Raw genomic sequence first — 54,919 nt, 5'->3', positions numbered from 1 at the left:
CGAAGGCTCGCAGCGGTGACACTGCCGATATGGTCGCTGCTCGCCGCAGCTTCCTGGACTCAGGTCTGTATTCGCAGTTGGCCGCTGAGCTCGCACGCTGCGCAGTCGAAGAGGCACAGTCCGGGTCCGCTCTCGCGGCGCCCGCTGACGAAGTGCCCGCCGCCGAGGAGCCCGCCGGCTCCCCCGCTCCCCTCACCGTGCTCGATGCCGGCTGCGGAACCGGCTACTACTGTGCCGCAGTGCTGAACGCCTGTGCTGAAGCGGGTGTGGCTGCGCGGGCCTACGCTTTTGATTCAGCTCCCGCGGCAGCAGCTGCGGCTGCAAAAGCCCACCGTGACATCACTGCTTTTACATGGGATGTCTACCGACCCTTGCCTCTTGAGGACAGCAGCGTTGATGTGATTCTCAGCGTGTTCTCCCCCAGGGTGCCCGCTGAATTCCACAGGGTTCTCAAACCCGGTAGTGCGCTCATCACCGCCCGTCCCACACAGAGGCATTTGGCAGCGCTGCTGCAGTCTCACGACGGGACCGTGAGCATCGATGAGCACAAAGAAAGCCGGCTCCAGCGGTCACTCGAACCGTTCTTTGCAGAAGGTGAGCGGCGCCTCGTGAACCATCCCCTGCATTTGAGCGCCCGTCAGGCGCGCGAACTGATCGGCATGACGCCCTCGGCCCGGCACATTGACCCGCATGTTTTCACGGATGATGTGACGGCTGAGTTCTCCGTCGTCGTGTCCCCGTGGCACCGTCGATCAGGCGGCCAGGCCGACCGTTAGACTACGGGGCGTGACTGATGATCTTTCCCGCCTGAGCTCTTTTATTCGCGTCATTCCGGACTACCCGTCCGCGGGCATCCAGTTCCAGGACATCACGCCGCTGCTGGCTGATGCCTGGGCTCTGCGACGCGCAGCCGAGCTCATGGTCGAACCGTTTGCCGGTCAGTTCGATGTTGTCGCCGGAATCGAGGCGCGCGGATTCATCTTCGCCGGTGTTGCTGCGGCTCTGGCCGGGACGGGCTTCGTCCCGCTGCGCAAAGCCGGCAAGCTGCCGGTTCCCGCTGCGCGAGTTGAGTACGACCTTGAATACGGTTCAGCGGCAATTGAGGCGAGCGACCAGCTGGCCCCTGGCGTGCGGGTGCTTCTCATTGACGACATCCTCGCAACCGGAGGCACACTTGCCGCGGGCCTGGAGCTCATCAACACACTCGGCGCGAAGACCGTCGGAACGTCCGTTCTGCTGGAGCTTGAGGGCCTTAACGGCCGCGAGCGCGTCCCGAACGTGCACTCTCTTTTCGCGGTGTGAGCCGCGGGGCAGCTGACTCCGCCAGCCTTTGCAAAGCCAGACTTGCGCTTTAATGCGGTTTCACGCTCTAATGCGGCGCATTAGCGCGCAAAACTGCATTAGCGCGTGAGTCTGCGTTGGGGATGTGCACCCTGCGAAGCGCAGAACTGCGTCAGCACGTGAATGCGTCAGTCAGCTCGGGGCGTCAGACAGTCGTCGGCGAATCCAGCTGAGCGCGGAAGGCGCGCTCGGCCTGCTCGCCGAAGGGCACAAACACCACGCGAGTGACAACGTCGCCCACTTCGTCGGCCGTTTCCCTGACGGTTTCGACTGCAATGCGGGCAGCGTCGTCCATCGGCCAGCCGTACACGCCTGCCGAAATCGCCGGAAACGCAACGCTGTGCGCGCCGATCCGCTTGGCCTAACGCAGGGATTCCCGGTAGGCCGAAGCCAGCGTTGCCGACCGGTCTTCTGTCTTGGCATACACCGGCCCGACGGTGTGGATGACCCAGCGGGCGGGCAGCTCTCCCCCGGTTGTTGCTGCAGCCTGACCAGCCGGCAGCCCGTCGGGGTACGTGCTCTCGCGCAGCTGTTTGCATTCGGCCAGAATCTCAGGTCCGCCGGCGCGGTGAATGGCCCCATCGACGCCTCCTCCGCCCATGAGCGTGGAGTTCGCCGCATTCACGATCGCGTCGACTGTCTGCTGTGTGATGTCGCCTGGTTCAATGCACAGATCCATCGTCATCGCTCCTCTGTGTGGGGCTCAGTGCCTGACTGCCCGGCGTTGTCCTGCAGCCAGTGGGCAAGCACTGGCACGTGGGAGTGTTCGATGTCTTTCGCGGCTGTCAGCAAAGTGACGTGCGCGCTGTGGGAGAGCCTTTCGGCTAGGTCTGCCGCATCGGCATTGTCATCAAGTTCGGCTCGGTAGCGGCTCTGAAACTCTGACCAGCGGCCTTCGCGGTCATCGTGGAACCACGATCGAAGCTCGGGCGTGGGAGCGGCGTCTTTGGCCCATTCGTCAATGTCGAGGGCTTCCTTTTTGACTCCCCGCGGCCACATGCGGTCGACGAGCACGCGAGTGCCCTTAGTCTCCGGTGCCTCCCCGTATGTGCGGCGGAAAGTCCACTTCGAGCTCAGCTCTGCCATTGAAGCTCCTTTCTCGGTGGATTGGCACTCCCAGTGTCTCGCTTCAACTGCCCCGACGGGAAGCACCCCCACCATTGCCTCAGGCTGGAATCACGCTTAAATGCAGATTCACGCGTTAATGCAGCGCATTAAAGCGCAAAGCTGCATTAGCGCGTGAATCTGCGTTCAGGCGGCACACCCAGCAAAGCGCACATCGACTACTGACCGGCGCGACCCACAACACAAACCCGCAAGAGGAAATGAAAACAAAAGAACGAGGCGGAAGTCACCTTCCGCCTCGTGCCTTTGGTTTGTGGGCTGTGCCGACTCAGACAGCTGCCGCCCACCCGTTCCCAGGCCGGAATCACGCTTAAATGCAGATTCACGCGTTAATGCAGCGCATTAACGCGCAAAGCTGCATTAACGCGTGAATCTGGTTAGAAAGGAAACCTCAGCGTTTCCTGGAGCGCTTATTCATGCGCTTGGCGCGTTTGCGGGCTTCCTTTTCCAACTTTGCGCGTTCACGGCGCTGTTCCTTCGTCATGAAGTCAAGCTGGCCGTGCGGATCGAGGTATTCGCCGGTTTCGTAGTCGTACGGCACCGGGTTGCCCTCAGAGTCTGTGCGCTGATACCAGTCGGTCGCTTCTTCCGACGTGGAATCGAAGCCGTAGCCCGCAGAGTACTCAGAGTTCGGTTCGGTCTGTTCGACCTTGACGGCGAAGTTGTCACCGTAGTTCTCCAGACCGTAGCGAACGGCGTTGTCGAGGACCTTGCGCTGGTAGTTCTGCCGGTACGTGCGCGGGTCACTGCGCAGCGCCTTCCACAGCCCGACGCACATGAGAACGATGATGACCGAGAACGGCAGGGCCGTGATGACAATGAGGTTCTGCAGGCCCTGCAGGGCGTCGTCTCCGCCGGTCAGCAGAATCACAACGGCGATGCCGGCCATGCACAACGACCAGAACACGGTCACGCCGCGGCGAGGGAAGGGATTGCCCTTCTGTGCCAGCTGCGAGTTGACCAGTGAAGCCGAATCTGCAGTCGTGATGAAGAAGATGGCCAGCATGAACATGAGAAGCGGAGCGACGATCTGTCCGCCGGGCAGGTGGTCGAGCACAATGAAGATGGTCTCTTCCGGTGCCGGCATTTCGCCGGTGCCGCCGGTGATTGCACCTGCCGTGTGCTCAAGGTAGATGGCGGTACCGCCCAGAATGGTGAAGGCCAGCACGATGATCGACGACGGGATGAGCAGCACGCCCATGACGAACTGACGGATGGTGCGTCCACGCGAGATCTTCGCGGTGAAGATGCCGACGAACGGCGACCAGCTGACCCACCATGCCCAGTAGAAGATCGTCCAGTCAGTGAGAAATGCCTCCGTGTCCTCTCCCTCGGACATGTTGCGCGCCAACATTGTCGGCAGTTCACCCACGTAGTCGATGACGACGCCGGGTACGACGTTGAGCAGGAACGCCGTCGGGCCGAGGATCAGGAAGAAGAACGCCAAACCGACCGACAGCCACATGTTGGTATTCGACAGAATGCGGATGCCCTTCGAAACACCCGAAACGGCCGAGATGATGGTGCCGATTGTCAGCACCATGATGATGAGGATGGCAATCGTGTTGCCGGCGGTGTTCCAACCGGTGACCACCTGGGCACCCCGGGCAATCTGCAGAGCACCGATGCCCAGTGAGGCGGCGGTTCCGAACAGGGTGGCGATGATGGCCAGGCCGTCGATGATCCGCGAGCCCAACGTATTCGAATCACCCGTGATGAAGCTGAGGATTGACGACATGAGCGGCACGCGCCCGCGGCGGAACGAAAAGTAGGCGACTGACAGACCCACGATGGCGTAAATAGCCCAGGCGTTGAGACCCCAGTGCAGCGCGGTCTGCACGAGTCCGCCGACGATGGCGGGATCGGTTCCGCCCTCATAGGCGTTGGGCCGCGGCTCAAGGTAGTGCAGCAGCGGTTCGTAGGGGCCGAAGAAGATCAGCGCAATGCCGATTCCCGCCGCGAACAGCATCGCCGCCCACGAACCGGTGGAGAACTCGGGTTTTTCACCGTCGAGCCCCAGTGGGATGCGGCCGGCCCGGCTGAAAGCCAAAACCAAAAGGAAGATGAGCAGGCCCGCGGCAATCACCGTGAAGATCCAGCCGAGGTTCTGCATCGTCCACGTGAGCATGACGCCGGAAACGCTCTTCACAACATCCGGCTGAGCAATGCCCCACGCCACGAAGGACACGATGAGCGCACCGACGACCACGAGGATCGGCTTGTCAACGCCGTAGCGAACACGCTGGTCTTCAATCGACACGCCCGGCACGAGCGCCGGATGAACCCCGTGAGGGTATTTGGGCGGCTGAAAGATCTTCTTACCGGCGCGCAGGGTCTTATCCAGTTTGCCCTGGGGTGTCGCCGGCGGAGTGCTTTTCTCTTCCGCAGGTGTCTGAGGCTTTTCGTTCATATCTGTATACCTTAGGAATCCCCCGACCTATTGCAAGATCATCGCTTTTCGGGGAGGAAAGCAGAACAAAAGAACGAGGCGGAAGTCGCCTTCCGCCTCGTGCCTTTGGTTTGTGGGCTGTGTCGGCTCAGACAGCTGCCGCTGTCTGGCGGGCCCGTTCCCAGGCTGGAATCACGCTCTAATGCAGATTCACGCGTTAATGCAGCGCATTACAGCGCAAAGCTGCATTTACGCGTGAGTCTGCGTTCGGGCGGCGCGCCGAGCGAAGCGCACATCGACTACTGAGCGGCACACCCCACAACACAAACCAGCTGGCAGAAAACAGAACAAAAGCACGAGGCGGAAGTCGCCTTCCGCCTCGTGCCTTTGGTTTGTGAGCTGTGCCGACTCAGACAGCTGCCGCTGTCTGGCGGGCCCGGTTGTAGTTGAGGAGACCGCGCACCCAGGGTGCGTAGTCTTCGCGCGGGGTCTTTTCGGCAAAGACGTCCAGCTGCGCGTCATAGGAAAAGCTGTCGTTGAGAACGGCCAGGCGAATGAACTCTTCGCAGGCGCTCTCCGGGATGCCGAATTCTTCGGCGAACTGCTCAGAAGTGAGCGTTACGGGTGTGGTTTCGGTGAACGGGCGGATGTTTACATCTGTCTTCATCACCCCTCCATTGAAGCAAACAGCCTCAGCGAGCGTCCCATCACCCCCGCTTTTGGGGCTGACATCCGCCCCGGCGCGGTCCTAGGCTGGGGGCATGAGTGAGAACACGCAGATGCAGTACAACCGTCTGGGCCGCGCGGGCCTCAAAGTGAGCGAACTGTCGTTCGGTTCGTGGGTCACGTTCGGCGATTCCATTGACACCGGCCTTGCCAAGGAGTGCATGCAGACCGCTGCCGAAGCCGGTGTCAACTTCTTCGACAACGCCGAGGTCTACGCCGGCGGGAAATCCGAAGAGATCATGGGACAGGCCATTGAGGAGCTCGGCTGGAAGCGCAATTCCTATGTCATTTCGACCAAGCTGTTCTGGGGAATTGAGGACAACGTCAACCTCAAGAACACCCTCAACCGCAAGTACCTGATGCAGGGCATCGACGGTTCGCTCGAGCGTTTGGGTCTCGACTTCGTTGACCTCGTGTTCTGCCACCGTCCCGACCCGGACACCACGCTGGAGGAAACCGTGTGGGCGATGAGCGACATCGTCTCCAGCGGCAAGGCCCTGTACTGGGGAACCTCCGAATGGTCAGCCGAGGAGATCCGCGGCGCCTATGAGATCGCGGAGCGGCACCACCTGCACAAGCCGTATATGGAACAGCCGCAGTACAACCTGCTCAACCGCACCCGCGTCGAAGACGAATACGCGCGCCTCTACGACGACATCGGCCTGGGCCTGACCACGTGGAGTCCGTTGGCCGGCGGGATCCTCACCGGCAAGTACCTCGACGGCGTCCCCGAGGGTTCACGTGCGACGGCAAAGGGCCACAGCCACTTGGCGGAGGAATCCACCAAACCGGAAACCGCTGACCGTGTGCGCCGCGTGGTCGACATGGCCCGCGACCTCGACGTGACTCCAGCACAGCTGTCGCTTGCGTGGCTGCTGAAGAACCCACGCGTGTCGACGGTCATCACGGGCGCAAGCTCAGTTGCTCAGGTCAAGGACAACATGGGTGCGCTGATTGCCAAGGAGCGTTTGGACGACGGCCTCAAGGCCCAGCTGGACGAAATCTTCAGCTGATGGCCCGCGTATCGAATCTCTGACTGAAATAACATGCGGGGCCGGCGGCACATACAGCCGCTCGCCCCGCTGTTTTCTGCGCCTTGCGCACTCAAACGCTAGAAGCGTTCTATGCCCCCGGTGCAGGGTCCATTTGCCAGCGCGTCAGTGACTCCGCTTTGGCCTTCAGCGCTGGCTGGTAGGCGGCTTCACCGGCGGCATGGACTTTGATGAACGCCGTAATGCGCGAAAGGATGAGCGGGTCGTCGATGATTCCGCTGTTATGTCGACCGGCAATCCGTGTGAGCATTGCCCGCTGCCGCGACTTCTTCATGCTGGTGTAGATGGGTCGGGCGTGTTCGCTCATGGGCGCGACCGTGTCGTTGCTGCCGCCCACGATGAGCACCGGTGATGTGACTTTGCTGAAGCCGCGCTGTGCCCAGGGGTTGAGGGCAACAACAGCGGACACATTTTCGCGCTCCGCAGCGGTAAGCGCCCCTCCGCCGCCCATGGAGTAGCCGACCAGCGCGGTTTTCGCCGGGTCGATGACGCTTGCCCATTCACCGCGACCGCGGGCGTCATCGAGTGCGGCGAGCATCTGCTTGGCCCGGTACTCCGGAAATGCCTTCGGTTCGATTGATCCTGCGGCCAGAACAGCGCAGCCGTGGGTGGCGAGTCGCTTGGCGATCGTGTGCATTTCCTCGGCTTTGCCCGTATAGCCGGGGAATGTGACGACAACGGGGCAGCGCGCCTGCGGTTCGCGCGGCCAGAACAGGGTTGCGGCACCGTAGCCGGGGGTTCTGACCAGGCGCGACTGGAGGAGTTTGTGGGGTCCGGGAAGGCGGACGTCAGCGGCTGAAGCACTGACCGCACCGTACTGGGTGCGGGCCGCGGGCATGACGGTCAGAGCGGCGGCTGCGAGGCTGCCGAGCGCAAATGATCGTCGACTGACGAACCTGCCTGACATGGCACTCCTGGAATGTGGGGAAGACTCATTCAATGTACCGCCGCACAGCCCGTTTTCGGCTCAGGTGCCGACCGCGTGTTGGCTCCCCAGCTGTGCTGGGAGGCTCAGGACTGACGAGGTGCCGCCGGCTTCCGCACGAACCGCGTCTTTTCGATGAAGGTCCGGATGAGGGCGTGGTCCTTCACTCCCCGACTGGATTCCACACCGGATGACACGTCGACGCCGATCGCCCCCGAAGATTCGGCGGCCTGGGCGACGTTGTCGGGGTTGAGGCCGCCGGCGAGGACAAACGGTCCTCGGTCGCGTTTGTGCAGCTGGGTTTGGTCCCACCGCTGACCTGCGCCCGGCGCGGGAGCATCAAGCAGCAGGAGGTCGTCGCCGAATGCGCCGGCGTGGGCTTCAGGGTCGTGGGCCAGAGACACAGCACGCCACAGCTTCAAGCCCGGTGCAGCAGCACGTGCAGCGGTGAAATCGGAGTGCTCGTAGTGGCCGTGCAGCTGCAGGGCATCAGCACCGATCCGCTGAGCCATGGAAGCAGCATCAGCCGCGTCCATGTCGAAGACCACGAGAACCGCGAGCGCTGACCCCGCCTCGTGAATCCAGGTGACAAGCTGTTCCGCGGTGTCTGCGTCGACGTGCCGAGGCGATGGCGCGTAGTGCATGATACCCAGCGCGTCAGCGCCTGCTTCGACGGCAGCCCGCACGTCGTTGCGAGTTCGGACACCGCAGATTTTGACGAAAAGAGAGTCAGTCACTGTACTCAGCCTGCGCTTTCATGTTCACCGTCAACGTAGAACCAGCGGCCGGCCCGGACAGCAAAAGACGAGCGCTCCCGCATGGTGCCTGTCTCGCCACCAACACGATAGTGAGCCGCGAACTCGACGATCCCCGTCGTATCGCCCGCTCCCCCATCGACCGTGTCGAGGATGTCAAGAGAAGTCCACTCCACCTCGGCATCCGGCTGTGTATCAGCCGGTCGCGTACGGGGATGCCACGTGCGGAACAGGTAGTCGGCGTTGCCTAGGGCAAAAGCAGTAAACCGCGAGCGCATGAGCGCCTCAACTGTGTCGGCTGTGCGTGTGCCTTCCAGCAACGGCAGGCAGCAGTCACCCAAGACGGCACCGGATGGAAGGCCGCCGCAGGGGCACGTGTCAGAGGTTCTGCGGGGAATCATCAGGTCGCTTCGATGATGCGGTCGTTTTCATCCTGCCCGGAGCCCTCCGCGGGACGGCCGCCGATCTTGTCGACGATCATGGCAATCGCGCCATCACCGGTGACGTTGGCGGCCGTGCCGAAGCTGTCGAGCGCAATGTAGGCGGCGAACATGAGGCCCACTTCCACCTCGCCAAAGCCGAGCATCTGCGTGAGCAGACCGGCCGCGGCGGCAATCGCGCCGCCGGGAACACCCGGTGCGGCAATCATCATGACGCCGAGCATGAGGATGAACGGCAGGTACGTCAGGAACGATGTGTCACCGCCGGTGATCATGAGGACGGCCATCGAGAAGCACGTGATCTTGATCATCGAACCCGACAGGTGAACGGTCGCGCACAGGGGAACAACGAAGCCGGCCACGGTGTCAGACACGCCGTTCTTCTTGGCTGAGCGCAGTGTCACCGGGATCGTCGCGGCAGACGATGCCGTGCAAAGTGCGGTGAAGTAGGCATCGCGCATGTTCCACAGCGACTTCACGGGGTTGCGTCCCGCAATTGCTCCGGCCCCCGTGTACTGGATGAGCAACATGAAGAGGGTCAGCGCGAACGACACTATGACCACCAGCAGGAACTTCTGCACGACGATGACAGCTGCACCGCTGTGGGCAAGCTCTGCAAAGATCCCGAAGATGAACAGCGGCAGAGCTGGCACGATGACGTTGCGGATGAGGCTTTCGACAATCGAGCGGAACTCGATGGCGCCTCGGAAAAGAACACGGCTGCGGAACGCCGTCAGGCCCGCACCGATGATGATGGCCAAAACGAGGGCGCTCATGACGCCGATGACGGGCTCCAGCACGATTTCGGTAGCCACATCGGCCGCGGCCAAAGGGTCGTCGGGGTCGATCTCAGTGGCCTCGCTGACCACGGTGAAGAACGGGGCGAAGCCCTCGCCCTCCGCATCGGCGATGCCCTTGATGTCGGTGCCCTCAAGCGAGGACCGGAACAGCCAGCTGGAGGTGAAGAAGGCCAGCAGACCTGCAAGCAGGGTCGAGGTGTAGGAGATGCCCGCGGTCACGCCCAGCTGCTTACCTCCCCCTTTGCCTAGTTCTGCAATTGCCGGTGCGACAAGACCGAAGATGATGAGCGGCACAACGAACGACAGCAGACCGGAGAACACGGAATTGTAGGTGGCGAAAACTCCGCCGAGCCAGGCCGGCAGGATCGGGCCGACGAGGATTCCGAGGACGATCGCGATGACGATCCACACCAGAAGCGGGAGTGAACGGATCAGCTTCATGAGTTGTTGTGCTTTCTGCGGTGAACAAAGAATGGCATTAAGGGAATACACAGGATTCTAGGGAAGCCCGGGGATGCCCGTGCACGCGGCGCACGAATAAGGGCCTTCGGTTCACTCCGGAGAGTGGACCGAAGGCCCCTGTGCAGACGAGGTGCCGTGCGGCTTTACGGCCTGTGAGCTCAAGCGTCGCTGGATTCGTCTTCTTCTGCGACGCGTTCAGCCTTTTCGACCATTTCGTCGTGCGTCATGCCGCGCTGGCCGGGCTGACGACGCCCAGCCAGTGCTTTGTCCGCGGGCGACTGCGGCATCACGCGGGTGCCGACGGTGCCGGGCTGCTGGCGACCGTGAATCGATGCACCAGCGGTTTCTGGCATGAACCACGTGGCCACCAGACCGATGACGCAGGCGAGGATCATGTAATACGCCGGGAACAGGAGGTCACCTGTTGCCTTGACGCCGGCTTCGTTGATCAGTCCGGCAGTACCGCCGAGAGCCGACACTGACAGGTTGTAGGTGACCGAGAAGCCCAGCAGGCGCACGTGCGCGGGGAACATCGCCGGGAAAGTCGCCGAAATCGTCGCGAGCATCGGCACGTAGGCAATCCCGAGCACGGCGAAGCCCACGAGGGCAAAGCCGAAGCCCAGCGACATCATCTTGAACATGGGGATCGCGAGGACACCCACCGCAATTGTGGTGAAGAACCACAGCGGACGACGACCGAACTTATCGGAAGCCGCACCGAAGATCGGCATGAACAGCACGATGAACAGCTCGCCGACGAGGATCACGATGAGCGAGGTCTGCGAATCCATGCCGATCTGCGCTTCGAAGTAGGACGGCATGTAGGTCAGCAGCGTGTAGTTGACCATGTTGACGGTTGCGACCAGTGCAAACAGGATGATGACGTCGCGGCGGTACTCCTTGAACACCGCGCGGAAGCGATCCATTGTCGAGGTGTCGTCCTCTTCCGGGTCTTCCTGGATTTCATTGAACACCGGGGTGTCTTCAAGCTTCGAGCGCAGGTACCAGCCGATGAGGCCCATGGGCAGTGCGATGAGGAACGGGATCCTCCAGCCGAAGGAGTCCATCTGCTCAGGCGTCACGTTGAACTGGATGAGCAGCATGAGGGCGGCGCCGATGACGTAGCCGGTCAGCGAGCTCGCCTCGAGGAACGAACCGAAGAAACCGCGACGGCGGTTAGGGGCGTACTCAGCCATGTACGTGGCTGCTCCGCCGTATTCGCCGCCGGTGGAAAAGCCCTGCACCAGACGCAGAATGATCAGCAGGATGGGCGCCCAGACGCCGATCGTCTGGTAGGTGGGAAGCAGGCCGATGAGGGTTGTTGCCCCGGCCATGAGCAGAATCGTGGCGGCCAGCACGCCCTTGCGGCCGATCTTGTCGCCCATGGGACCCCAGAAGAACCCGCCGAGGGGTCTTGCCAGGAAGGAAATGGCGTACGTCGCCATGGTGGCCATGATTTGGTATTCGCCGAGTGCATCGAAGAAGTGATGGGCGATGTACGTTGCGGCGATCGCGTATACGCCGTAGTCGTACCACTCGGTCATATTGCCGATGGCCGAGGCGGCTGTTGCCCTGCGGACAACCTTTGGATCAGCCGCGTGGTCTTCGGCTTCGCGCGCGTAGTCTGATGCGAGCAATTCTTGTGAGCTGCTGTCAGAACTCATACAAACCTTCCTAATTTGAGACATCAGTCACTGTAGCGAAGAGCAGTGCCGATGGCTAAAGCAGGAAAATCTACATGGCCGGCAAGCGGAGTGTGACCGTCGAACCCTGTCCGTACCAGGACTGCAGCGAAGCGGTGCCACCGTGGCGTTCGATGATGGCGCGGACCATCGGCAGCCCGAGCCCGCTGCCCTCCGTCCCGCGGACTTCGCGCGACCGGCCGAGCTCTTCCCACACGGTTTCGATCTCATCCGGCGCTATCCCGCGGCCGGTGTCGGCACACTCGATGACAACCCAACCGCTCTCTTCGCGGCCGCGCACTTCAATGTGCGCCCCCGGCGGCGAATACTTCACCGCGTTGCTCAACACGTTCGACACGGCCAAAAACAGCAGGTCTGAGTCACCCCGAACGTGCGGCAGGGGGCGTGGTGCCTGGGGCAGCGACACTTGGAACCTGCGTTCTCGGGCCCCCGGAATTTCAAGAACCGTCTGCACCGCCTCGTGCACAAGAGCGCCGATGTTGACCGCGGAGGGTTCGAGTTCAGCGTGTTCGACTTCGCTGATCTTGCGCAGATTGCTCAGCAGACTGCTCAGACGCACGGCCTGAGCATCGATGCTGTCGCGCTGCCGCTGGGACGGTTCGTCGGCCAGGGCTGCGCGAATGCCCTGAATGGGGTTCTTCAGTTCGTGGTCCAGACGGGCCAGCAGACGCTGGCGGCGGCGAGTCTGCTCATCGCGCACCTGCGCTGAAGCTTTGACGGCACCGCGCCGGGCAAGGACGACAGCGGCAAAACCGGCCGCGAACAGGCCGGACAGCAGCAGGCCGAAAACGAGGGGCGCCCACGCTACCCGGGCCGTGATGACCGCTTGGGTTCGCGAGTCGACGAACAGCCACCCCACCGTCACAATCAGCCCGATGAGCAGGGGCGCAAGCAGCGCTGAGGCGATGACCAGCGGTGTGCGCTGCTGTTTCTGTTCGCTCATCCGCGATCCACTGCTCCAAGAAATCGATATCCTGCACCCGACACCGTCTCAATGTAGGCGGGGTCGCTGGAATCGTCACCCAGTTCCCTGCGGATTTCGGCAATTCTGTGGTCAACCGCGCGTGTGGTCACAATCGCCTCGAAGCCCCACACGGTTTCCAGCAGACGCTGGCGAGAGAACACCTCGTCGGGGTGGCTCATAAGGAATTCCAGAAGAGCAAAGGCCCGCGGTGTCAGCTGCCGTTCGCTTCCGTCGACAAAAAGTCTCCGGGCAGGCCGGTCCAGACGCAGCTCGCCCGATACAAGAGCTTGGGCTGCGCTCAGCGGTGTCTGGCCCCGCTGCGTGCGGCGCAGAACCGCGCGGACGCGCGCCATGAGCTCAACCGGGTCAAACGGCTTGGTCATGTAGTCGTCTGCACCGTCATCGAGGGCGGCGGCCCGCTCGAAGGTCTCCCCCACCTCGGTCAAGAGGATGACGGGCAGCCATTCGTCGTCAGCCCTGATGCGGCGCAGGACCTCGCGGCCGTCGAGATTCGGCATGAGCACATCAAGGATGACCAGGTCCGGGCGGCAGGCCTCGATGGCCCGCAGCGCCTCGACACCGTCAGCTGCGGTTTCAGTGTCGAGGCCGCTGCGGCGCAGCACGGGGGCCAAGTGCTCGCGGATGGTGGAGTCATCATCGACGAGCAGCACATGCGGTCGTGTCTGGGCGGACATTGTGTTCCTTCGCGGGCTCAGCCGTCGTAGCGGATTTCAACCCGTCGGTTCTTTTCCCGGCCTTCCGGATTGTCTTTGCCGCCCTTTTCATTCGGCTCGATCGGCTTGCTGTCGCCAAAGCCCTTGACTTCAGTCTTGATGTCAGACCGGGCTTCCTTAATAGCCTTGGACACGGCTTCAGCGCGGCGCTTCGACAGAACGTCATTGCCTTCCTTGTACGGAAGGTTGTCCGTGTGGCCCTCAACCCTGACGGTCGCGTTCTGCGGCACTTTCTTGACCAGTTCGGCGATCTTCTTCTTCGCACCGTCAGACAGATCCCATTTGCCAAGGTCGAACAACACGTCCGAAGACAGCGTGACGACTTTTTCGCCGGCGTCTTCGCGAGTGTCATCCATCGGCTCGATGTTGTCTTTAAGCGGGATGATCTCGGCCTTGATCGGATTGATTTCCGCTTTCACGGCAGCTGCTGCGGGAGCGGCACCGAACGCCATGAGTCCGACCAAGCCGACGGCTGCGAGCTTGGTGCGGGCCATCACTGGATCTTCACGCCCTTAACCAGCGGCTCACCTTCCCACAGGAAGACGTCCATCGTGTCAACGTCTTCCGGCGGAGCACCGAAAGCGGCCTTGCTCCGAGCTTCCGTCCCCGGAGTCAATTTAATGTCGAAGTACGAATCACTGAGATCTCTGATCATCTTGTGCTTGTTGAAGTTCTTCGTATCTACCGCGTAAGGCTGAAAACCGGTACCGCGGGCACTATACAAATCGATCTGCTTATCGATCTGAGTTTCCAGGGTGAAGCCGTAGACTGCTTCTACCGTCTGCTGGTTGCGCTTGACGCTGATCAGTCGGACTTTGAGCTTGGCATCTTTATCCCCGTCCACCTTCGCCGGAACTTCGACTTCGGCCAGGACGTCACCCGAAGCAGCCGCTTCCGAACCGCTGCCGGAGTCCTCGGAGTCTGCAGTGTCTGAGTCCCCATCGCTCTGGGACGCCGCTTCGCCAGAACCGCTGCCAGAGCTGTCCGAACTGTCATTCTGCTCTGACTGTTCAGACGTTTCCTTTTTGTCGTCAGAGCCGGTATTGAAATCAACCGAGCACCCCGTCAGACCCAGGGATGCAGCCACGGCCGCCGCGGCGATGACTGTTCGTACTTTTGTCGTGCGCATGTGAAACCTTTCGGTAGCGGACCGGGTGGGCCCTGTCGTGCTTGCTGACTCAAGACTACGAACGCGCAAAGCCCTGTTCGTCGCACAGAAGTCGCAAGAGTCCGGAAACTTGTACCAGCTTCGCGACATTCTGAGACACACAGGTGAACTCAGCGTGTACGCCTCAGCGACGGCTTGCCTCAATCACCTCGCGTGCAAAGCCGTCGAACAGCGCCTGGGCATTGCGCGCGCTGTCCTCTTCAACGCGGTCGGCGTGTTCAACGAGCGTGTCCTTGTCAAAGCCCAGTTTGGCCAGGCCGTCGGCTTCCCAGCTGCGCACGGAATCAGCAGACGCTTCGGGGTGAAACTGCATACCCCACGATCGGCCGATGCGGAACGCCTGGATTTCGCACAGTTCGCTGCTTCCAAGCAGCTGGGCCGATTCCGGCAGTTGAGTGATGCGATCCACGTGGCTCTCGATGAAGTGGGTTTTCGGACCCACCTTGCCGAACACGGGGTCGTCAGCGGCATCCGCGGTGAACGTGATCTCGGTTGCGCCTTTTTCGGGAGCACCCGTTTTGGCTTTCACGGTGCCGCCGGCCACGTGGGCCAGCAGCTGTCCGCCCAGGCAGATTCCCAGCTGCGGTTTGTCGGCATCCCATGCTGCCCGCACGAGCTCTGCTTCGCGTTCCAGCCAGGGCGCCCGGTCAGTTTCATCCGGCATATAGCCGCCGCCCAGGTAGACGAAGCCGTCGTAGTCGTCGACGACGTCCGGACCTGGGATGTCATTAAACGTGCCGTCCGGTCCCGGCCCGATTCGCAGGTCGAACTCGATGTGGTGGTCAATCAGGCGCGGCAGCAGTCGCCTGGGCTGTGAATCAACGTCATTGACGATGATGAGGATGCGGGGCACGGTGTTTACTCTCCTGAGCGCAGGAAGCTGCGATAGCGGTCGTCGTGGGCTTCCAGCACGCGCAGCGCGTTGTCGAAGCCGAGTTTCTCAAGGTCGTCTTCCGACCACGAACGCGAGCGCAGTTCGTCAATGAGAGCCGGATAGGTGCTGGCGTTGTCCAGTCCCGTGGGGAAGGAGTCCGTTCCGCAGAAGTCGGATCCGATGCCCACGTGGTCAATGCCGATGCGTTCGCGCACGTAGTCGATGTGGTCGGCAACATCGCTGATGGTGACTTCCGGGGCTGTGCCTTCTTCTCCGTTCTTGACCCAGTCGTAGCGTTCCTGCGACACGAATGAGGGCACGAAGGTCAGCATGTGCACTCCCCCGTTGGCCGGCAGCCGGTCGATGATGTCATCGGGCACATTGCGCGGGTGCGAGCACAGGTTCAGCGCGTTCGAGTGGGTGAAGAGCACCGGCAGGTCGGTCATGCCGAGCACCTGGTCCATAACGCTCGGCGCCACGTGGGACAGGTCCGGGATCATGCCGATCCGGTTCATCTCCTTGACCACTTCCCGACCGAAGTCGCTCAGACCGCCGTGCACCGGCTGATCAGTTGCGGAGTCAGCCCAGCTGTGGGTGGTCGACCACGTGAGCGTCATGTAGCGAGCGCCGAGCTTGGCGAACATCCGCAGGGCGCCGAGTGATTCGTTGATCTGGTTGCCGCCCTCAACACCGAGCAGACCGCCGATGCGCCCGGCAGCTCGCTCTGCACGGATGGCTTCCGCTGTTGTAGCCCAGGCGAGGTCATTCGGGTAGGTGCTGATCAGTCGGTCGACGAGGTCGATCTGTTCGAGCGTCCAGCGGACAGCTTCGTCGCCCTTGATCGCCGAGTCGACGAAGACCGACCAGAACTGTGCGGCCACTCCGCCGCCGCGCAGCTGCGGAATGTTGGTTTCGACAACCCCGTCGGGGCGGTCAAGGTCAGCGACGGAAGAGCTGCGGGTTTCGCGCAGCAGGTAAGGGAGGTCATTGTGGCCATCGAAAATGGGGATGAGTGGAGACGGCATCGCCGGTCCTTTCTTCAGTCCGGTTGGGGTGTGTCAGGCGTGCAGGTGGGCGCTGATCAGGCCGCCGGCTTCGCGCATTATCGGCATGACTTCGAGGACGCGGTCTTCGTCTGCGGCCCAGTTGGCGAAGACCGCGTAGGCCACGCGGCGTTCGCGTGTGAAGGCGATGCCGGTGTCGGCGCGGACGCTGGAGTCGGTACCGGTTTTGTTCACAATCCATTCGCCGCGCGTGTAGTAGTAGTGCGCCAGAGGGTCTGGTTCGAAGTAGGAAGCCACCATCGAGGTGTCGGCTCCCGCACCGAGCCAGCGGCGCATCATTTCCGAGGTCATCGGGTCGAACAGTTCGTCGCGGGACAGCCGCGCCATGTAGTCGCTCAGTTCGTAGGCGGTGCCCGATGACAGGCGGCGGGGTGCTCCGGCTGGGCGCGGCCAGCGCAGGAAGTCGTGCAGCGCGGAGTCCTTGTAGCCCAGCGCTTCGACTTCTTTGGCTACGCGGTCCAGGCCGACACGGGAGATGAGCACGTTCGTGGCGAAGTTGTCGCTGAAGGCGCCGATCAGCATGCCGACGTCGTGGATTGTCAGATCCGGCTGGTCAAGCAGGTACCAGATGCCGGATTCGTCGACGCGCTCTGCCGCGTTGCGGGTCAGCCGCTCATCCAGGCGCAGTTCACCGTTGTTCTTCATCTTCAGCGCTGCGTGCAGCAGGAAGATCTTGGCGATCGATGCGGTGGAGAGCACGCGGTCGGGTTCGTGGCTGAACACCTCTTCGCCCGTGTCGATGTCGATTGCGCGTGCCGAGAATTCAACTCCGTCGAGACGTGTGAACAGGTCAGCTGTCATTGTTCTGCCTTTCTCCGGCGTTGTTCGCGGCCGGCTTCTGTTGCGAGATCAAATCTATGCGAAGAGGCTCATCACCTGGCCGGCGGCCAGACCGAAGAACGTACCGGCGAATGCACCGATGAGCGCGAAGAGAACTCCCACGGGCACGAGTTCACGGTTGAAGGCACCGGCGACGACGGGTGCGGAGGCAACACCGCCGATGTTCGCGGTCGAAGCGACAGCCAGGCTGAACAGCTCCGTTTTTGTGAGCTTGGCGTAGATGATCATGAGGACGAAGTGGATGGTCACGACCATGAGCCCGGCGAGCAGGTAGATCGGCGCTTCGACAAGCGATGTGAAGTCGGACCCTGCCGCAATGACTCCGATGATGATGTACAGCATGATGTAGGCGACATCCGATGCGCCGGCCATCTTTCCGTACTTGGTCGAACCGATGATCAGGCCCACGATGCTGACGATGAGGATGGTCCAGGTTGTCGAGTTCACGACGACCCCGATTTCCGGCAGTTTTCCGCCGATCACGGTGGCCAGTGCTGAACCGAACAGGCCGATGGCCAGAACCCGGAACAGCGCCACGAGGTCCATTTTCTCTTCATCAGCGGAGCTCTTTTCGCCGCCTTCACCAGTCGAGGCTGCACGCGAAGACAGGGCCGAAGTGTCGGCTTTTGTCCACGCGTTGAATTTGTCAGAGATGCCGACGGACGAGAACATCACCAGCAGCCACACGGAGTACACGATGGTGTCGACGATGAGAACGTGACCGAAGATGTTCTCCGGCGGGTTGAGGATTCCCTGCACGGCCGCCATGTTCGCCGAACCGCCGGTCCACGAAGCTGCGAGCGCGGCCAGGCCCTTCCACGCTTCGGCTTCGAGAACCCCCTTGAGCACGGCGAAGGTGATGACGAATCCCAGCATGATCGAAACGGCGGTGGCCGCGTAGGTCAGCAGCAGCTTTGGGCCCAGTTTGATGATCTTGCGGACATCGCACTGGAACAGCAGGAGCATGATCATTGCCGGCAGAAGAGCGTCTTTCACTCCCCCGCCGACAGCATCGATTGAATCGGATTCGCCGAATACTCCGACGGTGTTGAGCAGCGCCGCTATCAGGTAGAGGAAGACGAAGCCGGGAACGTACCTGAAGACTGGAAGCCCACGGGCTTTGTCCAGGTAGACGAGTATCGCGGCTATTGCGATGAGCAGGCTGATGAACAGAAAACCGTCGGTGATCATAACTGTTTAGGGGGTTCACTCCTCGTTCGGTTCGATTGTCACTGTCGGTGCGGCACCGTCTGCCGGTGCGCTCAGTGTGGCGCGCACGCCGAAGGGCACTGAACCGGCGTGCGGGTGGTGGCCCAGTTCAACTTCCCACAAGACCGGCACCTGGGCGTCGCCGAAGTATTCGCGCAGAAGCGCCCTGCGGTCATCGTCTTCACCGCAGCTCTCCCAGGAGCCCAGGACAACGGCGCCGGCCCGTTCGAGCCAGCCGATCCGTTTGAGCTGCAGCAGCAGGTTGTCCAGCCGGTACACATCCTCGTCGACGTCTTCCAAGAAGAGGATGCCCGGCTCATCGGGTGCTCCCGGCTGGAATTCCGGTGCCCCGACCCCGGCGGCGAGCAGACTGAGGTTGCCCCCGTAGGTGATTCCCGTGAACTCACCGGAAGTGAGAGTCTGTGCCGGTTCACCCAGACGCACCTGTTCGTCTGACCACGGTGAGAACAGCCAGCGCTTGATGTCAGTGCGCACGCGCTCACTGTCGCCGAAAACGGCGTTGCCGACCATGGGGCAGAACAGCGTGGGCACTCCTACGTGGTGCGCCCACGCCTGGTGCAGGGCGGTGATGTCGCTCGAACCCGTCAGCAGCTTGGGACGGCCGTCAGGACGCAGCGCGTTCTCCGCCATGGAACCGAAGTCGATGCCGTCCAGCAGGCGCATGGCCCCGTAGCCGCCGCGCAGAGCGATGACAGCGGAGGCCTTGCGGTCGCACCAGGCGTTGACCAGATCGTTGCGGCGTTCGTCATCGCTGCCGGCCAGGTACGAGGCGCGGGCATCGACTTTGCGGAGGTTCTCTCCGACCTGCACGTCGAGTCCCCACTCTTCCAGCGCGGCAATTGCCGGTTCAACAGTTCCCTTGGGTGCCGGTCCCGACGGGGCTACGAGCCACACGCGGTCGCCCGGGGCCAGTGGGGCCTGCTGTGCATAGGGGTTGCGGTCAGCCATTGACGGCGCCTCCTGTTTCTTCTGTTGTGGTTGCCACAGGGTCGTCCGTCTTCGCGGTGACTGCCTGCGCAGCCTGACCCGGTACGGCCCGTTCTGAGCGGAAGCCGGGCACTGCGGCCAGCAGCTTGCGCGTGTAGTCGTGTTGAGGGTTCAGAAGAACATCCTCAACCGGACCGTGTTCAACGATTTCACCGCGGTACATGACGGCCACCGTGTCGGCGATGTTCCACGCCAGACCGAGGTCGTGGGTGATGACGAGTGCCGTGAGCCCAATGTTCTTCTTCAAAGCCAGGAACAGCGACAGGATCTCACCGCGCACCGAAGCGTCGAGGGAAGCCACGGGTTCGTCGGCAATGAGAACATCAGGTTCGAGCGCGAGCGCGCTGGCAATGACAACGCGCTGACGCTGCCCACCGGAAAGCTCCTGCGGAATCGGCTCAAAGAAGTCCTCGGCGGGAATCAGCTCCGCAGCTTCCAGGCTTTCACTCACACGCGCCCGTTCATCGCCGGTGAACTTCTGCACGCGCAGACCTTCTGCCACAGACTCATAGACCGAACGCGAAGGGTTGAGCGAACCCGACGGGTCCTGCAGGATCATCTGCACATCGCGCCGGAACTTGCGCAGGCCCCGCTTGCTGGTCGGCAGAGGCTCACCCTGGAACAGCAGTTCGGATCCGGCGTCTGGCTGCTGTAGGCCGAGGAGCGTTCGCGCAAGCGTCGTCTTGCCCGATCCGGACTGGCCGACAACCGCAAGCACCTCCGAGCGGTGCAGTTTGAGATCAACGTTGTTGACGGCCTTTGTCAGTCGTCCCCGCGCCTTAAAGGTGACGTTAAGGTTCCGTGCCTCCAGCACCACCTCGTCAGTCATGGTGTGCGGAGTTTCGACATCAACCCGAGCTGGGTTGCGAGTGATCGGGTTGAGACGCGATTCAGGATCCCCGATGGTGGGGAACGCATCCGCCAGCTGCTGAGTGTAGGACTCCTCGGGCTGGGTGCAGATCTTCTGGGCAGGCCCGATCTCGACGATCTTGCCCTGCTTCATGATTGCAATCCGCTCACACGCTGTAGCCAGCACCGAAAGGTCGTGCGAAATCATCAGCAGCGAAATGCCGCGCGCTTCAACGAGCTCCCGCAGGCGGGTGAGGATCTGCGCCTGCACGATGACGTCAAGAGCCGTGGTCGGTTCGTCGGCGATGATGATGTCGGGATCGCAAGCCAGGGCCATGGCGATCATGACGCGCTGCTTCTGTCCACCGGACAGTTCGTGCGGATACGCCTGCGCAATCTGGGCATCCAGGTCCACCTGTTCCAGCAGGCTGAGAACTCGAGCTTTGCGATCAGCTTCGGAGCGCCATTCGTCTTTCACGTGCAGGTTGAGTGCTTCGAGGATCTGCTTGCCCACCGGGCGCACCGGGTTGAGCGAGTGCAGGGCACCCTGGAACACGATCGCGGCTTCCGACCAGCGAACCGCGCGCATCTGGCCGAAGTTCAGTTCGGCAATGTCGGTGCCGCCCAACAGCACGCGCCCGGTCAGCGTCGCGTTGTCCGGCAGCAGGCGCAGCACAGAGAGGATGAGTGTCGACTTGCCCGAACCGGATTCACCCGCGATGCCCAGGGTGCCGCCGGCTGGCAGTTCGAGGCTGACGTTCGACACCGCGGGGATGTCGCCTCGGGAGGTTCGCGACGAGTACGTGATCGAAACATCGTCGAAGACAAGATCCTTGCCCGCGGCAGCGGCAGCTTTTTCTGCTGTACTCATCAGCGGCTCCTGAGGGTCGGATTGGCAATGGCTTCGATAGCCCGGCCCACCAGCGTAAACGCAAGAACCACAGCGACGATCGCAAGGCCCGGGGTGAGGATGAACCACCAGTAGCCGGAGGTTGCGGCCGAAACATCCATCGAGTTCTTCAGAATGGTTCCCCAGGACTGCTGAGTCGTATCACCCAGTCCCAGGAACGCAAGTGTCGATTCGGCGATGATCGCACCACCCACAGTCAGCGTCGTGTTGGCCAGCACGAGCGGCATGACAGCCGGCAGCAGGTGCGAGGTGATGATGTGCCAGTGGCCGGCACCCAAAACTTTCGCGCGCTCAATGTAGAGGCGCGATTCCGCCGACAGCGTCTGCGCGCGAACAATGCGGGCCGTACCTGCCCATGAGGTCACACCAATCGCGATGACGATTGTGAAGACTCCGCGCTCAAGAACAGAGGACAGGACAATCGCCAGCAACAGCGACGGCAGCACCAGGAAGAAGTCGATGACGCGCATGATCAGTCCGCCGACCCAGCCTGTGAAGTGGCCTGCGGCGATGCCCATGATCGTTCCGATGATCATCGACATGGCCGTGGCGGCCACACCGACGATGAGCGAAACTCGGGCACCCCACACCAGGCGCGCCCACAGTTCGCGGCCGTAGTTGTCTGTGCCCAGCGGGTGCTCCGCACTCGGCGGTGCGTAACGCGGATTGTCGAGGTTCTGGGTGACGTCGAGCATGGAGCGGTCCGCAATGAGCGGAGCGAACACGGCTACGAGGATCACCAGGATGAGAACGATCGCACCGGCAACGCCCGCGCGGTCTTCCAGGAAGATCTTCCAGTTCTTCTTCCAGGCTTCTGCGCGCCGGCTCCATGTGAGAGCGCGGGCGCTCGAGGGAACAGCCGTGCCCTGCTTTTCGCGGCCGGCAGCCGTCTGCTTTTCGGAGGAGGTGTTGCGGGAAGTCATTCAGGCCCTCCTGACGCGCGGGTCGAGCTGGCGGTACACAAGGTCAGCCAGCAGGTTCATGATGATGATGGCCGCTGAGAAGACCACGAACGTGCCCTGCAGCAGCGGAAGGTCCGGACCGGAGATCGCCTCGAAGGTCAGCTTGCCCAGACCAGGCCACGAGAACACGGTTTCGACCGTGAGCGCACCGGCAATGAGACCGCCGATGTGCATGAAGACGAGCGTCACGGTCGGCAGCAGTGCGTTGGGCACAGCGTGCTTAAGCCGGACGTCGTCTTCGCGCAGGCCCTTGGCGCGTGCGGTGGTCAGGTAGTCAGCGCTCATCTCCCCCAACAGCGACGCGCGCATCACCATGAGGTACTGCGCGTAGATGACCGCGGTCATGGTGATGACGGGAAGAATGAGGTGCTTGGCTACATCGACCACGTATGTGAAGCTGCCCGGCTCAATTCCAGGTGAAACCATGCCGCCGGTGGGCAGCCACTGCAGCTTTCCGGCAAACACCATGAGCAGCAGAAGAGCAAGCCAGAAGGTCGGCACAGACCAGAAGACGAGGCTTGTGGAGGTTGTCAGCTTGTCGAAGAGGGAACCGCGTTTCCATGCCGCCAGCTGTCCCATCCACAGACCCAGAGTGATGGCCAGAATCGCCGACGTGCCCGTCAGCAGCAGGGTCGGCCACGCGTATTCGGCGATGAGGCTGGCTACGGACTGTTTGTAGACGTAGCTGGTGCCGAAGTTGCCGCTGAAGATGCCCACCAGATAGTCCCAGAATTGGACGAGCACGGGCTTGTCGAGACCGTATTCGGCGCGCAGCTGAGCCATCTGCTCGGGGCTCATCTGCCTTTCGCGAGCGATCTTCTGCACCGGGTCACCCGGCAGAATCCGGAAGGCGAAGAAGCCCAGCACGACAACCATGAACAGGCTGATGAGCGCTCCGCCCACTTTCCTCAGCAGATAGCTGAGATAGGACTGGCCCGCCGGGGGCGCATCGATTTCCTCTGAACCGCCGGAAGCTTCATGTTTGAGCTTCTTGTTGGCGGGCTGTGTCTCTGCGTTCACAGACATATTTCTGCTTTCCACGTACTGCTGAGGTTCTTCGGCAGTGCGTTAAAGGTGCTCGAGGCGCCGGTCACCACTCGTGTGTCCGGCGCCTCGAATCTGTGGGCTAGGTGTTTCGTGGTCTCACGCTCGGTCGTCGGCGCTTCGGCGGCGCAGGACGAGCGGGATGGCAACAGCGGCGATCACGACGACCGCACCGATGCCGATCCACAGGCCGGCCGAGGAGCCGCCCTTGCCGCCGTCCGCCTCGTCAGCGGGAGCCGCCGTGAGGAAGCCCCAGTAGCCTGACTGGTTGCCGATCACACCGCCGTCTTCGGGCTGCGTGGTGAAGCCGGCGAAGCGGTCAGAACGGTAGGCCTCGAGCTGCTTGGGGTACCACAGGGTGATCTGCGGAGCGTCGTCGTAGTGCTGCTGCAGTGCCTGGTGGACGAGTTCCTGGCGCTTGCCTTCGTCGAGTTCGGTGTGCTGCTTCTTGTACAGTTCGTCGAACGCCTTGTTGCAGTAGCCGTCCTGCGAGGTCGGGCCGTTGCCCTCCGAGTCAGGACGCGAAGCGCAGGTGTTGATCGACAGCTGGTATTCCGGGTCGGGAGTAACCGACCAGCCGGTCACGTAGATGTCGAAGTCGCCCTTCATCGTGCGGTCGGAAATCGTGTCGGAGTCACTGGACTCGGCCTTGATTTCAACGCCGATGTCCTTCAGCCACGGAGTGATGAACTCTGCGATGGACTGTTCCGTCGGGGTCTGGGCATCGATCAGCAGACGCAGGGAGAGCTTCTTGCCGTCCTTTTCGCGGATGCCGTCGGAGCCTTCCTTCCAACCGGCCTCATCGAGCAGCTTCTTGGCGGCTTCGGGGTCGTGGGAGACGATCTTGTCGGACTTCGGCAGGTGCCACTTCTCAAAGGACTCCGGCACGAAGCTCGTTGCTTCTGTCGCGTAGTCCTGCATGACCTGTTCGCGCAGGGTCTTCATGTCGATGCCCAGGCGCAGAGCCTGGCGGACCTTGACGTCCTTCAGCGCTTCATTGCCGGTTCCGTAGGCTTCGCCCTCCGGGGTTTCAAAGCCGGGGTTGACGCCAAGGGCCGTGAAGCGGCGGGATTCACCGACATTGGTTTCGATGTTGTCGGCGTTTTCCAGTGCCTTCATCTGTTCGGGGCTCAGCCCGGTCACGAAGTCGACATCACCGGCACGCAGCGCCTGCACCATGGCGTCGCTGTTCGTGTAGTAGGTGTACTGGATGGTGTCGACCTTCGGCTTGCCCTTCCAGAAGTTCGGGTTGGCCTTCAGCGTGATCGACTGGTTGGCCTTGTAGCTGTCAAGCACGTAGGGGCCAGAGCCGACAACCTCAGAGTCGTTGTCGTCCTTCGCCGGGTCGTCCTTCTTTGACCACACGTGTTCGGGAACGACCGGAATTTCAACACCGGGGTTCGGCGCCTGCGGCGATTTGAGCTTGATGACGACGGTGGTGTCGTCGGGAGCTTCAACAGATTCGAAGTTCTCCACAAGCGATCCGTTTGCGGCACCCATCGCGGGGTCTTCCATCATCTGCGTGTAGGTGTAGACGACGTCCTTGGACGAGATCGGTTCGCCGTCGGACCACTTCATGCCGTCGCGAATGGTGAACGTCCATTCATCACCGGTGTCGTTGACGTCCCACTTTTCCGCCAGGCCCTCGGTCGGCCCAAAGTCCTTGGAGTCGTACTGCACGAGGTTTTCGTACACGTAGCGGTTGATGGCCGTTGGTGTGAGGTAGATCGAGGTGAACGGGTTGAAGTTGTCGACAAGGCCCGAGGTGGCAATCCGCATGGTCGTGTCTGACGCCGCCTGTTCGGTCGACTGGGCTGCCGCGGGCAGCGCTGCACCGGTCGCCCCAAGGATCGTCATAGCGGTGGCAGCGGCCGCTGCTGTGCACCTCTTGAGAGCTGATCTGAACATATCTTCCTTCCGCCTGGCTTCTTGCCGCACCAGCCCCGTCGCGTGGTGCGTGGGACACGTCGAACGTGTGCCGATGCGACCGCCCCGCAGAAGCTGTTTCTGTAAGTTACATCACAAGCTCTTGTGTGTTCAAAACCACACGCTGAACTGTCTCAAAAGCAGCGGAAGACGAGTTCCCCATCATGCGCTCAAAACCCCCTCACCCACCCCTTATGGCCAGCAAACACGGGGAGTAACCTGGTAGTGAGAACGGCAGAGATTAAGGAGTCACAAGCCCCGATTCTCGAAAGTTCTCGCACATATACACCAAAGTGCTTGAGGAGCAGTGGTATGAAAGCCGCACGCTTTTACGACCGTAAAGACATCCGCATCGAAGACATCCCCGAACCGGAACTGAAGCCAGGCACCGTTGCCATTGACGTCGCGTGGTGCGGCATCTGCGGCACGGACCTCCACGAATACCTCGAAGGCCCCATCTTCGTGCCGCCGAAGGGCCACCCGCACCCCATTTCCGGCGAAGAGGCGCCGGTCACCATGGGCCACGAATTCTCCGGCACCATCACCGCCCTCGGTGAAGGCGTCACCGGTCTCGAAGTCGGCCAGAACGTCATCGTTGAGCCCTACATCATCGGCGAAGACGTCGACACGAGCGAAGGCCAGAACTACCACCTCTCCGAGAACATGAACTTCATCGGTCTGGGCGGCCGCGGCGGTGGTCTGTCCGAAAAGATCGTCGTCGAACAGCGCTGGGTGCACCCCATCGGCGATATCCCACTGGACGAAGCCGCTCTCATTGAGCCGCTGTCCGTTGGCCACCACGCATTCGTCCGCTCCGGCGCCAAGGCCGGCGACGTCGCAATCGTCGGCGGTGCGGGCCCCATCGGCCTGCTGACCGCAGCCGTGCTCAAGGCTGAGGGTCTGACCGTCTACATTTCGGAACTGTCGGAAGCCCGCAAGGAAATGGCCCGCAGCACCGGTGTCGCAGACGAGGTCTTCGACCCCCGCGAAGTCGATGTCGCAGCCAAGGTCAAGGAACTCACCGACGGCAAGGGTGCAGACGTCGGCTTTGAGTGCTCGTCCGTCCCGGTCGTTCTCGACATGCTCATGGACGCTGTCCGTCCCGCCGGCGTCATCGTCAACGTGTCGATCTGGGGCTACAAGCCCGAGGTCGATCTGCCGAAGCTGGTTCTCAAGGAAATCGACCTGCGCGGAACCATCGGCTACGCCAGCGACCACCCGGCCACCATCAAGCTGGTGCAGGAAGGCGGACTCGACCTGTCGAAGTTCATCACCGCCCGCATCAAGCTTGACGAACTGGTCGACAAGGGCTTCGAACAGCTCATCAACAACAACGAACAGCACGTGAAGATCCTCGTGAACCCCAACGCCTGATCAATTCAGGCCTGAGCCGAGCTCAGACAGAAGATCCGGCCCGGTGGGAACCTCTGCGGTTTCCACCGGGCCGGATCTTTGTGTCAGGACTCCCGACGGCTTATCGGCTAGCCGCGGTCAGCAAACTCCCGCATAGCGTCGAGCAGCCAGTTGGCGGTGTGATCGGCAAAGGATGCCCGCGGCATAATCCAGTACGAATCCTCATCCGTTCGCCACAGAGCGGCCGAGGACCCCGCGACCAGCGTGAGGATCGCACTGCCGACCGGGAAGAAGTCCGGGTGCACGTCCACCTCGACCATTCTGTAGAGCACATCGACGGCGTTCGGCCCCGTCAGCTCGAGCACGGTCCGGTTGCCTGAAAGGTCAACGGCCTGCCCGCGGTGCTCCCCTACCGCCTCGGCGAGGATCCCGGCCAGGGCGGAACACGACAGCTCCCTTTCCGCCTCGTCACCTGCAACCAGCAGGAAGTCATCCGGACCGAACCACAGCACGTGCCCGGTGACCGGCGCCTCGACCTCGGAAACGTGGCCCACCTTCCGCGGAAGTGGTGCACCGAGCACTTTCTCCAGCCCGTCGGCGGCCGGCCCGCCCGGTTCGGCGCGCAGGCTGATCTGCGTGCGGAACGGAACTTCGCGCAGCCGCACCCGCGGCCCGCCAGCGGCGTCGAGTTCGGCGGCGCGTTCGGCAAGCGGGCGGCGGCGCAGGCTGAGGACGTCCTGTCGCGAGACTTCGGCCTGAGAAACAGCGGTGTTGTCAGCCATCTCGGCGTTCTCCTTCCGGATCGAACAGTACGGTCGGCCCGACTTCGACTTCGGCGAAGCCGCCGTCGCACGTGGCCATGAGCTTCTGGCCGATGAGCGACGGCCCGTTTTTGATCAGCGCAAGCCCGAACGTGCGGCCCAGGGCCTGCGAATCGTAGCTGGAGGTCACGTGCCCCTGCATGGGAATCGGAGCCTTCGGCAGACCCTCGCCCGTGTAGTCGCCCAAGTCTTCGGGGAACACCAGCTGACTGCCCTCCGGCAGGCGCAGCTTGGGGTCGGTCGGCAGGACGCTCACCAGCTGTTTGCGATTCTCATCGATGTTGGCAAGCCGTGAGTGCGACCGCTTGCCGATGAAGTCCTTCTTCAGCTTCGATACGACCCACCCCATTCCGAGGTCCTGCGGTGTGACGGTCCCGTCGGTGTCCTGGCCGACCACGATGTAGGCCTTCTCGGCCCGCAGCACGTGCATGGTTTCCGTGCCGTAGGGCGTGATGTTGAACTCTGCGCCGGCTTCGGCAACGTCTTCCCACACTTTGAGCCCGTAGTAGGTGGGGACGTTGATCTCATAGGCCAGTTCTCCGGAGAAGGTGATGCGCACAACCCGGGCGTCGATGCCGGAGGCGAGTGTCGTGTTGCGGTACTCCATGAACCCGAAGCCCTCTTTTGACACATCGAGGTCGGGAGCCATTTTCCGCATGACATCGCGGGACTTCGGGCCGACGACGGCGATTGTGCTGTACTGCTCGGTCGCCGATGTGAACACCACGTCCAGTTCCGGCCATTCGGTCTGCGACCACTCTTCGAGCCATTCGAGGACATCGGCCGCTCCGCCGGTCGTGGTCGTCATGAAGAAGTGGTCGTCTGCCAGACGCAGGGTCACACCGTCGTCGAACACCATGCCGTCGGGAGTGCACATAACCCCGTAACGGGCTTTGCCGACCTTGAGCTTGAGGTAGCCGTTGGTGTAGATCCGGTTGATGAACTCCGCGGCGTCCTTGCCCTTGATTTCGATTTTGCCGAGTGTTGTGGCGTCCAGGAAGCCCACGGATTCGCGCACAGCCCGGCATTCGCGGGCGACTGCCGCGTCCATGTCCTCCCCGTCCTGCGGGTAGTACCACGGGCGCTTCCACTGGCCGACGTCTTCGAACACCGCACCGTGGGCCACGTGCCACGGGTGGATGTTCGTCTGTCGGGCCGCGTCATAGAGTTTGCCGACTGCCCGCCCGGCAAGTGCCGCAAACGCCACCGGGGTGTAGGGGGCTCGGAAGGTTGTTGTGCCGATCTGCCCCGGGGTGATTCGCCTGTTTTCTCCCGAGGTGCCGCTCACCACGGTGTTGATCGGCTTCTGACCGGGCTGGCCGGTTGCCAGGGCGCTGATTTCAGCACCAGTGAGTGCTTCTGCGATGAGGCCAATGGTGTTGACCCCGCCGATCTTCCCCTGGTCCACACCCGTGGAGATCGAGGTGTAGCGCTTGATGTGTTCAACCGACAACATGCCCGCACCGGAGGCGCGGATGATGTCGCGGACAGTGTTGTCACGCTGGAGGTCGACGAAGTATTCCGCGAGTGCGGACAGCTGTTCGGGCTCAGTGCCCGGCTGCTGTTCTTCTTCCGGTCCAGGGATGAACCACAGCTGGTCGGCCTGGCCGGTCTCGCTCACGCGCGCAGCTGCCGTTTCGGGGTCGTGGAAGGAACTGGCTTCCCCCGCTGTGGCTGCCGCACCGGCGGCGGTCCCTTCGGCGAGCGCACGGGCCAAGCTGTAGCTTCCGTTGAGGGCCCCGACGGTGTGTTGGCGCTCGACTGGGGCGGCTGGGATGAATCCGGCAGGCGGGTCGTCCCAGTACATGCGGCCCTGCCGCTGGGAGTGCAGGTGGACATTGGGCGACAGCCCACCGGAGACCGCGAGCAGGTCAGCCTCTGCGCGTTCCGCCTGGTGTTCCTGACCGCGCGGGGCGATCCACACGGCTTCGAGGCGGTCTTCGCCTTCCGCTTGGACCACGGCGCTGCCGAGGCGCACCTCAACACCGGCTGCTCGTGCCGTATCAGCCTGCGCGGAGTCGGCTCGAGAATCGACGATGGTCACGTGCGCACCGGCCCGTGCCGCATTGACTGCCGTACGGTAGGGGGTGTCGTGGGTGGTGAACAGAACGATCTTCTGTCCCGCAAGCACCCCATAGCGACCCAGGTACCGCTGGACCGCGGAGGCGAGCATGATTCCGGGGAGGTCGTTGTTTGCAAACACCAGCGGGCGGTCAAACGCTCCGGTGGCGAGCACGACTTCTCCGGCGACCACGTGCCACAGCCTTTGGCGCGACACTCCGTCATGGCGGGCTCCCCCCGCGGCCTTGTAGGCGGAATCGCGGTCTTCGAGTGCCACGAGGTAGTTGTTGTCGTAGGAGCCGACAACGGTTGTGCGCGACATGAGGCGAACGTTGCCTGAGTCTCGCAGCTCCTGCACTGTTCGTTCTGCCCACTGGGCTGCCGGCAGGCCGTCGATGACGCTGGTTTCGTCATCCGGTGCGCAGTCGAGCAGGGTTCCACCGAAGGCTTGGTCCTGTTCGAACAGCACAACGCGCTTGCCCGAGACCGCGGCGGCCTGCGCTGCGGCAAGGCCCGCGGGTCCGGAGCCGATGACCACGACTTCGGCGAAGATCGTGCTCTTGTCGTATTCGTCTTCGTCCGGCCTGGGGTCCAGCTGGCCGATGCCTTCGAGCAGCTTCACGGACATGCCCTCGAAGATCTCCACACGAGTGGCCGGGAGCATGGATTCGTTGTGTTCGCCTTCGACCAAAACGAAGGCGTTGGGCTCTTCCGCACCGGCCGAAAGAATGCCGCGGGGGCGGCGCCGGTAGATGGAGTCACCCACGCGGATCCGCCCGTTCGCCAGCAGGGCCGAGGCAATCGTGTCGCCTGCCTTCCCCGTGTAGGTCTGGCCGTCAACGGTGAAGGTGATGGCTCGCTCAGATGTGATCGAGCCGGGGCGCACCCGGTGCGACGTGTGTGTCTGCTCAGCGTGTTTCTGCTCAGTCATTGTTCTGGCCTCCAGCTGTGTGCGGGCCGGATTCCTGTGCGCCGACCGCGGGAGTTACGGCCGGTGGCTGCGGAAGTTCGGGTTTGGGGTCCGTCAGACGGTAGGTGGTGGAAATCGTGTAGCTCTGGGTGTCGCGCAGGACGTTGAACCATTTGCGGCATCCGGCGGTGTGCGCCCAGCGTTCGTAGAACGAGCCTTTGGGGTTGTCCCGGTAGAACACGTACTCGGCCCACTGTTCGTCGGTGAGCGCCTGGGGGTCTTCCGGGTAGTTCACGTGGGCTTGACCGCCGTAGGTGTATTCGGTTTCAGCGCGGGGCCCGCAGTACGGGCAGTCGATCATGAGCATGATGACTCCTCTCAGTGGGCGACGGCGGCAGCACCGTGTTCGTCGATGAGCTGGCCGGTGACGAAGCGCTCAAGACTGAAGGGCGCGTTGAGCGGGTGGGGTTCGTCTTCGGCGATGGTGTGTGCGTAGGTCAGACCGGCCGCGGGGGCGCCTTTGAAGCCGCCGGTCCCCCAGCCGCAGTTGATGTAGAGCTGGTCGACCTCGGTTTTCGACACGATCGGCGAGGCGTCGAGTGTCACGTCGACGATTCCTCCCCAGGTGCGCAGCAGGTGGGCGCGGGCGAAGATGGGGAACAGTTCGACAGCTGCCGACATCTGGTTTTCGATCACGTGGAATGATCCGCGCTGGCCGTAGCCGTTGTAGGAGTCCACGCCGGCACCCATGACGAGTTCGCCCTTGTGAGCTTGGGACACGTACACGTGCACGTGGTTGCTCATGACGACATTGGGGTGGACCTGTTCGTGTAGTTCGGACACGAGTGCCTGCAGCGGATGGGACTGGATGGGCACCCGGATGCCTGCCAGTTCGGCCAGGACCGATGTGTGTCCGGCTGCACACATGGCGACTTTGCCGGCTGCGATTGTGCCGCGGGTCGTCTGCACTCCCGTGACCCTGTTACCGTCGAAGAGGAAGCCGGTGACTTCGCAGTTCTGGATGAGGTCCACGCCGAGTTCGGCGGCGCGCTTGGCATAGCCCCAAGCGACCCAGTCGTGTTTGGCGATGCCGCCACGCGGCTGGTAGGTCGCACCCATGACGGGGTAGCGAATGTCATCACTGATGTTGATGATGGGGCAGGCTTCTTTCACCTGCTGCGGGTCGAGCCATTCAGAGTCGACTCCGTTGAGGCGGTTGGCTTCGACCCGGCGCACGGATTCGCGCACATCACCCAGCGTGTGGGCCAGGTTGAGAACTCCGCGCTGTGAGAAGAACAGGGTGCAGCCGAGTTCTTCTTCCAGCCCTTCCCACAGTTTCAGCGAGTGTTCGTAGATCGCTGCGGATTCATCCCACAGGTAGTTCGACCGGATGATGGTGGTGTTGCGGGCCATGTTGCCGCCTGCCAGCCATCCTTTTTCCACGACGGCGACGTTCGTGATGCCATGGTTTTTGGCCAGATAGTAGGCGGTGGCCAGACCGTGCCCACCACCTCCTATGATGACGACGTCATAGGACTTTTTGGGCTCCGGATTTCCCCACATGAAGTCGGGGTGTTCCGGCAGTTCCCGCTGATTCGCAGTCAGAACACCGGTGTCGATGCGCTTAATGCTCATGGGCGGCTCCTTGCTATCGGCTCTGATGAGCAGGAATCGTTAAACGACAACTGATATATAAGTGACATACTAGAGACGTAGCCGAAGCCGGGTCAAGAGATTGCAAGGCATGATTTTCACCCGATTTCCGGCAGACCCACCAACCCCCCCCCTGAGCCACAATGAGAAGACTCAACCACCGAAGGAGCCACACCATGAGTTCAGCCCCAGCCGAACTCCCCCAGTGGGGACCAACCGGCACCTCGTTGGCCCAGACCGCCTATGACGCAATCAAAGAGAAGCTCATCCTGCTGCGCATCGGCCCCGGTGAGCCCATCAGCGAAACCGAGCTCGCAGACGAACTGGGAGCCGGTCGGACGCCCATACGGGAAGCGCTCAAACGCCTGGAAGGCGATCACCTGGTGGTGAGCTACCCGCGGCGCGGGACTTTTGCAGCGGGCGTCGACATTGCCGAACTGGCAGCCGTAACAGAGCTGCGCAAAGCACTCGAACCCGTCGCGGCCAGCGCAGCCGCTGAACGCGCCAACGCGCAGCAGCGGGACGATCTGCGCGCCGCCATCGAGCGCATCCGCAGCTTTGTCGCAGAAGCCCCCGAGGATTCCGCCGGAGACGGCGGGGCCGCAGAAGCGTTTCTTCGCTTGGACACCCTGGTCCACCACACCATCTACCAGGCCTGCGGCAATGCGCACATTGCCGACATCCTGGCCCGCTATCACTACCTGGCCATGCGGATCTGGGCGCTCGCCGCACACCGCCTGCCTGGAATCATTGAGCACGCCGAAGATCACATACCGCTGCTGGAGGCCATTGTCGAAGGCCAAGCCGATAAGGCCGCAACCATGACGGTTGAACACATCGACGAATTCGAGCGCAGCCTGCGCGCCATGTTCTGAAGCTGACCGGCACCTTCGGGAAGCGCCCAGACAGGGGCGCTGACCTGATGCAATGCCAGTACTGGTTCAATAGCTCCAGCCGATTTCACCAAACAAAGTGAGAGCCATGGAGCGCTTCATCATCACCGTCGCCTGCGCAGACGCGCCGGGCATCGTCCATGCCGTTACGGAAGTCCTCGTCCACCTCGGTGGGAACATCGTCGAATCCCAGCAGTTCACCTCGCCGGACTCCGGGACGTTCTTCCTGCGCATCGAGGTTGATGCACCGTGCGACCGTGAACAACTGGAAGCCGCAATGGCGCCCGTCAAGGAACGCTTCACCATGGAGCTGGGCCTGCACCGCAGTGCCGAAAGGGTGCGCACCCTCATCATGGGATCAAAAGATCCGCGGACCCTCAACGGAGTGTCGTCGATAAATAACCGCTCGATGCGTAAATGCGGTATCCGATGTGCTGTAGCGGAATTTACAACGAAATACTGCTAAAAACAGACAACATATGGTGGTTCACAGAAACACATATAAGTTCTGCGGAAAACCTATAGGGTGCGTCGCTAAAAACCGCTGTGCGCGAAAAACATAAAGGGTTTACGGACCCGGTCCCAGACCCCTCAATACTCTGAGCCGGAAGAATGGAAAGTGGAAGGTTGATATATCCCCACTATTTTTTCCGTTTTTCGGAGTACATCGGGAGCTACAACTGCGGACCAGCTCTGTGTGAACTAGATGAGAAGGCGCAGCAGCGAATCATCGACGCTGGACAGTTGGTGCTGCGGGCACGCGAGCGGCACCCCCAGCGGTCACTCGCGGAGCACTACAACCCGTTATCGATGGACCCAATTCTGCTCAAGGCTCACAACAACTTGGACCGGGAAGTCGATAAGGCTTTCGATGTGGCACGCGAACTCACCAACGAGCGCCAGCGCCAGGAGCTACTGTTCGCCAGCTACGGGGAGTTGGCGAGGGGCTATGTCTCCTCGCTTTCATCAAAATCGAAACCACCAGCAGGGTCGTTCCCCGTGCGGGCGATTTTGATCGGTCCCGCTGCTGGGTGTAGAACCCTGTCGCTGGCAACGCCGGGAACTATGACTGTGCCCGACGAGAACACGTCACTGCCATAACGCGGCCCACGGTAGACGAACATGGGTCGTTCACTAATACTGGTGGATTTCGGTTTTGGTGGTGGGGGGATTACCGCCGCCGGCCTCGATTTTTCCGTTGAGGAGGGCGTTGACTACTTCCCGATTGTGAAATGGGCCGATGGCGCGGTGGAGAGGAACCAGTCACCTGGAAGAGATCGATCCAGTCGCTGGTGTGCAATCTGGGAGGTAGGGTTGCGGGGTCGATTCCTCGCGAGCGCAACCATGATTGTGTCTCTGAACGTGATGAAAACAACCCTGCCCTTCGGAGAATTTCCCCTATCCCGCGTCCCCGGGCGGTGAAAACGGTGTGCACCATCGCCTGAAAGGCTTTGCGTTGCTCTATCGGGATCTTCGGGTCACCCACCCGGCGGATCACTAAGATCCCCCCGTCAACGTTTGGCTGTGGCCGGAAAGCAGACCTTGGTACTCGGGAACCAAGGTGAAACGTGAACCATGGGGACCACTGAGCCGTCATCATCGTGCTTGCACCTACCCCGGCCCGGCGGCGAGCGACTTCCCACTGCATGAGGAGTACAGCGTCAGTCCATGCCGGCGCATGCAACAACTTTCGAAGAATGGCAGTGGTGAGGTGAAAGGGAATGTTTCCCACAATGACGCAGGGAGTGGCGGGTAACGGGAAGTTGAGGAAATCATCATGGACCACTTCGACCGACGCCGAGGCGGTCTTTTTTGTGAGTTTGGCAGCTAGTTTTGCGTCTACCTCAACTGCCGTTATTGCCCTCCCCAAGTGGGATATCGGGTGAGTGAGGGCACCGCTTCCTGGCCCGATCTCAATGATGGGGCCGGAGGTTTGTTTTACAAGATCGACGATGGAGTTGATGATCTTGTGGTCTGTGAGAAAATTTTGGCCATGTTCGTGACGGCCGTATCCGTATGTAGACATCAGGTGTGCTCCGTGGAGTTGAAACGGAGCCGGGCATGGCAAATGGCCGCCCGGCTAAAGGACCGGAGCGGTTTCTAACCTGCGGGAGGGAGAAAACCGCCTTAGCGGCTGGTGAGCGGCCGCATGAAAACGGAACCTGAAATCAACATGGGCCTATCGTATCCAATTGATTTCGCAGGGTCCAATAGGGTGAGAAAGAAGACAACCGCACCGCAACAGTGCAAGACCTCTCTGGATTGGAATTTGTCCTACCTTCGGCTCGTCGTACAGACGCCACTGGCGTATTTTGTCTCTGGGCAACGAGGGGGAGTTACCCCCACCTCCGGATGTTTTTAAGGTGCACCCCTTATTACGCTGTGGTGCGGGAGTAGTTTTGTCCGACTGATCGGACTACCCACCGACGTGGGGCGGGTAGTTCGAGGTCCCAGCAGATGATCGCGTCGATTTCGCCGCGTTCAAAGGATGCCACCATGGCGTCGTAGTCGGGGCGAGCCACATTCTTCTTTGACGCGGAAATGGACTGATCGACGTAGTTATGTCCTATGTCCAACGTCCAAGCCACGCTGCTTTGCAATGGCTTCACAGTCCTGACGCTGCCGGTCGATGGTGAGGCCATCCACGTCAGCGTCTCGCGAGATACGAAGGTAAGTAGGAGCGCGTGTTGCCAAACGCTTTTAATAAGGCCCTTAGCTAACATTGAACTTAAACTCGACGAAGTTCTGTTCGACCATCACCTGGGCCAGCTCAACATCGATGTGCCGCTGGTGGCGTCCAATCACATGGACCTGAAGAAGCACGCAGACTTCTACGGCGTGGACTACGAACACGTCCCGATCACCAAGGACACGAAGGCCGAAGCAGAAGCCCGACTGCTGGAGCTCATCGAGGAACACGACATCGAACTGGTGGTGCTTGCCCGCTACATGCAGATCCTGTCGGACGAACTGGCTGAAAAACTGGCGGGGCGAGCCATCAACATCCACCACTCGTTCCTACCGGCTTTCAAGGGCGCGCGCCCCTACCACCAGGCGCACAGCCGCGGCGTGAAGCTCATCGGCGCCACGGCTCACTACGTGACGGCTGACCTCGATGAGGGGCCGATCATCGAGCAGAACGTCGTACGGGTCGACCACACGAAGTCACCGGATGAGCTCATTGCAATCGGGCGCAATGTTGAGGGCCGGACGCTGGCCCAGGCGGTGCGCTGGCATGCCGAGCACCGCGTGCTGATGGATGGGACCCGCACCGTCGTGTTCAGCTGATTCGCCCTTCTTCAGGCCTCGTCAGGGAACTGGAACTCCAGTTTTCTGACGAGGCCTTTCCCTTTGCGGAGCCCACAATCCCTGAGCACCTAAAGGAGATCTTCAACACAATCCGATCCGGCTCACACCTTATCGTCACGACTCCTTTGCGTTATTAGATGAGGCTCGCCTAACCTAATGCTTTGTCTCTTATTCCAAACCAAAACAGAGGAATCCTGTGCTTCCATTCCCCACCGCTCGTACCGGGCGAGCTCTAGCAGCCGCAGCATTCGCCGGCTCACTCGCATTCACCCTCGCAGCATGCGGCACCGAGCAGTCCGGCAGCAGCGGCGGCCAAACGCAGTCCGCTGCGGCCACTGACGAATTCCCGGTCACGGTCGAGCACGCATTCGGCAAGACCACAGTCGAGAAGAACCCCCAGCGAGTGGCGACGGTCGGCTGGGCTAACCACGAAGTTCCGTTGGCCCTTGGAATTGTGCCGGTCGGAATGTCGAAGGCCACGTGGGGCGATGACGATGGCAACGGCATCATGCCGTGGGACGAAAAAAAGCTCTCTGAGCTTGGCGGAGAAACGCCGGTCCTCTTCGATGAGACCGACGGCATCCCGTTTGAGGAAGTTGCCAACACGAAGCCGGATGTCATCCTCGCGTCCTACTCCGGGCTGACGAAGGAAGACTACGAAACCCTCAGCAAGATCGCACGGGTTGTGGCCTACCCCGACATTCCCTGGGGAACGTCGATGAAAGACATGACGGAGATGAACGCCACAGCGCTTGGCCGAAAGGCCGATGGCGAAAAGCTTGTTCAGGACGCTGAAAAGAAGGTTGCCGACGCTCTCGAGAAGCATCCAGACCTGAAGGGCAAGAAGGTGCTGTTCACGTCGTTCAGCGGTACCAAGGATTCATCTAAGGTCGGCTTCTTCTCAACAAAAGATCCCCGCATGGGCTTTTTGGCCGAACACGGCTTTGCCGCACCGGACTACGTCAAGAGCGAATCTGAGAAGAGCGATGCGTTCTGGCTCGAGGTGTCAGCGGAGAAGCCCGAGGTGTTCAAGGACACCGACCTCGTTGTGTCGTACTCGTCAGGCAGCAAGGAAGACGACGAAAAGCAGTTGAAGAGCATGCAGTCCGATCCGCTCCTGTCGAAGATTCCCGCAATCGCCGACGGCCGTGTTGCGTTCCTCGAGAACGGACCTCTGGGAGCAGCCGCGAACCCGTCGCCGCTGTCAATTCCGTGGGGCATTGACCGCTACTTCGAGCAGCTGGATGAAGCCCTCAAGGCCTGACGCGAAGCCGCTCAGCTCGCACGCGTTGTCGACAGGCGGCGTCAAGTCGGCAACGGCGATTGCCCTGCTTGTTGCCCTTGTCGCCGCTGCCGCGGTGTGTTCATTGATGTTCGGTGTGCGGAGCATTTCGGCTTCTGACGCGCTCGGCGCCATGACCGGCAGCACTTCAACTGCCGGCGAAGCAGCCGCGGCGGTCAGGATTCCGCGCACCGCGCTGGCCATGAGCGTCGGCGCGGCCCTTGCCGCGGCGGGAACCACACTGCAGGCCGTTACCCGCAATCCGCTTGCCGACCCCGGTATCTTCGGGATTCTTGCGGGCGCCGCACTCGCGGTATCGGCCGCTATGGCGTTCACCGGGCTGTCGCGTCCCGCTCCGACAATGGCCGTCGCCATCGTCGGAGCGTTTGCCGCGGCTGCTTTTGTCTACGCCGTCGGGTCTCTGGGCCGAGGCGGTGCTACTCCTCTGAAGCTCGCTTTGTCAGGTGCCGCGACCGCCGCGGCCCTGTCGAGTCTGACCAGCGCAGTCATACTTCCGCGCGAGGACGTCATGGACCGGTTTCGCTTCTGGCAGATCGGCTCTGTGGGAGGTGCCGAGTGGTCGACTCTTGCAGCTGCCGCTCCCCTGCTCGTAACCGGCGCTGTCATCGTGTGGCTGTCCGCTTCCGGACTGAACGCTCTGGCTTTGGGTGATGAAGCGGCGGCTGGCTTGGGCGTACCGGCGGGCAGAACCCGACTGTTTGCCGTCGTCGGTGCGGTGATCTTGTGCGGAACCGCTGTTGCGGTCGCAGGGCCGATCGGGTTCGTCGGGCTCATCGTTCCCCACACCCTGCGCCTTCTTCTGGGCACGGATCACAGACTTCTCATTCCAGCCTCGTTCCTGGGAGGTGCCGTCATTCTCACCGCGGCAGACACCCTCGGGCGCGTTGTCGGCCGACCCAGTGAGATTGCGGTCGGCATCATCACGCCTCTTCTGGGGGCACCCCTGTTCATTTGGCTGGCTAGGCGAGCCAAAGGAGGCGGACTGTGACTGCTGTGATACATCTGCGCGCTGCTCGCCGGTCAGCGCGCTTGAGCACTGTGGTCCGATTGACAGTTCTTACAGCAGTGGTCCTCGTCCTGTGGTTCTGCAGCCTCATGATCGGCGACGTGTTCTACTCCCCGAGCGAAGTCTGGGCCGTTCTCACCGGCCACACCGTCCCGGGTGCCTCTTTTGCCGTTGGCGACCTCCGGCTGCCGCGCGCAACCGTCGGTGCGGCCGTCGGCGCAGCATTCGGAGTTTCGGGCGCACTGTTCCAGACCCTGCTGCGCAATCAGCTGGCCTCGCCGGACATCATCGGAATCTCCAGCGCGGCCTCGGCCGCCGGCGCAACCGCAATCGTGTTCTTCCACTGGGGCACCGCCGCTGTGTCTGCGACTTCGCTGATCTTCTCGCTTGTCATCGCCGCGGCGGTCTTCTTGCTCGTACCCCGACCGCGGTCGGGACCGAAGCTGATCCTCATCGGCATCGGCGTTGGCGCTGTGATGCAGTCATGGACGTCCTATGTGCTGTCGCGAGCTGCCGCTTGGGATGCCCCGACGGCGGTTCGGTGGCTGACCGGGTCTCTCAACAGCGCGAGCTTTGAACAGGGCTGGCCCGCCCTCATCGCAGCGGCGGCTGCTCTGAGCGTGGGAATTCTCGGCTCGAATCGCCTATCACTGCTGCGCTTCGGTGATGACACCGTCGAAGCTTTGGGTGTGAGGTCGCGGATGCTCCGTCCAGCGCTGCTCATGGCCGCGGTTCTGTTCCTTTCGGCCGCTGCATCCGTTGCGGGCCCCATCGCGTTCGCAGCTTTCATGGCCGGTCCGATTGCAGCCCGACTCTTCCCTGCCGGGACGTCTCTCATCCTTCCCTCCGGACTGGTGGGTGCTGCACTCATCCTCACCGCCGATGCGATCGGTCAATTCGCGTTCGGGACGCGCTATCCAGCTGGAGTCGTCACCGGCGCACTCGGAGCTCCGCTCCTCATTGCCCTGCTCATCCGCGCTCGAAAATGACACACCGAAACAGAAAGGCCTGATCGACGATGACTGTGCCCTCCTCACCCCCGTCGCCCGCAGAGGCTTGGAGCCTGTCGGCTGAGAACCTCAGCTCGGGCTACGGCGATCACCGCATCGTCGACTCGGTACACCATGAATTCGCCGCTGGGCGGATCACGTCGATCATCGGCCCCAACGGGTGCGGCAAATCGACGCTCCTGCGAACCCTTGCCCGGCTCATCAAGCCCAGCGGCGGCGCTGTGAAACTGGCCGGACGGCCGCTGTCCGACTTCGGATCGAAGGAACTGGCACGCAGGGTTGCGATGCTGCCGCAGACGCCGACCGCACCTGAGGGCATATCGGTGTTCGACCTCGTTGGGCGCGGACGAACACCTCACCAGGGTCTCTTCGGCCGCTGGAGTTCCGAGGATTTCGAGGCAACTGCGCGCGCACTGGAGGACACGAAGATCGCAGATCTCGCAGATCGTCCCGTCGACGAGCTGTCAGGCGGCCAGCGCCAGCGCGTATGGATTGCCATGGCACTTGCCCAGCAGACAGATGTGCTTCTGCTCGATGAGCCGACGACATATCTGGATCTGAAACACCAGCTTGAGGTTCTCGACCTGCTGACGGATCTCAATCGACAGCGCGGCACAACGATCATCATGGTTCTCCACGACCTCAACCTCGCTGCCCGGTATTCGGATGAGCTTGTCGCAATGCGCAGCGGAATGATCAAGCGCGCCGGAAGCTCTCACGACGTCATCACCGATACAACGCTGCGAGATGTCTTTGACCTTGAAGCGTCAATCGTCGCAGATCCTGTGTCGGGATTGCCGTCGATCATGCCCATCGGCCGCCACCACGCTGACGGCTTCATCCGCCAAGCACACATCAACGCACCCCACTGATAGAAGGAGCCCCCATGTATATGCCGTTTCGCGTCAGCGTTCTGCGCAGCGAGCGCATCACCCCTAACTTTCAGCGAGTGACGTTCACAGGTGTTGACCAGATGGGACCGGCGCGGGTGACCCGCGACCTGCGCATCAAGATCATCATCCCGGGGCTCAAAGGTCTTCCGGATCTGCCTGCGGGTCCAGAAGGGATCCAGGTGAGAAGAGCTCTGCCGGAAGACGAGCGCGGAATCATGCGAACATACAGTGTTCGCGACTTCCGCCGCCCCGAAGACCCTAACCAGGCATCGCAGAACCGAGCAGAGCTCGACATCGACTTCGTTCTCCACACCGACGAGCGCGGCCAGTCCGGCCCTGCGTCCCGTTGGGCGGAAGAAGCCAAACCGGGCGATGAACTGCTCGTCATTGCTCCGAGCATCGACGATGACTCCGGCGCCGGCATTGAGTTTTCCCCCGGAGATTGCAAGACCGTGCAGCTATACGGTGATGAAACCGCGCTGCCGGCCATTGCCAAGACGCTCTCTGAATGGCCGGAGGGCACCACAGGGGAAGCCTTCATCGAGGTGCCGACCGAGGCCGACAAGCAGAGCGTCGATGTTCCTGATGGCGTCAGCATCCAATGGCTCGTCCGCGAAAGCGACAATGCCGACCACGGCGACCTCCTGATCAGCGCACTCGAATCGGCTGCACCGATCGCGCAGTCTGGCGGCGAACCCGGCGACCAGCCGCAACTCGATGCTTCTGCTGACGACGCGAGCGCAATGGTGTGGGAAACACCGCAGTTCTCACGCAGCGGAGAGGACATCACTCCTGTCGAGCACGCCGAAGCAGACGATGTCTACTACTGGATTGCCGGAGAATCCGGGGCGGTCACTGCCATGCGACGCATGCTAGTCCAGGAACGCGGAGTCCCACGACAGTGCGTGTCGTTCATGGGCTACTGGAAGAAGGGCATAGCCCATAAGGGTTAAGGCAGGCACTCACGGTTTGCACAGCACAGCGGCCGGGCTCTGGAAATCCAGAACCCGGCCGCTGGCTTATTCACGCTGGAGACAGCGCTTATCTCAGGGTCACTTGAGCAGCGACTTCGGCAGGCGGTGGACCGTGACCGCGCCGATTGCGGTGAACGGGTGCAGTGGGTCGGGATCTTCCGAACCGGTGGGCCCGCCCAGCTCAGAGTGCGCCAGAGCACTCATGGCGACGTAGGCGTCTTCGCGTGAATAGCCGTTGTCCTTAACGAGGAAGTCGAAAAGGTCTTCGTAGCCGCGCTGGATGGATTCTTGAACGGGGTTGCCCAGGCCGATGAAGATCCATTCGTCTTCCGTTTCAATGCGCGGAGCGCGGTGCTTCACACCCTTGATGAGGTCGACGGACACAATTGCCGTGCCCTGCGCTTCGATTGCGACGAAGCTGGATTCGCCGCGGGACATGATGGCGTGGATGTCGCCGATTGACAGCAGCGCACCGGGCACGTCCACCGGCAGGTAGACGGTCGAACCGGGCTTGGCATCCGTGAGGTCCATGTTGCCGCCGTTTGCGAAGCTGGGCATGACGACGGAGCCTTCGCCTTCGCCGGGAGCAGTGCCAATGCAGCCGATCATCGGCAGGGCATCGACTTCCACACCGTCGAACAGCGTGACCTTGCCGTCCTTGACGGGGATGCGGCGCGCCATCTGGTCCTGGCCCATGCGTTCGGCCAGCGCTCCGGCACCGGGCAGATACACCGAGTAGCCGAACTCAGTCAGCTCAATGTCGTGGATGTGGACAACAAGAGTGTCGCCGGGTTCTGCCCCTTCGACGTAAACCGGACCGGTGACGGGGTTGATCTGTGCTGTGATCTGGTCGAGGGTTTTGCCTTCGTACAGCTGGTCGTAGACCTCGTCATCAGTTTCAAAGCCGATGGTTTCGCCGGTCCCAGGCTTGATCTCGAGGGCGGGTTCGATGTCAGCGCTGAAGGAGCCTTTGCCGTTTTCGTTGGAGAGGAAATGGTCAATCGTTGTCATGATTCCGCCTTTTCTGTTTGCTGCGAAGTGACGAAGCCTCGCCCCTGCCCGACAGTGGTCGCACTCAGTCCTCGCACTTGCTTGCGCGTGACGAAGAACACGATCACGCCTACAAGTATCCATGCGGCACCGCCAAGCTGGGCGGCAGTACCAGCGTTGAGCACGACGTATCCGATGATGAGGAACCCAATTCCGGGCAGGATGAGGTGGTTGAGCACCGATCGGCCGTCACGATTCTTGATGAACAGGGCCCAGATAACCGTGAAGTGCAGCATGAGGAAGCCGAGCAGAGCACCAATCGTCACCAGCGATGAAATCAATTCGATCTGACCGACGAAGAACACAACGAGAATTGTGGTGAGGACTGCAACGAAGATGAGTGCATTGGCAGGCACCTGCTTCCTCGAGACCTTGGACAGGAACTTCGGCAGACGGCCGTCACGGGCCATCGAATACAGAAGACGCGATGTCGCTGCCTGCCCAGCCATGGCATTGGCGATGCCGACTGCAAACGCATTGACCACAAGGAATGCCTGCGCCCACCCTGAGCTTGCCGCAGCAGCGACGATCGTGAAGAAGGCGTTGTTTTCCTCTTCAGCCGAAAAAGAGTCTGCTCCGCCGGCCAACAGGCTTGCAAGCCAGGTCTGCACAATGAACAGAGTCGCCATAACGATGAGTGCAAGAACCATTGCGCGGCCTCCGGACTTGCGACCACCTGAGGATTCCTCGCTCATCATGGCGATGCCGTCAAAGCCGAGGAACGACAGAAGCGCCAAAGACAGCGCACCGGCAAGCAGTGGAGCCGTCACCTTCGAGGAATCCCACATGGGATCGAAACTCCAGTTCGCACCCGGCGCCGAGCCCGTTGCAATTGCGCTGATTGCAATAACCACAAAAGCAACGATGAAAAACAGCTGAACCGCAATGAACAGGCGGTTGAGGTTTTTCAGAGAAGTAACTCCCAACAGGTTGATGATGGTATTCACAAGGACGAAGAGAATGCCCCACACCCAGCGTTCCGTGTTGGGGAAAAGTCCCACCATCGACTCAGCACCGAAAACGTACAAGAGCGTCGGAACCAAAAGATAGTCAAGCAACATGAGCCATCCGGCAAAGAATCCAACGCTCGGGTTGATTCCTGCTGTGACATAGGAGAACACGCCACCAGCCAGCGGCACCCGCTTCGACATCTGCGCATAGGAAAGCGCAGTGAAGATCATTGCCACGACGCCGATGAGGTAGATCAGCGGGACCATCCCCAACGACTGGTTGTAGACAACGCCGAACACAGCCCAAGGTGCGATCGGAAGCATAAAAACCATTCCGTAGATAACAAGATCCACGGTAGTCAGGGAGCGTTTGAGCTCTTGTTTATAGCCGTAGCTTTCGACCCCAACTGTTTTTTGAGCAAGATTGGACGCCATCGTCTTCCTTTAAACTAAGAAGCTTCGTTGCTTAGAGCAACCACAGCGTACGCCAGCTCACAGGAAATGGAAAAAACTTTCGAAGAATGTCCGCCTAGCGAGAAAAAGTAAAAACCACGGACCTAAAAACAGAAAAGCTGCCGTACTTTTCTGGCCTTTTTCTTTTGCGGACTCGCCATGCGGACCATCAGTGTTCACCGTGCACAATCAGAATGCACAATGCTTCCAAACGCTCGCGCACCTGCTCAAGATCAGCCTCCCCCGCGGCCAACTGCAGCATGAAGCCATCGCAGGCAGCCGACAAGATCGAAGCTGCTTCGGCAACTTCACCTTCATCCACGTACCCCTCTGCCGCAAGCACGCCCAGCCACGCCTCGAAACGGCCTATGCCCAGTCGATACAGCCGTTCCAGAAGGCGCCTCGAAGCCTCGCCCGCATTAAGGCCAAACCCCGCGCCAATCTGCTCCGCCCAGGCGCTGACCTGATACGGAGCCTCATCAGCACTCGGCGGCAGAAACTGCATTGCGCACTCCGCGAGTCGCCGATGCGGCGGCAACGACGAGTCTTCGATGTTGAGGTCGGGAACTGTGCGCAGCATCATTCGCTCCGACACGGCAAACGCCAGGTCGCTCTGCGCAGGAAAGTAGTAGCGAAGAGTGCTCGCCCCGATCCCTGCACGCTCGGCTACCGCACGAACACTGAGCGCCCCCGGGCCGCTTTCGTTCGCCAACTGCAGCGCCGCCTCGAGAATCTGCTCACGCCGATCACTCATTCGAACTCCCATCACTTGTCTGAAGCATTGCACCATTCAGCTGTTGACAGTCTAGTACATCGTGCTAGTACACTGCACTAGTACGCCGTACAAAACACGGGAGGAATCATGATCGACGCACTTCAGAACTTCACACAGTCACTGCCGGAATGGGCGCGATGGGCTGGCGTCATCCTCATCGCCGCACTGCCGTTCGTCGAGTCATACTTCGGGTCCGCAATCGGAATCATCGCCGGCGTCCACCCGGTTGTTGCAGTGATTGCCGCGGTCATCGGCAACACAGCATCGATGCTTCTTCTGGTCTTCGGTGCACACAAACTGCGCAGCCGCTTTGCCAAGCGCGAACCCAAACGCAGCACACAGCGCCTGCGAAAAATGTTCGATCGCTGGGGCGTTCCCGGTGTTAGCCTCCTGGGACAGACGGTTCTGCCCAGCCAGATCACATCGATGGCAATGGTGTCCTTCGGAGCCTCCCGCAACGCTGTTGCCAGATGGCAGATTGTCTCCATCGTCATGTGGGGCACACTGTTCGGAATTCTGACAGTCGCAGGCTTCAACCTTCTGGGCTGAACTCCTGCCCAAGAATCCTCACGACCGCGACAGGCCCGAGGTGAACGCGCGGTATTGTCCGCGCGTTCACCTCGGGCTTGCCGCCGGTCCAACAACCGGCCAACATCCCGCCACTCTTAAGGCTTGCAATGGGTTCAGCGCTTCGCGCCATCTCTCCCTTCGCATTCGGAACCCTGAGGAGTGCTGCATGAGCTTTGCGAACACCGTCCGCCAGATCACTGTCGGCACGGCTGTCTTGACTGCCCTGACCGTCACCGGTTTCATCTCACCCGCAGCAGCGGCACCGGACCAGACGGAGCAGATCACGGCAAGCGGCACCTCGGCAGCTGAGTCAGAGGCAAGTGTTCCCAAGCTCTACGGAAACGCACCGGATACCGAAAGCGTTCACGCCGTCTACGACCGCAGCGGAAGTTCGCTGCCGCAGACGACAACCGAACTCGCAGTTGCAGCCGCCATCGCCGGCGGCCTGCTGACGACAGCGGCTGCGACGGTGGTTGCGGGCAGGCGCGACCGCGAAGCAATCGAAGTCTGAACAGCTGACCCGAGCGCCCGCAGAACACTGGGCATCGCAGTCGCCGCCGCCGCGATCGTATCCATGGGCTTCGCAGCACCCGCCATGGCCGAACCGCAGACCGAACCGCGCAGACCGAGACCGACAACGCATCGGCTGACTCGGATGACGACCCTTCAGAGGCACCTGCCGCTGCGGGCAGCAGCTCGAACACTGGCGGTTCGCTCCCCCGCACAGGTACGGAAATCGGCGCAGCCGCCGCAATTGCGGCAGGCCTGCTGGCAGCCGGAACCGCCGCTGTCGTCGCAGGTCGACGCAAGCGCGCAACAACGGACGCCTGAAATCAGGTTGATCTGACAGCAGACTGACAGACAGTCACACGGTGGGCCCCGGAAACATTCCGGGGCCCACGTGCTTGCGCTCCACCTCGTCAGTCAATCCAACAGGAACCGAACCCGTGGGCTACTGCGCAGCGATGCCGCGGTACTTCCGACCCACGCGAGCAGCTCGCACACCGTTGAGAATGACGATGATCTCAACGAGTTCGTGAACCAGCACCACCCCGGCGAGGTTGAGCACACCGAAGACAGCGATCGGGAACAGCGCAAGGACAGTCGCCAGCGACAGGGCGATGTTGACAGTCATAATCTTCCGGCCACGGCGGGCATGTGCGAGGGCTGCCGGAATCAGCCGAAGGTCGCGCCCCGTCAGTGCGATGTCAGCTGACTCCACCGCTGCAGCCGAACCGGTGGCGCCCATCGCGATGCCGACCGTTGCGGTGGCGAGCGCAGGAGCATCGTTGATGCCATCGCCAACCATCGCGGTTGGCCGCCCTTCATTCAGCCCGGCAATAGCTGCCGCCTTATCGGCCGGAAGCTGTTCAGCACGCACTTCGTCAATGCCTGCGGCCGCAGCAATCGCCTGGGCGGTGCGACGGTTATCGCCGGTGAGCATGATTGTGCTGATACCCTCTTCGGCAAGCATCGCGATTGTCTCTTTCGCTTCCGACCGCAGCTCATCACGGGCACCGATAAGTCCGGCAACCTCACCGTCAGCTTCAACAACCACAACCGTCATACCGGCTTCGGCGAGCTCTTCAGCATCAGCACTGAGGCCATCCGGGTTGATCCAGCGCGGGCTGCCCACACGAACAGCTGTGCCCTGGACAGTCCCGCGAATGCCATGGCCTGCTTCTTCAATGATGTCAGCGGCCGCAGGAGCAGCGGGCGCCGCCGCAGCGATTGCTTCGGCCAGTGGGTGTGTGCTTGTCGCCTCGACGCCGGCAGCCCACGCCACAACCTGAGCCTCGGTGATTTCCCCGGCCGTGCGGACCTCCGCAACCTCCGGGTGTCCGTTGGTCAGGGTGCCGGTCTTGTCGAAGGCCACCTGTTCCACAGCGCCGAAGCGTTCAAAGGCCGCACCGGATTTGATGACGATGCCGAATTTTGAGGCCGAGCCGATGGCGCTGATGACGGTCACCGGCACCGCAATGGCGAGCGCACACGGCGAGGCAGCGACAAGCACAATGAGTGCGCGCTCAACCCATGTCCACGGGTCTCCGATGATGAAGCCGAACACTGCGACGAAGGCCGCGGCAATGAGTGAAATCGTCACAAGCGGACGGGCGATTCTGTCTGCCAGCCGGGCTCGTGAGCCCTTGCGGGCATGCGCCTGCTCAACAAGAGAAACGATCTGCGTAAGCGAGTTGTCCCGACCATCCGCAGTTGCCCTGACCACGAGCGAACCCGAGCCGTTGACGGTACCGGCCGCCACCTCGTCACCTGGTGCTACCGCCACCGGGATTGACTCACCGGTAACGGCCGAGGTGTCAATGTGCGACTGGCCTTCAACGATCACGCCGTCGGTTGCGATCCGATCACCAGCACCGATGATCAGGCGGTCGTCTTCACGAAGGTTCGCCACGGGAACCGTGTGGACTTCTTCGCCGTGCATCACCCGGGCGGTCTGCGGAACCAGGGAAAGCAGTTCCCGCAGTCCCGCTTTGGCGCGGTCCATCGCGCGGTCTTCCAACGCCTCTGCAAGGGAGAAGAGAAAAGCCAGTGCAGCCGCCTCGGCAACATGACCAAGTGCAACGGCACCGACCGCTGCGATCGTCATGAGCAGGCTGACGCCGATCTTGCCGCGCGCCACTCCCCTCAGGGCTCCCGGCACGAAAGTCCACGCGCCAGCCAGCAGAGCAATGGATTCGAGGATGGTCGCAATCAGCGTGTGGCCGGCAAAGCCGAAGGCAAAGCCGCCGAGGAGGAACGCACCGGAGATTGCCGACGGCAGCAGGGCCGGGTCGCGCCACCACACGGGGGCTGTCTCAATTTCTTCGCCGGGAACGATGGGGCGGGTGGGGGCTTCTGCTGCACAGCACGCGGCGCTCATCAGGCACTCCTCAAAAAAAGGTGGTCACATAAGCAACTGCTTATATGTCCACCTTACAACATATAAGCAGCGGCTAATATGTTGGGGTATTGAGGTGACGTCAGAGGATCTTGTGCTTCTTCGACGAGAACTGGAAGCCGTGGGATCCCTGCACGCAGATCACACCGGAATCGACGTTCGTGGTGCACTTAAAACCGTAGGCCTCAAGGACCTGACCGTACTGAAGGACAACCGTCGAGCTGCTGTAGTTGTTGATATACGCAGTGTCGGTGAGCCCCTGAAACGCAGGCCTACTCCCCTGTTCCATGACGATGCCGTTCGGCTTGCCGTGCTCGCCGTCCGCATACTGAACCGAAGGAGCATTCGCCGGCGGGTTGCTCGACTGACAGCCAACGTAGTCTTTCGAAATCATGCAGAAGTGCACTTTGGAAGGCGCCTGGAAGTAGTACGCGTCACCGATATATCCGGTTGCTTCACGGAATGGTTCAGTGCCGACTTTCTTACCTCCCTTGAAGTAGCTGTTCAAGGAATTGCCCTCACTGCTGGAGCTTCCCCCGCCGGAGCCCTTCGTTTTCTTTGGAGCCTGCTTCTGATCCTGCTGCTTCGGCGCGGGAGCGCCGCCTGTGGGGCGAATCGGCTCGTTGGGATCAGACTCTTCCTGACCGACATCTGACCCTTCACTGCTATCAGCCTGGCTCGTCTCGGCTTGCTCTGGCTGGGCAATTTCAACTGACGGCTGGCTCAAACCGCAGCCAGCAAGGGCAAGCACGGCAAGAACAGCACCCGCGGTACGCAGAATCTTCATGGCAAAATTCTATCCGTTCACAATTCGCAATTCTTTGTTCCCACACGCCATGAAACCGCGCGCACCCCCTACTGAAATCAGCGAAGCGTGTACTTCTGCGAAGACACCTGCAACCCGTGTTCGCCCTGAATGCAGATGACGCCGAGTTCCATGTCCGTAGTGCACTTGAAGCCTTTGACATCAAGCACTTCGCCGTAGCCCAAAACCTTTGCCTGGCCGTCCTGCTTCAGGAAGGTCGTATCGCTCATTCCGAACATTTCAGCCTTTTTGCCGGCATACATACGGGAAGCATTAGCAGGCCCATAACCGCCATCCGCCTGCTGGACTTCAGGAGCATTGGGCGGCGCAGGCATGTGCACACAGCCAACGAATTCAGCAGTGATCACACACTGGTGCTTACCCGACTGAGTCTGGAAGTAGTACCCACCGTCAGCAAACACTGCTGTGGATTTGAATCCCTCGGGGTCGACTTTCTTGCCATCGAAGGATGCCCCCATCGCGCTTTCACCCGCGGGCTTCTCTTCTTTCTTCGGCTTTTGGGGCTCATCAGAGTCCTGTGCTGGAGCGCTCTCCGTGGCCGCTTCACTCGGCGCTTCTTGCGCTGGGGTGTTGTCGCCAGTTGATACCGACGGCCCATCTGAGCCGCAGCCGGCAAGGGTCAGCGCAGCGGCAACAGCAATGGCAATGCGAACAGTCTTCATGCATTCATCCCTTATGAACTTTCCACGACTTTCGTACAGAATACGCACCCGCGGTCACTTCTGGTAGACCAGCCAACAACGCCCAGCGACAGTTTCATATAATGAGATGGTGCGGTGCAAACCAGGACCTGAGGCTCTTTCGAAGCCGCCCCTGCTGACATAGAGAGGACCGCAATGACGCAGACTCCAAACACACCCAAGAGAAACCAGAAGCTGCTCAAGAGCAAAGGCGACTTCAGCCGCGAGGAACTGGCCGCCTTCTTTGAAAGCCTTGCTGAGCGTGTCCGTGCCGGCGATATGACACTAGGCACCGGCGACAACGCTCTCGCCATGGATCTTCCCGGCACGTTCCGCACGACGATGGAAGTCACCGACTCCCGTAAGCGTCGCGGAATTGAGCGTGAACTCGAAATCGAGATCGACTGGTACGTCGACGAAAACGGAAAGCCGATCGCGGAAGACGGCCCCGCCTCGGGCTTCGCAATCTCCTAAAGAACCCGGACACACAAGTGAGCCCCTCAGCATTGCGCTGAGGGGCTTCGATTTTCTGTTCTCACTGAGGAGGCGCGGTCACTCCGGTCGCGCGGTTGAGCCGACCAGGTGGGTGTTGACGATGCCGACGGCCTCCATGAGAGCAAACATAGTCGTGGGCCCGACGAACACGAACCCCTTCTTGCGCAGTGCTGCGGCGAGAGCTTTCGATTCTGGCGAGGTGGTGGGCACCTCGTCTGCTGTTCTCGGGGTGGGGTGCACCTCAGGCTGGTGGGCCCAAATGAGGTCAGCCAGTCCCCCATCGGCACGCAGCTTCAGCGCTGCCTGCGCGTTGGTGATCGTGGCGTCGATTTTGCGCCGATTGCGCACAGTCCCGGCGTCCGCCATCAAGCGTTCCCGGTCAGCATCGGTGTAGGCGGCAACGAGTTCGGGATCGAAACCGTCGAAAGCGGCGCGGAAGTTCTCGCGCTTGCGCAGAATCGTCAGCCATGAAAGACCCGACTGGAACGCCTCTAAACTCAGTCGCTCAAACAAGCCCTGTTCATCCCGGACCGGCCGACCCCATTCAGTGTCGTAGTACTCACACAGCAGAGGGTCTGAAGCTGCCCACGCCGGTCGGATGACACCATCGTCGCCTGTGACCAGCGATTCATTCATGTGCCTGTCTTCCTCAAGGACGCGAGCCGAACTGCGTTTCAGAATTGTCCGACGGCAACTAGTCGAAAACCAAGGAACGCTCTTCGGACACAACCAGCACCTCAGTACCCTTGAGAGCTTCACCGAGGACGTCATTGACCGCCCACTCGAGCGAGTCAAGGGCGTCTTCTCCACCGCTGATGGCTTCGGCCTCGCAGTCATTCACCCGAATGAGCGCGGCCCCGCCGATGGGCACGACGCCATCGTCGTCAGAGCCGTGTTCTTCAACAATGCGTGCCCATGCGGAGTCCAGCGCGTTCGGCGAGATGACACGCACCCGGACGCGGTAAGCAAGGTCTTGAGTTGTGTGCCGATCAAACCAGTCATCGGACACTTTCCAGATTGTCATGCCTCAAGTATCAAACTAAGCACCTGACGCCGCAATGAGCGTTATAACGCGCTGTGCCGACACAGCGAGCGCAATCATTGTCGAGTACTCTCACTCGGACCTATCGTCAGGCAACGTTGATGGTTTGAATCTGCTCAAGTTCGGAGAAGACCTTATCTTCTGCCACATCAAGGTCGTACTGAGTCTGCAGCCCAAGCCAGAACTGAGGGCTCATACCAAAGAACTTCGCCAGTCGAAGGGCAGTGTCAGCAGTGATCGCACGCTTACCGTGCACGATCTCGTTGATCCTGCGAGGCGGAACACCGATCGAGACGGCGAGCTTGTGCTGTGTAATACCCATGTCTTTGAGAAAGTCCTCCATGAGGACTTCTCCCGGGTGAACCGGAGGGAGCTTGTCAGTGGTAGTCAACGATCTCAACCTCCTCTGGGCCAGCAGCTGTCCACTGAAAGCAGATACGCCACTGGTCGTTGATACGGATACTGTGCTGACCCACGCGATCGCCCTTAAGTGCTTCGAGGCGGTTACCCGGCGGAATCCGCAATTCTTCGAGGCTCTGCGCGTAACCGAGCTGACGCAGTTTTCTCAACGCCACTGAGTGAATTCGGGAATCGATTGAACGCACCCGCTCTCGATTCCAAAGTCGTTCAGTGTCCTTGTCGGCGAATGACTGGATCACAGCTTAACCATACCCAGGCATAACGCGCCGCGTCAATAACGCTATACGTTACGCTCTTGCGCGGTTACACCCAGCAGCAGCGACACCATCTAAATAGCGGAGGTTTGAAAAATCCCCGCCTGTTCGCGTTTGCGCAAATAGCCAGGGGCTCCGTTGCCTCCAGCGTTAAACTCACACTCATGGAGATCGTGACATACAGGCACAATGAGGTGCCCACGCGAGAAGAGCTTGTTTCGCTCTACGATTCCGTCGGCTGGACGGTCTACACACGCACCCCCGAACGGCTCGAAGCGGCAGTTGGCGCCTCACTTCGGGTCGTGACAGCGAGGGTAGGCGACGAACTTGTGGGACTCGCCCGCATCGTGGGCGATGGGCTCACGATCGCCTATCTACAAGACATTCTCGTGCGACCAAGCCACCATCGACGCGGGATTGGCCGCGAGCTCTTTTCGCGAGCATTCGAGCCCTACGAAGAGGTGCGCCAGAAGGCGCTCATGACCGACTGCGACCAGGCCACTCGTTCGTTCTACGAAGCCATGGGCTTCACAGAGACCCGCGACCTCGGCGATCTCAGCGAACAGGTGCGCGTTTTTGTGCACTTCAGCTGAGCGGGTGCTTAATAGCGGTAGCTCTGGTCGCCAAGAGAACGATGCTCTTCAGACCATCGCAAGCGCACATACCCGGGACCACTCCGATTCGCCGATCGTCGCCCTTTGTGCCAACTACACTGACCTAAATGGATTTCTGCCGGGGCGATCTTGGGAGATGATGAAACGGTGACAGGCGAAGGATCACGTCTCGTTGGCCCGCATGTGGACTTGGTGCAGAAGTTGGTCGACCGTTTGGACGTAGTGGCCGACGGTGACGAGCGTGTGCCGCAGGTGGTGGTGTTGCGGGGTGAATCCGGAGTGGGTAAATCACGCATCGTGCGGGAGTTTTACTCGCGTCTGTGCGACCGCCAGCCGGACCCTCCGTTCTGGCCACCCATCGCCAGCCCGGACGGACACGCAAAAGCTGATCCTTTGGCAGACCGAAAGGTTCTGGGACCACCGCTGGATGACTTCGTGTGGCCGCCGAATGCGCTGCCCTCTTTTGGGTGGTGGACATTCAACTGCGAACGCCTACAGTCCAGGATGCAGGGAAATCTGTTGGCTGAAAAACAAGCCGATCTGGCCCAGTGGCTACCTCCTTTGGTGCAGGCGTGGGCGCACGAAGCTGGCGTGTGGGACCGTCTGTTGGCCAAGCGTAACGACGTCGCAGTTCTGTTGCGGGACGCGACTATTGGGGAAGTGACCGACGCCTCGTTGGATCTTTTGCAGGATCTGTTGAACGTCACAGTGCCGGCGATCGGAACGATGGCTTCGTGGGTGTGGAAGGCTGGAAAGGCTGGGAAGCGACGGCTCGATGAGCGGCGGGACCTGACCGAAGAAATTCACCTGGGCCAACGATCCGCTTCCCGACGCAATGACGCCGCCCACCAGTTGGCCAGCGGTATCCGGAGCGTTACACATCCCAGCATTCCGGGTGTAGTGGTGGTCGAAGACGCTCACCGCCTTACCGAAGACTTGGGGGTGTTCCTCCAGGACCTGGCACAGCCGATCGAGGGCAGGCCAGTGCTGGTGGTCTTAACAGTCTGGCCCGAAGGTGAGCTCAACACGGTGTGGGATGACTGGTTGGACGCGATCGTAGATGCTGATCATGGTGAGGTCTGGGACGTACCCCGCCTTGCCGGCGAAGACCTCTCCGCACTTATTCGGTCCCGTGCCCCTCGTGTGACGGAGGCAGATGCTAAGGCGCTGACAGCTTCGATGAGCACGCCTTTGATGGTGGAGATGTGGATCACTTCGCCCAAAATCCAGCGACGTATCAATCGCTACGACGGTGCCCTGCCGGTGGATGAGGATGTGCTTAGGGGGATCCCGCGCACCCTCGCCGAGGTGTATCGGCAAAGGTGGGACGAATTGTCGCCCCAGGTCAAGCAGGCCCTGACCGCAGCGGTTGCTCTGGCCCGTAAGAATGATGTCCCCGTATTCCTAAGGGAGATCGTCAGCAAGGCTGCAGCATTTATGGCAGATCAAGATGACCTGGCTGAGGGGTTGGCGTTGGCGGCCGAACCGGCAGCCTGGACGATGATCCACCAGCAGGTGGATGCGTTCCGTGAAGCTCCCCTGGCTAGTCAGGCCCGGGCAGCATTGGACCTGGATCATGATGACGAAATCGAGTTGAAGCAGGCTGCAGTCACCGAACTCCATCACTGGATCACTAAGCGACTCGAAGGAGACTATTGGCTGCCCAGCTCAGCCACAACCTCGGTGGCGGCTGAATGGCTTGTCTCCCTCAACCCGAACAGGTTCGACACTCCTTCGGACATCGCAGCCGCCTGGCTGCATGCACGCAACTTGGCTGACGCCTTCCAGTATCAGCCGGCGACGGACTTGCTCAGCCAAGCCCTCACGCACTGCCCATTGGAGCATGATCAGGCTTTCGATATGCGCCTGACGCTTGGCTTCTGGTTGAATCAACAAGGTCGAGTACAGGAGGCCATCGAGTGCCTTGAAACCCTAGTCACGGACACTCAACGCGTCCTGGGCCCCGACCACCCCGACGCGCTCGCCTCCCGCGAGCACCTCGCCGGCGCCTACCTCTCTGCCGGGGACTTGAAACGGGCCATCCCCTTATACGAACAAAACCTCACCGACTGTGAGAGCGCCATAGGCCTCGACCACCCCGACATACTCGCCGTCCGCAACAACCTCGCCTACGCCTACAAGTCAGCCGGGGACCTGAAACGGGCCATCCGCTTATACGAACAAAACCTCACCGACTACCAGCGCATCCTAGGCCCTAACCACCCCGACCACCCCGACATACTCGCCGCCCGCAACAACCTCGCCGCCGCCTACCTCTCAGCCGGGGACCTGAAACGGGCCATCCCCTTATACGAACAAAACCTCACCGACCGCGAACGCGTCCTAGGCCCCGACCACCCCTCCACGCTCGCCTCCCGCGAAAACCTTGCCGCCGCCTACGAGTCAGCCGGGGACCTGAAACGGGCCATCCCCTT

At 61.3% G+C, this 54,919-nt stretch carries 56 protein-coding genes and 1 pseudogene; 19 read left to right on the top strand and 38 right to left on the bottom strand.

The annotated features are described in order from the left end of the window. Positions 1-29: 29 nt before the first annotated feature. Both HMPREF3092_RS07510 and HMPREF3092_RS07505 read left to right on the top strand, forming a co-directional pair. On the top strand, positions 30-776 hold the full coding sequence (locus HMPREF3092_RS07510) for a methyltransferase domain-containing protein (RefSeq protein ID WP_141737989.1): 747 nt from the start codon (positions 30-32) through the stop codon (positions 774-776). Between the two features lie 10 nt (positions 777-786). Then, on the top strand, positions 787-1,302 hold the full coding sequence (locus tag HMPREF3092_RS07505; protein ID WP_070424420.1) for an adenine phosphoribosyltransferase: 516 nt from the start codon (positions 787-789) through the stop codon (positions 1,300-1,302). Between the two features lie 184 nt (positions 1,303-1,486). Here the strand turns inward: HMPREF3092_RS07505 and HMPREF3092_RS07500 are convergent. The 4 genes and pseudogenes from HMPREF3092_RS07500 to HMPREF3092_RS07485 all read right to left on the bottom strand — a co-directional run bounded on the left by HMPREF3092_RS07500 (position 1,487) and on the right by HMPREF3092_RS07485 (position 5,522). Beyond that, a pseudogene (locus HMPREF3092_RS07500) lies at positions 1,487-2,020 on the bottom strand (O-acetyl-ADP-ribose deacetylase). A gap of 2 nt (positions 2,021-2,022) precedes the next feature. Next, the gene (locus HMPREF3092_RS07495; RefSeq protein ID WP_218079017.1) at positions 2,023-2,427 is read right to left on the bottom strand and encodes a DUF488 domain-containing protein; all 405 of its coding nucleotides are present in this window, start codon (positions 2,425-2,427) and stop codon (positions 2,023-2,025) included. A gap of 430 nt (positions 2,428-2,857) precedes the next feature. Continuing rightward, complete coding sequence (locus HMPREF3092_RS07490) at positions 2,858-4,876, bottom strand: BCCT family transporter (protein WP_070424419.1); 2,019 nt, start codon at positions 4,874-4,876, stop codon at positions 2,858-2,860. Positions 4,877-5,264: 388 nt separating this feature from the next. Next, the gene (locus HMPREF3092_RS07485; RefSeq protein WP_019175526.1) at positions 5,265-5,522 is read right to left on the bottom strand and encodes a hypothetical protein; all 258 of its coding nucleotides are present in this window, start codon (positions 5,520-5,522) and stop codon (positions 5,265-5,267) included. Positions 5,523-5,616: 94 nt separating this feature from the next. Between HMPREF3092_RS07485 and HMPREF3092_RS07480 the strand changes: the two genes are divergently transcribed. Then, the gene (locus tag HMPREF3092_RS07480) at positions 5,617-6,594 is read left to right on the top strand and encodes a potassium channel beta subunit family protein (protein WP_256174407.1); all 978 of its coding nucleotides are present in this window, start codon (positions 5,617-5,619) and stop codon (positions 6,592-6,594) included. Between the two features lie 109 nt (positions 6,595-6,703). Here the strand turns inward: HMPREF3092_RS07480 and HMPREF3092_RS07475 are convergent, their stop codons facing one another. The 18 genes from HMPREF3092_RS07475 to HMPREF3092_RS07390 all read right to left on the bottom strand — a co-directional run bounded on the left by HMPREF3092_RS07475 (position 6,704) and on the right by HMPREF3092_RS07390 (position 25,252). Then, a complete protein-coding gene (locus HMPREF3092_RS07475; RefSeq protein WP_070424418.1) occupies positions 6,704-7,540 on the bottom strand; it encodes a poly(ethylene terephthalate) hydrolase family protein in 837 nt (278 codons plus the stop codon). A 104-nt stretch (positions 7,541-7,644) separates the two neighbouring features. Further along, on the bottom strand, positions 7,645-8,295 hold the full coding sequence (locus tag HMPREF3092_RS07470) for a phosphoribosylanthranilate isomerase (protein ID WP_070424417.1): 651 nt from the start codon (positions 8,293-8,295) through the stop codon (positions 7,645-7,647). 5 nt (positions 8,296-8,300) lie between these two features. Next, positions 8,301-8,714, bottom strand: coding sequence for a YchJ family protein (locus tag HMPREF3092_RS07465; RefSeq protein WP_070424416.1), 414 nt, complete (start codon positions 8,712-8,714; stop codon positions 8,301-8,303). Next, the gene (locus HMPREF3092_RS07460; protein ID WP_070424415.1) at positions 8,714-9,994 is read right to left on the bottom strand and encodes a dicarboxylate/amino acid:cation symporter; all 1,281 of its coding nucleotides are present in this window, start codon (positions 9,992-9,994) and stop codon (positions 8,714-8,716) included. Before HMPREF3092_RS07460 ends, HMPREF3092_RS07465 begins: the two co-directional genes overlap by 1 nt. A gap of 179 nt (positions 9,995-10,173) precedes the next feature. Continuing rightward, positions 10,174-11,679 (bottom strand): MFS transporter, encoded by a 1,506-nt coding sequence (locus HMPREF3092_RS07455; RefSeq protein WP_070424414.1) that lies wholly within the window; start codon positions 11,677-11,679, stop codon positions 10,174-10,176. Between the two features lie 70 nt (positions 11,680-11,749). After that, positions 11,750-12,661, bottom strand: a complete 912-nt coding sequence (locus tag HMPREF3092_RS07450) for a sensor histidine kinase (RefSeq protein ID WP_070424413.1) — start codon at positions 12,659-12,661, stop codon at positions 11,750-11,752. Next, the gene (locus HMPREF3092_RS07445; RefSeq protein ID WP_070424412.1) at positions 12,658-13,377 is read right to left on the bottom strand and encodes a response regulator transcription factor; all 720 of its coding nucleotides are present in this window, start codon (positions 13,375-13,377) and stop codon (positions 12,658-12,660) included. The genes HMPREF3092_RS07450 and HMPREF3092_RS07445 overlap by 4 nt, the downstream gene beginning before the upstream one ends. Before the next feature lie 17 nt (positions 13,378-13,394). Beyond that, positions 13,395-13,910 carry an OmpA family protein gene (locus HMPREF3092_RS07440; RefSeq protein WP_141737988.1) on the bottom strand — a complete coding sequence of 172 codons (516 nt, stop codon included), beginning with the start codon at positions 13,908-13,910 and terminating at the stop codon, positions 13,395-13,397. Then, on the bottom strand, positions 13,910-14,545 hold the full coding sequence (locus HMPREF3092_RS07435; RefSeq protein ID WP_061944227.1) for a hypothetical protein: 636 nt from the start codon (positions 14,543-14,545) through the stop codon (positions 13,910-13,912). The genes HMPREF3092_RS07440 and HMPREF3092_RS07435 overlap by 1 nt, the downstream gene beginning before the upstream one ends. 163 nt (positions 14,546-14,708) lie before the next feature. Beyond that, entirely contained in the window at positions 14,709-15,437 is a 729-nt protein-coding gene (locus HMPREF3092_RS07430; protein ID WP_070424411.1) for a type 1 glutamine amidotransferase, read from the bottom strand. A 5-nt stretch (positions 15,438-15,442) separates the two neighbouring features. Next, positions 15,443-16,483, bottom strand: coding sequence for a dipeptidase (locus tag HMPREF3092_RS07425; protein WP_070424410.1), 1,041 nt, complete (start codon positions 16,481-16,483; stop codon positions 15,443-15,445). A gap of 33 nt (positions 16,484-16,516) precedes the next feature. Further along, positions 16,517-17,323 carry a serine hydrolase gene (locus HMPREF3092_RS07420; protein WP_019175539.1) on the bottom strand — a complete coding sequence of 269 codons (807 nt, stop codon included), beginning with the start codon at positions 17,321-17,323 and terminating at the stop codon, positions 16,517-16,519. A gap of 54 nt (positions 17,324-17,377) precedes the next feature. After that, positions 17,378-18,553, bottom strand: coding sequence for a DUF819 family protein (locus HMPREF3092_RS07415; RefSeq protein ID WP_062021931.1), 1,176 nt, complete (start codon positions 18,551-18,553; stop codon positions 17,378-17,380). A gap of 15 nt (positions 18,554-18,568) precedes the next feature. Continuing rightward, positions 18,569-19,540: a S66 peptidase family protein gene (locus HMPREF3092_RS07410; protein ID WP_070424409.1), complete on the bottom strand. Its 972-nt coding sequence runs from the start codon at positions 19,538-19,540 to the stop codon at positions 18,569-18,571. Then, on the bottom strand, positions 19,533-21,299 hold the full coding sequence (locus tag HMPREF3092_RS07405; RefSeq protein WP_070424408.1) for an ABC transporter ATP-binding protein: 1,767 nt from the start codon (positions 21,297-21,299) through the stop codon (positions 19,533-19,535). The genes HMPREF3092_RS07410 and HMPREF3092_RS07405 overlap by 8 nt, the downstream gene beginning before the upstream one ends. Beyond that, positions 21,299-22,261, bottom strand: a complete 963-nt coding sequence (locus tag HMPREF3092_RS07400) for an ABC transporter permease (RefSeq protein ID WP_083274316.1) — start codon at positions 22,259-22,261, stop codon at positions 21,299-21,301. The genes HMPREF3092_RS07405 and HMPREF3092_RS07400 overlap by 1 nt, the downstream gene beginning before the upstream one ends. Further along, positions 22,262-23,326 carry an ABC transporter permease gene (locus HMPREF3092_RS07395; protein WP_141737987.1) on the bottom strand — a complete coding sequence of 355 codons (1,065 nt, stop codon included), beginning with the start codon at positions 23,324-23,326 and terminating at the stop codon, positions 22,262-22,264. A 117-nt stretch (positions 23,327-23,443) separates the two neighbouring features. After that, a complete protein-coding gene (locus tag HMPREF3092_RS07390; RefSeq protein ID WP_083274315.1) occupies positions 23,444-25,252 on the bottom strand; it encodes an ABC transporter substrate-binding protein in 1,809 nt (602 codons plus the stop codon). A 330-nt stretch (positions 25,253-25,582) separates the two neighbouring features. Between HMPREF3092_RS07390 and HMPREF3092_RS07385 the strand changes: the two genes are divergently transcribed. Beyond that, positions 25,583-26,644, top strand: coding sequence for a 2,3-butanediol dehydrogenase (locus HMPREF3092_RS07385; protein ID WP_070424407.1), 1,062 nt, complete (start codon positions 25,583-25,585; stop codon positions 26,642-26,644). Positions 26,645-26,751: 107 nt separating this feature from the next. On the opposite strand, the gene HMPREF3092_RS07380 is transcribed toward HMPREF3092_RS07385, so the two are convergent. Genes HMPREF3092_RS07380 through HMPREF3092_RS07365 form a run of 4 tightly spaced genes read right to left on the bottom strand, consistent with a single transcriptional unit; the run spans position 26,752 to position 32,050 of the window. Beyond that, the gene (locus tag HMPREF3092_RS07380; protein WP_070424406.1) at positions 26,752-27,405 is read right to left on the bottom strand and encodes a sarcosine oxidase subunit gamma; all 654 of its coding nucleotides are present in this window, start codon (positions 27,403-27,405) and stop codon (positions 26,752-26,754) included. Further along, positions 27,398-30,436, bottom strand: a complete 3,039-nt coding sequence (locus HMPREF3092_RS07375; RefSeq protein ID WP_256174406.1) for a 2Fe-2S iron-sulfur cluster-binding protein — start codon at positions 30,434-30,436, stop codon at positions 27,398-27,400. The genes HMPREF3092_RS07380 and HMPREF3092_RS07375 overlap by 8 nt, the downstream gene beginning before the upstream one ends. Beyond that, the gene (locus HMPREF3092_RS07370) at positions 30,429-30,782 is read right to left on the bottom strand and encodes a sarcosine oxidase subunit delta (protein WP_070424405.1); all 354 of its coding nucleotides are present in this window, start codon (positions 30,780-30,782) and stop codon (positions 30,429-30,431) included. The genes HMPREF3092_RS07375 and HMPREF3092_RS07370 overlap by 8 nt, the downstream gene beginning before the upstream one ends. 11 nt (positions 30,783-30,793) lie before the next feature. After that, complete coding sequence (locus HMPREF3092_RS07365) at positions 30,794-32,050, bottom strand: sarcosine oxidase subunit beta family protein (RefSeq protein ID WP_070424404.1); 1,257 nt, start codon at positions 32,048-32,050, stop codon at positions 30,794-30,796. A 194-nt stretch (positions 32,051-32,244) separates the two neighbouring features. Here HMPREF3092_RS07365 and HMPREF3092_RS07360 point away from each other — a divergent pair, with 194 nt between their 5' ends. The 3 genes from HMPREF3092_RS07360 (at position 32,245) to HMPREF3092_RS11400 (ending at position 34,062) form a co-directional block, all read left to right on the top strand. After that, positions 32,245-32,943 carry a GntR family transcriptional regulator gene (locus HMPREF3092_RS07360; RefSeq protein WP_070424403.1) on the top strand — a complete coding sequence of 233 codons (699 nt, stop codon included), beginning with the start codon at positions 32,245-32,247 and terminating at the stop codon, positions 32,941-32,943. A 106-nt stretch (positions 32,944-33,049) separates the two neighbouring features. Beyond that, positions 33,050-33,427 carry an ACT domain-containing protein gene (locus tag HMPREF3092_RS07355; protein ID WP_256174405.1) on the top strand — a complete coding sequence of 126 codons (378 nt, stop codon included), beginning with the start codon at positions 33,050-33,052 and terminating at the stop codon, positions 33,425-33,427. 146 nt (positions 33,428-33,573) lie between these two features. Further along, positions 33,574-34,062, top strand: a complete 489-nt coding sequence (locus HMPREF3092_RS11400) for a type IIL restriction-modification enzyme MmeI (protein ID WP_256174404.1) — start codon at positions 33,574-33,576, stop codon at positions 34,060-34,062. Between the two features lie 70 nt (positions 34,063-34,132). On the opposite strand, the gene erm is transcribed toward HMPREF3092_RS11400, so the two are convergent. Beyond that, on the bottom strand, positions 34,133-34,987 hold the full coding sequence (gene erm / locus HMPREF3092_RS07345) for a 23S ribosomal RNA methyltransferase Erm (RefSeq protein WP_065247467.1): 855 nt from the start codon (positions 34,985-34,987) through the stop codon (positions 34,133-34,135). 349 nt (positions 34,988-35,336) lie between these two features. Further along, a complete protein-coding gene (locus HMPREF3092_RS11520; RefSeq protein WP_256174403.1) occupies positions 35,337-35,483 on the bottom strand; it encodes a hypothetical protein in 147 nt (48 codons plus the stop codon). A gap of 46 nt (positions 35,484-35,529) precedes the next feature. On the opposite strand from HMPREF3092_RS11520, the gene HMPREF3092_RS07335 reads away from it, so the two are divergent. The 6 genes from HMPREF3092_RS07335 to HMPREF3092_RS07310 all read left to right on the top strand — a co-directional run bounded on the left by HMPREF3092_RS07335 (position 35,530) and on the right by HMPREF3092_RS07310 (position 41,435). Continuing rightward, a complete protein-coding gene (locus HMPREF3092_RS07335) occupies positions 35,530-36,249 on the top strand; it encodes a formyltetrahydrofolate deformylase (protein ID WP_256174402.1) in 720 nt (239 codons plus the stop codon). A gap of 217 nt (positions 36,250-36,466) precedes the next feature. After that, the gene (locus HMPREF3092_RS07330; RefSeq protein ID WP_070424402.1) at positions 36,467-37,534 is read left to right on the top strand and encodes an iron-siderophore ABC transporter substrate-binding protein; all 1,068 of its coding nucleotides are present in this window, start codon (positions 36,467-36,469) and stop codon (positions 37,532-37,534) included. Then, positions 37,515-38,561: a FecCD family ABC transporter permease gene (locus tag HMPREF3092_RS07325; protein WP_141737986.1), complete on the top strand. Its 1,047-nt coding sequence runs from the start codon at positions 37,515-37,517 to the stop codon at positions 38,559-38,561. The genes HMPREF3092_RS07330 and HMPREF3092_RS07325 overlap by 20 nt, the downstream gene beginning before the upstream one ends. 77 nt (positions 38,562-38,638) lie before the next feature. After that, positions 38,639-39,568, top strand: a complete 930-nt coding sequence (locus HMPREF3092_RS07320; RefSeq protein WP_083274314.1) for a FecCD family ABC transporter permease — start codon at positions 38,639-38,641, stop codon at positions 39,566-39,568. Positions 39,569-39,597: 29 nt separating this feature from the next. Further along, positions 39,598-40,461 (top strand): ABC transporter ATP-binding protein, encoded by an 864-nt coding sequence (locus HMPREF3092_RS07315; protein ID WP_070424399.1) that lies wholly within the window; start codon positions 39,598-39,600, stop codon positions 40,459-40,461. Between the two features lie 14 nt (positions 40,462-40,475). Further along, complete coding sequence (locus tag HMPREF3092_RS07310) at positions 40,476-41,435, top strand: siderophore-interacting protein (RefSeq protein WP_070424398.1); 960 nt, start codon at positions 40,476-40,478, stop codon at positions 41,433-41,435. Positions 41,436-41,534: 99 nt separating this feature from the next. Here the strand turns inward: HMPREF3092_RS07310 and HMPREF3092_RS07305 are convergent, their stop codons facing one another. From HMPREF3092_RS07305 to HMPREF3092_RS07295, 3 genes are all read right to left on the bottom strand, one after another. After that, positions 41,535-42,467, bottom strand: a complete 933-nt coding sequence (locus HMPREF3092_RS07305; protein ID WP_070424397.1) for an acetamidase/formamidase family protein — start codon at positions 42,465-42,467, stop codon at positions 41,535-41,537. Further along, positions 42,464-43,891, bottom strand: a complete 1,428-nt coding sequence (locus HMPREF3092_RS07300; protein ID WP_070424396.1) for an APC family permease — start codon at positions 43,889-43,891, stop codon at positions 42,464-42,466. The genes HMPREF3092_RS07305 and HMPREF3092_RS07300 overlap by 4 nt, the downstream gene beginning before the upstream one ends. 187 nt (positions 43,892-44,078) lie before the next feature. After that, positions 44,079-44,663 (bottom strand): TetR/AcrR family transcriptional regulator, encoded by a 585-nt coding sequence (locus HMPREF3092_RS07295; protein WP_070424395.1) that lies wholly within the window; start codon positions 44,661-44,663, stop codon positions 44,079-44,081. A 108-nt stretch (positions 44,664-44,771) separates the two neighbouring features. Between HMPREF3092_RS07295 and HMPREF3092_RS07290 the strand changes: the two genes are divergently transcribed. The 3 genes from HMPREF3092_RS07290 (at position 44,772) to HMPREF3092_RS11610 (ending at position 46,085) form a co-directional block, all read left to right on the top strand. After that, on the top strand, positions 44,772-45,233 hold the full coding sequence (locus HMPREF3092_RS07290) for a hypothetical protein (RefSeq protein ID WP_061944174.1): 462 nt from the start codon (positions 44,772-44,774) through the stop codon (positions 45,231-45,233). 187 nt (positions 45,234-45,420) lie between these two features. Then, the gene (locus HMPREF3092_RS07285; RefSeq protein WP_070424394.1) at positions 45,421-45,765 is read left to right on the top strand and encodes a hypothetical protein; all 345 of its coding nucleotides are present in this window, start codon (positions 45,421-45,423) and stop codon (positions 45,763-45,765) included. Between the two features lie 59 nt (positions 45,766-45,824). Continuing rightward, positions 45,825-46,085, top strand: coding sequence for an LPXTG cell wall anchor domain-containing protein (locus HMPREF3092_RS11610; RefSeq protein WP_083274317.1), 261 nt, complete (start codon positions 45,825-45,827; stop codon positions 46,083-46,085). Between the two features lie 121 nt (positions 46,086-46,206). Here the strand turns inward: HMPREF3092_RS11610 and HMPREF3092_RS07280 are convergent, their stop codons facing one another. The 3 genes from HMPREF3092_RS07280 to HMPREF3092_RS07270 all read right to left on the bottom strand — a co-directional run bounded on the left by HMPREF3092_RS07280 (position 46,207) and on the right by HMPREF3092_RS07270 (position 49,689). Further along, on the bottom strand, positions 46,207-48,135 hold the full coding sequence (locus tag HMPREF3092_RS07280) for a heavy metal translocating P-type ATPase (protein WP_070424393.1): 1,929 nt from the start codon (positions 48,133-48,135) through the stop codon (positions 46,207-46,209). A 100-nt stretch (positions 48,136-48,235) separates the two neighbouring features. Then, positions 48,236-48,940 (bottom strand): hypothetical protein, encoded by a 705-nt coding sequence (locus tag HMPREF3092_RS07275; protein WP_070424392.1) that lies wholly within the window; start codon positions 48,938-48,940, stop codon positions 48,236-48,238. Between the two features lie 77 nt (positions 48,941-49,017). Beyond that, the gene (locus tag HMPREF3092_RS07270; protein WP_141737985.1) at positions 49,018-49,689 is read right to left on the bottom strand and encodes a hypothetical protein; all 672 of its coding nucleotides are present in this window, start codon (positions 49,687-49,689) and stop codon (positions 49,018-49,020) included. Positions 49,690-49,815: 126 nt separating this feature from the next. Here HMPREF3092_RS07270 and HMPREF3092_RS07265 point away from each other — a divergent pair, with 126 nt between their 5' ends. Continuing rightward, positions 49,816-50,133, top strand: a complete 318-nt coding sequence (locus HMPREF3092_RS07265; RefSeq protein WP_070424390.1) for an amphi-Trp domain-containing protein — start codon at positions 49,816-49,818, stop codon at positions 50,131-50,133. A 78-nt stretch (positions 50,134-50,211) separates the two neighbouring features. Here the strand turns inward: HMPREF3092_RS07265 and HMPREF3092_RS07260 are convergent, their stop codons facing one another. The 4 genes from HMPREF3092_RS07260 to HMPREF3092_RS11010 all read right to left on the bottom strand — a co-directional run bounded on the left by HMPREF3092_RS07260 (position 50,212) and on the right by HMPREF3092_RS11010 (position 51,855). After that, positions 50,212-50,790 (bottom strand): DNA-3-methyladenine glycosylase I, encoded by a 579-nt coding sequence (locus HMPREF3092_RS07260; protein ID WP_070424389.1) that lies wholly within the window; start codon positions 50,788-50,790, stop codon positions 50,212-50,214. A 58-nt stretch (positions 50,791-50,848) separates the two neighbouring features. Then, complete coding sequence (locus HMPREF3092_RS07255; RefSeq protein ID WP_070424388.1) at positions 50,849-51,178, bottom strand: XRE family transcriptional regulator; 330 nt, start codon at positions 51,176-51,178, stop codon at positions 50,849-50,851. 106 nt (positions 51,179-51,284) lie between these two features. Then, positions 51,285-51,587, bottom strand: a complete 303-nt coding sequence (locus tag HMPREF3092_RS07250; protein ID WP_026022811.1) for a HigA family addiction module antitoxin — start codon at positions 51,585-51,587, stop codon at positions 51,285-51,287. Then, positions 51,574-51,855 (bottom strand): type II toxin-antitoxin system RelE/ParE family toxin, encoded by a 282-nt coding sequence (locus HMPREF3092_RS11010; RefSeq protein WP_026022812.1) that lies wholly within the window; start codon positions 51,853-51,855, stop codon positions 51,574-51,576. Before HMPREF3092_RS11010 ends, HMPREF3092_RS07250 begins: the two co-directional genes overlap by 14 nt. A 179-nt stretch (positions 51,856-52,034) precedes the next feature. On the opposite strand from HMPREF3092_RS11010, the gene HMPREF3092_RS07240 reads away from it, so the two are divergent. After that, positions 52,035-52,463: a GNAT family N-acetyltransferase gene (locus HMPREF3092_RS07240; protein WP_083274313.1), complete on the top strand. Its 429-nt coding sequence runs from the start codon at positions 52,035-52,037 to the stop codon at positions 52,461-52,463. Positions 52,464-52,676: 213 nt separating this feature from the next. After that, positions 52,677-54,919 (top strand): tetratricopeptide repeat protein (locus tag HMPREF3092_RS07235; protein WP_218079015.1); only part of this gene is annotated, 2,243 nt, incomplete at its 3' end.

The sequence above is a fragment of the Brevibacterium sp. HMSC24B04 genome (genome assembly GCF_001806835.1).
GTDB classification, from domain to species: domain Bacteria; phylum Actinomycetota; class Actinomycetes; order Actinomycetales; family Brevibacteriaceae; genus Brevibacterium; species Brevibacterium ravenspurgense.
This window is presented reverse-complemented; position numbering and strand designations above follow the sequence as displayed.

Excerpts from the sequence above, each read along its gene's own strand:
- HMPREF3092_RS07385 (WP_070424407.1), top strand. The coding sequence starts at position 25,583 with ATGAAAGCCGCACGCTTTTACGACCGTAAAGACATCCGCATCGAAGAC.
- HMPREF3092_RS07260 (WP_070424389.1), bottom strand. The coding sequence starts at position 50,790 with ATGAATGAATCGCTGGTCACAGGCGACGATGGTGTCATCCGACCGGCG.
- HMPREF3092_RS07375 (WP_256174406.1), bottom strand. The coding sequence starts at position 30,436 with ATGACTGAGCAGAAACACGCTGAGCAGACACACACGTCGCACCGGGTG.
- HMPREF3092_RS07355 (WP_256174405.1), top strand. The coding sequence starts at position 33,050 with ATGGAGCGCTTCATCATCACCGTCGCCTGCGCAGACGCGCCGGGCATC.
- HMPREF3092_RS07265 (WP_070424390.1), top strand. The coding sequence starts at position 49,816 with ATGACGCAGACTCCAAACACACCCAAGAGAAACCAGAAGCTGCTCAAG.
- HMPREF3092_RS07480 (WP_256174407.1), top strand. The coding sequence starts at position 5,617 with ATGAGTGAGAACACGCAGATGCAGTACAACCGTCTGGGCCGCGCGGGC.
- HMPREF3092_RS07435 (WP_061944227.1), bottom strand. The coding sequence starts at position 14,545 with ATGCGCACGACAAAAGTACGAACAGTCATCGCCGCGGCGGCCGTGGCT.
- HMPREF3092_RS07325 (WP_141737986.1), top strand. The coding sequence starts at position 37,515 with ATGAAGCCCTCAAGGCCTGACGCGAAGCCGCTCAGCTCGCACGCGTTG.
- erm (WP_065247467.1), bottom strand. The coding sequence starts at position 34,987 with ATGTCTACATACGGATACGGCCGTCACGAACATGGCCAAAATTTTCTC.
- HMPREF3092_RS07380 (WP_070424406.1), bottom strand. The coding sequence starts at position 27,405 with ATGGCTGACAACACCGCTGTTTCTCAGGCCGAAGTCTCGCGACAGGAC.
- HMPREF3092_RS07315 (WP_070424399.1), top strand. The coding sequence starts at position 39,598 with ATGACTGTGCCCTCCTCACCCCCGTCGCCCGCAGAGGCTTGGAGCCTG.
- HMPREF3092_RS07310 (WP_070424398.1), top strand. The coding sequence starts at position 40,476 with ATGTATATGCCGTTTCGCGTCAGCGTTCTGCGCAGCGAGCGCATCACC.
- HMPREF3092_RS07425 (WP_070424410.1), bottom strand. The coding sequence starts at position 16,483 with ATGCCGTCTCCACTCATCCCCATTTTCGATGGCCACAATGACCTCCCT.
- HMPREF3092_RS07290 (WP_061944174.1), top strand. The coding sequence starts at position 44,772 with ATGATCGACGCACTTCAGAACTTCACACAGTCACTGCCGGAATGGGCG.
- HMPREF3092_RS07395 (WP_141737987.1), bottom strand. The coding sequence starts at position 23,326 with ATGTCTGTGAACGCAGAGACACAGCCCGCCAACAAGAAGCTCAAACAT.
- HMPREF3092_RS07280 (WP_070424393.1), bottom strand. The coding sequence starts at position 48,135 with ATGAGCGCCGCGTGCTGTGCAGCAGAAGCCCCCACCCGCCCCATCGTT.
- HMPREF3092_RS07445 (WP_070424412.1), bottom strand. The coding sequence starts at position 13,377 with ATGTCCGCCCAGACACGACCGCATGTGCTGCTCGTCGATGATGACTCC.
- HMPREF3092_RS07485 (WP_019175526.1), bottom strand. The coding sequence starts at position 5,522 with ATGAAGACAGATGTAAACATCCGCCCGTTCACCGAAACCACACCCGTA.
- HMPREF3092_RS07285 (WP_070424394.1), top strand. The coding sequence starts at position 45,421 with ATGAGCTTTGCGAACACCGTCCGCCAGATCACTGTCGGCACGGCTGTC.
- HMPREF3092_RS07335 (WP_256174402.1), top strand. The coding sequence starts at position 35,530 with ATGTCCAACGTCCAAGCCACGCTGCTTTGCAATGGCTTCACAGTCCTG.
- HMPREF3092_RS07465 (WP_070424416.1), bottom strand. The coding sequence starts at position 8,714 with ATGATTCCCCGCAGAACCTCTGACACGTGCCCCTGCGGCGGCCTTCCA.
- HMPREF3092_RS07300 (WP_070424396.1), bottom strand. The coding sequence starts at position 43,891 with ATGGCGTCCAATCTTGCTCAAAAAACAGTTGGGGTCGAAAGCTACGGC.
- HMPREF3092_RS07305 (WP_070424397.1), bottom strand. The coding sequence starts at position 42,467 with ATGACAACGATTGACCATTTCCTCTCCAACGAAAACGGCAAAGGCTCC.
- HMPREF3092_RS07275 (WP_070424392.1), bottom strand. The coding sequence starts at position 48,940 with ATGAAGATTCTGCGTACCGCGGGTGCTGTTCTTGCCGTGCTTGCCCTT.
- HMPREF3092_RS07405 (WP_070424408.1), bottom strand. The coding sequence starts at position 21,299 with ATGAGTACAGCAGAAAAAGCTGCCGCTGCCGCGGGCAAGGATCTTGTC.
- HMPREF3092_RS07240 (WP_083274313.1), top strand. The coding sequence starts at position 52,035 with ATGGAGATCGTGACATACAGGCACAATGAGGTGCCCACGCGAGAAGAG.
- HMPREF3092_RS07455 (WP_070424414.1), bottom strand. The coding sequence starts at position 11,679 with ATGAGTTCTGACAGCAGCTCACAAGAATTGCTCGCATCAGACTACGCG.
- HMPREF3092_RS07295 (WP_070424395.1), bottom strand. The coding sequence starts at position 44,663 with ATGAGTGATCGGCGTGAGCAGATTCTCGAGGCGGCGCTGCAGTTGGCG.
- HMPREF3092_RS07365 (WP_070424404.1), bottom strand. The coding sequence starts at position 32,050 with ATGAGCATTAAGCGCATCGACACCGGTGTTCTGACTGCGAATCAGCGG.
- HMPREF3092_RS07475 (WP_070424418.1), bottom strand. The coding sequence starts at position 7,540 with ATGTCAGGCAGGTTCGTCAGTCGACGATCATTTGCGCTCGGCAGCCTC.
- HMPREF3092_RS07390 (WP_083274315.1), bottom strand. The coding sequence starts at position 25,252 with ATGTTCAGATCAGCTCTCAAGAGGTGCACAGCAGCGGCCGCTGCCACC.
- HMPREF3092_RS07415 (WP_062021931.1), bottom strand. The coding sequence starts at position 18,553 with ATGATCACCGACGGTTTTCTGTTCATCAGCCTGCTCATCGCAATAGCC.
- HMPREF3092_RS07255 (WP_070424388.1), bottom strand. The coding sequence starts at position 51,178 with ATGACAATCTGGAAAGTGTCCGATGACTGGTTTGATCGGCACACAACT.
- HMPREF3092_RS07420 (WP_019175539.1), bottom strand. The coding sequence starts at position 17,323 with ATGACAGCTGACCTGTTCACACGTCTCGACGGAGTTGAATTCTCGGCA.
- HMPREF3092_RS07370 (WP_070424405.1), bottom strand. The coding sequence starts at position 30,782 with ATGCTCATGATCGACTGCCCGTACTGCGGGCCCCGCGCTGAAACCGAA.
- HMPREF3092_RS07410 (WP_070424409.1), bottom strand. The coding sequence starts at position 19,540 with ATGGCTGACCGCAACCCCTATGCACAGCAGGCCCCACTGGCCCCGGGC.
- HMPREF3092_RS11400 (WP_256174404.1), top strand. The coding sequence starts at position 33,574 with ATGGAAAGTGGAAGGTTGATATATCCCCACTATTTTTTCCGTTTTTCG.
- HMPREF3092_RS07360 (WP_070424403.1), top strand. The coding sequence starts at position 32,245 with ATGAGTTCAGCCCCAGCCGAACTCCCCCAGTGGGGACCAACCGGCACC.
- HMPREF3092_RS07400 (WP_083274316.1), bottom strand. The coding sequence starts at position 22,261 with ATGACTTCCCGCAACACCTCCTCCGAAAAGCAGACGGCTGCCGGCCGC.
- HMPREF3092_RS07490 (WP_070424419.1), bottom strand. The coding sequence starts at position 4,876 with ATGAACGAAAAGCCTCAGACACCTGCGGAAGAGAAAAGCACTCCGCCG.
- HMPREF3092_RS07450 (WP_070424413.1), bottom strand. The coding sequence starts at position 12,661 with ATGAGCGAACAGAAACAGCAGCGCACACCGCTGGTCATCGCCTCAGCG.
- HMPREF3092_RS07510 (WP_141737989.1), top strand. The coding sequence starts at position 30 with ATGGTCGCTGCTCGCCGCAGCTTCCTGGACTCAGGTCTGTATTCGCAG.
- HMPREF3092_RS07460 (WP_070424415.1), bottom strand. The coding sequence starts at position 9,994 with ATGAAGCTGATCCGTTCACTCCCGCTTCTGGTGTGGATCGTCATCGCG.
- HMPREF3092_RS07495 (WP_218079017.1), bottom strand. The coding sequence starts at position 2,427 with ATGGCAGAGCTGAGCTCGAAGTGGACTTTCCGCCGCACATACGGGGAG.
- HMPREF3092_RS07440 (WP_141737988.1), bottom strand. The coding sequence starts at position 13,910 with ATGGCCCGCACCAAGCTCGCAGCCGTCGGCTTGGTCGGACTCATGGCG.